At 70.4% G+C, this 57,671-nt stretch carries 46 protein-coding genes and 3 pseudogenes (2 of these 49 only partly in view); 34 read left to right on the forward strand and 15 right to left on the reverse strand.

Features of this window, described 5'->3' with window-relative positions; all coding sequences use genetic code 11:
* From OG870_RS44395 to OG870_RS44455, 13 genes are all read left to right on the forward strand, one after another.
* On the forward strand, window positions 1-424 hold the 3' end of the coding sequence (locus tag OG870_RS44395; protein ID WP_059082832.1) for an NAD(P)/FAD-dependent oxidoreductase. It extends 785 nt beyond the left edge of the window; only the last 424 of its 1,209 coding nucleotides appear in the window; its start codon lies beyond the left edge, outside the window; it ends in the stop codon at window positions 422-424.
* A gap of 14 nt (window positions 425-438) precedes the next feature.
* The gene (locus OG870_RS44400; RefSeq protein WP_189786219.1) at window positions 439-1,245 is read left to right on the forward strand and encodes an acetoacetate decarboxylase family protein; all 807 of its coding nucleotides are present in this window, start codon (window positions 439-441) and stop codon (window positions 1,243-1,245) included.
* A gap of 34 nt (window positions 1,246-1,279) precedes the next feature.
* Complete coding sequence (locus tag OG870_RS44405) at window positions 1,280-2,743, forward strand: aldehyde dehydrogenase (protein WP_327692133.1); 1,464 nt, start codon at window positions 1,280-1,282, stop codon at window positions 2,741-2,743.
* The gene (locus OG870_RS44410) at window positions 2,736-3,662 is read left to right on the forward strand and encodes a 3,4-dihydroxyphenylacetate 2,3-dioxygenase (protein WP_327692134.1); all 927 of its coding nucleotides are present in this window, start codon (window positions 2,736-2,738) and stop codon (window positions 3,660-3,662) included. The genes OG870_RS44405 and OG870_RS44410 overlap by 8 nt, the downstream gene beginning before the upstream one ends.
* A gap of 11 nt (window positions 3,663-3,673) precedes the next feature.
* On the forward strand, window positions 3,674-4,519 hold the full coding sequence (locus tag OG870_RS44415) for a fumarylacetoacetate hydrolase family protein (RefSeq protein ID WP_059082809.1): 846 nt from the start codon (window positions 3,674-3,676) through the stop codon (window positions 4,517-4,519).
* 49 nt (window positions 4,520-4,568) lie between these two features.
* Window positions 4,569-5,171 carry a TetR/AcrR family transcriptional regulator gene (locus OG870_RS44420; protein WP_059082810.1) on the forward strand — a complete coding sequence of 201 codons (603 nt, stop codon included), beginning with the start codon at window positions 4,569-4,571 and terminating at the stop codon, window positions 5,169-5,171.
* Window positions 5,172-5,401: 230 nt separating this feature from the next.
* Window positions 5,402-6,598, forward strand: coding sequence for a cytochrome P450 (locus OG870_RS44425; protein WP_266587589.1), 1,197 nt, complete (start codon window positions 5,402-5,404; stop codon window positions 6,596-6,598).
* Window positions 6,599-6,628: 30 nt separating this feature from the next.
* Window positions 6,629-6,841, forward strand: a complete 213-nt coding sequence (locus OG870_RS44430) for a ferredoxin (RefSeq protein WP_266587592.1) — start codon at window positions 6,629-6,631, stop codon at window positions 6,839-6,841.
* A 22-nt stretch (window positions 6,842-6,863) separates the two neighbouring features.
* The gene (locus tag OG870_RS44435) at window positions 6,864-9,185 is read left to right on the forward strand and encodes an FdhF/YdeP family oxidoreductase (protein ID WP_327692370.1); all 2,322 of its coding nucleotides are present in this window, start codon (window positions 6,864-6,866) and stop codon (window positions 9,183-9,185) included.
* A gap of 144 nt (window positions 9,186-9,329) precedes the next feature.
* Entirely contained in the window at window positions 9,330-10,787 is a 1,458-nt protein-coding gene (locus tag OG870_RS44440) for an APC family permease (protein WP_266587594.1), read from the forward strand.
* 118 nt (window positions 10,788-10,905) lie between these two features.
* Complete coding sequence (locus OG870_RS44445; protein WP_266587596.1) at window positions 10,906-12,396, forward strand: aldehyde dehydrogenase; 1,491 nt, start codon at window positions 10,906-10,908, stop codon at window positions 12,394-12,396.
* Window positions 12,393-13,115: a gamma-glutamyl-gamma-aminobutyrate hydrolase family protein gene (locus OG870_RS44450; protein WP_266587598.1), complete on the forward strand. Its 723-nt coding sequence runs from the start codon at window positions 12,393-12,395 to the stop codon at window positions 13,113-13,115. The genes OG870_RS44445 and OG870_RS44450 overlap by 4 nt, the downstream gene beginning before the upstream one ends.
* A gap of 7 nt (window positions 13,116-13,122) precedes the next feature.
* Window positions 13,123-14,013, forward strand: coding sequence for a hypothetical protein (locus OG870_RS44455; protein WP_266587600.1), 891 nt, complete (start codon window positions 13,123-13,125; stop codon window positions 14,011-14,013).
* Between the two features lie 80 nt (window positions 14,014-14,093).
* On the opposite strand, the pseudogene OG870_RS44460 reads toward OG870_RS44455, so the two are convergent.
* The 4 genes and pseudogenes from OG870_RS44460 to OG870_RS44475 all read right to left on the reverse strand — a co-directional run.
* A pseudogene (locus OG870_RS44460) lies at window positions 14,094-14,336 on the reverse strand (cupin domain-containing protein); the annotation flags it as partial.
* A gap of 233 nt (window positions 14,337-14,569) precedes the next feature.
* Window positions 14,570-15,418, reverse strand: coding sequence for a bifunctional methylenetetrahydrofolate dehydrogenase/methenyltetrahydrofolate cyclohydrolase (locus OG870_RS44465; RefSeq protein WP_266841904.1), 849 nt, complete (start codon window positions 15,416-15,418; stop codon window positions 14,570-14,572).
* A gap of 23 nt (window positions 15,419-15,441) precedes the next feature.
* Window positions 15,442-16,287 (reverse strand): formyltetrahydrofolate deformylase, encoded by an 846-nt coding sequence (gene purU, locus OG870_RS44470; protein WP_266587604.1) that lies wholly within the window; start codon window positions 16,285-16,287, stop codon window positions 15,442-15,444.
* Between the two features lie 18 nt (window positions 16,288-16,305).
* On the reverse strand, window positions 16,306-17,427 hold the full coding sequence (locus tag OG870_RS44475; protein ID WP_266587606.1) for an aminomethyltransferase family protein: 1,122 nt from the start codon (window positions 17,425-17,427) through the stop codon (window positions 16,306-16,308).
* Window positions 17,428-17,545: 118 nt separating this feature from the next.
* On the opposite strand from OG870_RS44475, the gene OG870_RS44480 reads away from it, so the two are divergent.
* Together OG870_RS44480 and OG870_RS44485 are read left to right on the forward strand one after the other, a co-directional pair.
* The gene (locus tag OG870_RS44480) at window positions 17,546-18,229 is read left to right on the forward strand and encodes a TetR/AcrR family transcriptional regulator (protein WP_079081908.1); all 684 of its coding nucleotides are present in this window, start codon (window positions 17,546-17,548) and stop codon (window positions 18,227-18,229) included.
* Window positions 18,204-20,621, forward strand: a complete 2,418-nt coding sequence (locus OG870_RS44485) for a SpoIIE family protein phosphatase (RefSeq protein WP_266587610.1) — start codon at window positions 18,204-18,206, stop codon at window positions 20,619-20,621. Before OG870_RS44480 ends, OG870_RS44485 begins: the two co-directional genes overlap by 26 nt.
* Before the next feature lie 34 nt (window positions 20,622-20,655).
* Here the strand turns inward: OG870_RS44485 and OG870_RS44490 are convergent, their stop codons facing one another.
* From OG870_RS44490 to OG870_RS44505, 4 genes are all read right to left on the reverse strand, one after another.
* Window positions 20,656-21,225, reverse strand: a complete 570-nt coding sequence (locus OG870_RS44490; RefSeq protein ID WP_059082821.1) for a MarR family winged helix-turn-helix transcriptional regulator — start codon at window positions 21,223-21,225, stop codon at window positions 20,656-20,658.
* 376 nt (window positions 21,226-21,601) lie between these two features.
* Window positions 21,602-23,758: a hypothetical protein gene (locus OG870_RS44495; protein WP_327692135.1), complete on the reverse strand. Its 2,157-nt coding sequence runs from the start codon at window positions 23,756-23,758 to the stop codon at window positions 21,602-21,604.
* 200 nt (window positions 23,759-23,958) lie between these two features.
* Entirely contained in the window at window positions 23,959-24,306 is a 348-nt protein-coding gene (locus OG870_RS44500) for a helix-turn-helix domain-containing protein (RefSeq protein ID WP_199845700.1), read from the reverse strand.
* Entirely contained in the window at window positions 24,303-25,430 is a 1,128-nt protein-coding gene (locus OG870_RS44505; RefSeq protein WP_266588618.1) for a tyrosine-type recombinase/integrase, read from the reverse strand. The genes OG870_RS44500 and OG870_RS44505 overlap by 4 nt, the downstream gene beginning before the upstream one ends.
* A 488-nt stretch (window positions 25,431-25,918) precedes the next feature.
* Here OG870_RS44505 and OG870_RS48355 point away from each other — a divergent pair.
* From OG870_RS48355 to OG870_RS44535, 7 genes and pseudogenes are all read left to right on the forward strand, one after another.
* Window positions 25,919-26,079: pseudogene (locus tag OG870_RS48355) on the forward strand (IS1380 family transposase); the annotation flags it as partial.
* Window positions 26,080-26,601: 522 nt separating this feature from the next.
* Window positions 26,602-28,074 (forward strand): arabinofuranosidase catalytic domain-containing protein, encoded by a 1,473-nt coding sequence (locus OG870_RS44510; RefSeq protein WP_266531488.1) that lies wholly within the window; start codon window positions 26,602-26,604, stop codon window positions 28,072-28,074.
* 230 nt (window positions 28,075-28,304) lie between these two features.
* Window positions 28,305-29,102 carry an oxygenase MpaB family protein gene (locus OG870_RS44515; RefSeq protein WP_266588620.1) on the forward strand — a complete coding sequence of 266 codons (798 nt, stop codon included), beginning with the start codon at window positions 28,305-28,307 and terminating at the stop codon, window positions 29,100-29,102.
* A gap of 62 nt (window positions 29,103-29,164) precedes the next feature.
* Window positions 29,165-31,405, forward strand: a complete 2,241-nt coding sequence (locus tag OG870_RS44520) for a serine/threonine-protein kinase (protein WP_327692136.1) — start codon at window positions 29,165-29,167, stop codon at window positions 31,403-31,405.
* Window positions 31,406-31,476: 71 nt separating this feature from the next.
* Window positions 31,477-33,045: a phytoene desaturase family protein gene (locus OG870_RS44525; RefSeq protein WP_327692137.1), complete on the forward strand. Its 1,569-nt coding sequence runs from the start codon at window positions 31,477-31,479 to the stop codon at window positions 33,043-33,045.
* Between the two features lies 1 nt (window position 33,046).
* Window positions 33,047-33,823: a class I SAM-dependent methyltransferase gene (locus tag OG870_RS44530; RefSeq protein WP_327692138.1), complete on the forward strand. Its 777-nt coding sequence runs from the start codon at window positions 33,047-33,049 to the stop codon at window positions 33,821-33,823.
* A 255-nt stretch (window positions 33,824-34,078) separates the two neighbouring features.
* On the forward strand, window positions 34,079-35,251 hold the full coding sequence (locus OG870_RS44535) for a glycoside hydrolase family 16 protein (protein ID WP_327692139.1): 1,173 nt from the start codon (window positions 34,079-34,081) through the stop codon (window positions 35,249-35,251).
* 30 nt (window positions 35,252-35,281) lie between these two features.
* On the opposite strand, the gene OG870_RS44540 is transcribed toward OG870_RS44535, so the two are convergent.
* Both OG870_RS44540 and OG870_RS44545 read right to left on the reverse strand, forming a co-directional pair.
* Window positions 35,282-35,743 carry a hypothetical protein gene (locus tag OG870_RS44540; protein ID WP_327692140.1) on the reverse strand — a complete coding sequence of 154 codons (462 nt, stop codon included), beginning with the start codon at window positions 35,741-35,743 and terminating at the stop codon, window positions 35,282-35,284.
* Window positions 35,744-35,942: 199 nt separating this feature from the next.
* Window positions 35,943-37,727 carry a serine hydrolase gene (locus OG870_RS44545; protein WP_327692141.1) on the reverse strand — a complete coding sequence of 595 codons (1,785 nt, stop codon included), beginning with the start codon at window positions 37,725-37,727 and terminating at the stop codon, window positions 35,943-35,945.
* A gap of 175 nt (window positions 37,728-37,902) precedes the next feature.
* Here OG870_RS44545 and OG870_RS44550 point away from each other — a divergent pair, with 175 nt between their 5' ends.
* Window positions 37,903-39,012, forward strand: a complete 1,110-nt coding sequence (locus OG870_RS44550; RefSeq protein WP_266531473.1) for a nitronate monooxygenase — start codon at window positions 37,903-37,905, stop codon at window positions 39,010-39,012.
* Window positions 39,009-40,562, forward strand: coding sequence for an acyl-CoA synthetase (locus OG870_RS44555; protein ID WP_266531466.1), 1,554 nt, complete (start codon window positions 39,009-39,011; stop codon window positions 40,560-40,562). Before OG870_RS44550 ends, OG870_RS44555 begins: the two co-directional genes overlap by 4 nt.
* Window positions 40,563-40,577: 15 nt before the next feature.
* Here the strand turns inward: OG870_RS44555 and OG870_RS44560 are convergent, their stop codons facing one another.
* The gene (locus OG870_RS44560; RefSeq protein ID WP_266587631.1) at window positions 40,578-41,087 is read right to left on the reverse strand and encodes a DUF2867 domain-containing protein; all 510 of its coding nucleotides are present in this window, start codon (window positions 41,085-41,087) and stop codon (window positions 40,578-40,580) included.
* A gap of 92 nt (window positions 41,088-41,179) precedes the next feature.
* On the opposite strand from OG870_RS44560, the gene OG870_RS44565 reads away from it, so the two are divergent.
* Window positions 41,180-42,676, forward strand: a complete 1,497-nt coding sequence (locus OG870_RS44565) for an acyl-CoA synthetase (RefSeq protein ID WP_266841919.1) — start codon at window positions 41,180-41,182, stop codon at window positions 42,674-42,676.
* Here the strand turns inward: OG870_RS44565 and paaK are convergent.
* Window positions 42,673-43,968 (reverse strand): phenylacetate--CoA ligase PaaK, encoded by a 1,296-nt coding sequence (gene paaK, locus OG870_RS44570; protein WP_266587635.1) that lies wholly within the window; start codon window positions 43,966-43,968, stop codon window positions 42,673-42,675. The two genes, OG870_RS44565 and paaK, sit on opposite strands and share 4 nt — an antisense overlap.
* Before the next feature lie 222 nt (window positions 43,969-44,190).
* On the opposite strand from paaK, the gene OG870_RS44575 reads away from it, so the two are divergent.
* Window positions 44,191-45,030 carry an alpha/beta fold hydrolase gene (locus tag OG870_RS44575; RefSeq protein WP_266587637.1) on the forward strand — a complete coding sequence of 280 codons (840 nt, stop codon included), beginning with the start codon at window positions 44,191-44,193 and terminating at the stop codon, window positions 45,028-45,030.
* A 65-nt stretch (window positions 45,031-45,095) separates the two neighbouring features.
* Here OG870_RS44575 and OG870_RS44580 read toward each other — a convergent pair whose 3' ends face one another.
* Window positions 45,096-47,090, reverse strand: coding sequence for a sulfatase (locus OG870_RS44580; protein WP_405623220.1), 1,995 nt, complete (start codon window positions 47,088-47,090; stop codon window positions 45,096-45,098).
* 128 nt (window positions 47,091-47,218) lie between these two features.
* Complete coding sequence (locus OG870_RS44585; RefSeq protein WP_327692142.1) at window positions 47,219-48,886, reverse strand: acyl-CoA synthetase; 1,668 nt, start codon at window positions 48,884-48,886, stop codon at window positions 47,219-47,221.
* A gap of 186 nt (window positions 48,887-49,072) precedes the next feature.
* Between OG870_RS44585 and OG870_RS44590 the strand changes: the two genes are divergently transcribed.
* The 8 genes and pseudogenes from OG870_RS44590 (at window position 49,073) to OG870_RS44625 (ending at window position 57,546) form a co-directional block, all read left to right on the forward strand.
* The gene (locus OG870_RS44590; protein WP_266587643.1) at window positions 49,073-49,873 is read left to right on the forward strand and encodes a crotonase/enoyl-CoA hydratase family protein; all 801 of its coding nucleotides are present in this window, start codon (window positions 49,073-49,075) and stop codon (window positions 49,871-49,873) included.
* Between the two features lie 118 nt (window positions 49,874-49,991).
* Complete coding sequence (locus OG870_RS44595; protein WP_266587645.1) at window positions 49,992-50,942, forward strand: Zn-ribbon domain-containing OB-fold protein; 951 nt, start codon at window positions 49,992-49,994, stop codon at window positions 50,940-50,942.
* Window positions 50,942-51,988: a thiolase domain-containing protein gene (locus OG870_RS44600; protein WP_266531446.1), complete on the forward strand. Its 1,047-nt coding sequence runs from the start codon at window positions 50,942-50,944 to the stop codon at window positions 51,986-51,988. Before OG870_RS44595 ends, OG870_RS44600 begins: the two co-directional genes overlap by 1 nt.
* Window positions 51,985-53,151 carry a thiolase domain-containing protein gene (locus OG870_RS44605; RefSeq protein WP_266531444.1) on the forward strand — a complete coding sequence of 389 codons (1,167 nt, stop codon included), beginning with the start codon at window positions 51,985-51,987 and terminating at the stop codon, window positions 53,149-53,151. The genes OG870_RS44600 and OG870_RS44605 overlap by 4 nt, the downstream gene beginning before the upstream one ends.
* A gap of 93 nt (window positions 53,152-53,244) precedes the next feature.
* A complete protein-coding gene (locus tag OG870_RS44610; RefSeq protein ID WP_266531442.1) occupies window positions 53,245-53,487 on the forward strand; it encodes a DUF397 domain-containing protein in 243 nt (80 codons plus the stop codon).
* 176 nt (window positions 53,488-53,663) lie between these two features.
* A pseudogene (locus OG870_RS48360) lies at window positions 53,664-53,825 on the forward strand (universal stress protein); the annotation flags it as partial.
* Between the two features lie 225 nt (window positions 53,826-54,050).
* Window positions 54,051-56,933: an ATP-binding protein gene (locus OG870_RS44620; RefSeq protein ID WP_266587648.1), complete on the forward strand. Its 2,883-nt coding sequence runs from the start codon at window positions 54,051-54,053 to the stop codon at window positions 56,931-56,933.
* Window positions 56,934-57,048: 115 nt separating this feature from the next.
* A complete protein-coding gene (locus OG870_RS44625; RefSeq protein WP_266531438.1) occupies window positions 57,049-57,546 on the forward strand; it encodes a hypothetical protein in 498 nt (165 codons plus the stop codon).
* A 6-nt stretch (window positions 57,547-57,552) separates the two neighbouring features.
* Here OG870_RS44625 and OG870_RS44630 read toward each other — a convergent pair whose 3' ends face one another.
* A protein-coding gene (locus tag OG870_RS44630; protein ID WP_327692143.1) for an N-acetylmuramoyl-L-alanine amidase crosses the window boundary here: on the reverse strand, window positions 57,553-57,671 show its final stretch. Its footprint extends 1,852 nt past the window's final position; the window shows 119 of its 1,971 coding nt (coding positions 1,853-1,971); its start codon lies off the right edge, out of view — the gene reads right to left on this strand; its stop codon occupies window positions 57,553-57,555.

The raw sequence follows: 57,671 nt of genomic DNA on the forward strand, positions 1-57,671 counted from the left end.
CCTGCGCGTCGGCGGACGGCCCGACGTGGTGGCCGTCGGTGACGTCGCCCGTTTCCCCAACGCCCGCTACGACGGCGTACCGCGCCGTGTGGAGCACTGGTGCATCCCCACGGACACCGCCAAGCACGCCGCGAAGACCCTGGTCGCCGGGCTGAGCGGCACCGGCCACGACCTGTCCTCGTTCGCGCCGCTGCCCACCTTCTGGAGCGACCAGCACGACTTCCGCCTGCAGTCCTTCGGGGCACCGGTACTCGGCAAGGAGGACGTGCGCGTACTGGAGGGCGACCTCGACGGTGACGTCGTCGTCGGCTACCACGCCGGTGCCCGGCTGGCCGGTGTCGTCGCCCTGGGCGGTCAGGCCGCGGCGGCCGCCGCCTCCCGTTACCGCGCCGAACTGCTCAAGCAGCCCGCCCCCTCCGCCTAAGGACCTTGCTGATCATGACCACCGTCCGTGGATTCTTCTTCCCCAAGACGGCGAGCGGAGCCTCGTCGCTGATCCCCTCACCGCCCTATCGGTACTCCGGGGACCTGCTCACCGTCGAGTACCGCACCGACCCGGCCCGCGTGCGTGAGCTGCTTCCAGAGCCCCTGGAGCTCGCCGACGAGGACCCGGGCGCGGTCGCGCTGATCTGGGCCGACTGGCAGTCCTGCTCGGCGTCCGGCGAGGAACTGCTCGACCCGGTGCTCTCCCAGTACAAGGAGGCCTTCGCGGTCGTCCGCTGCAAGTACCGCGGGCAGACGTACTCGCGCTGCGTCTACATCTGGGTCGACAAGGACTTCGCCATCGCACGCGGGCTGCACCAGGGCTACCCGAAGAAGCTCGGCTCGATCCACCAGACCCGCCCGCACCCCTACGGGCCCGCCCCGCGCATCGAGGCGGGGGCCCGTTTCGGCGCCACGCTCGCCGCCGCCGACCGGCGCCTCGCCCACACCGTGGTCACCCTGCGCGAGCCGTCGGAGACGAACGGCTTCGTCAACGCCCACCCGATGGCCCACCACCGCTGGCTGCCCTCCATCGAGAAGGGCAAGGGCCTCGCCCTCGACGAGCTGATCGAGTCGGGCGCCGCGTCCTTCGAGGCGGGACAGGCCTGGCGCGGCGACGCCGAGCTGGAGCTGTTCGAGGCGCCCACCGAAGAACTGGCCCGCCTGGAGATCCGCGAGCCGATCGCCGCCTACTACCGCCAGGTCGGCGTCGTCTGGGACGGCGGCCGACTGCTGGAATCCGGCACCTCCGGCGCCGAGTAGACCCCACCACCTCGTGAGACCGGAGGAACAGAGCATGAGCGAACACATCATCACCGTGGCCGGGGTCGCCGTCGACACCCGGCACTGGATCGGCGGCGAGCGCGTCGCCGCGACACAGACGTTCGAGGACGTCTCGCCCATCGACGGCAGCACGATCGGCGACATCTCCCGGGGCACGGCCATGGAGGCGGCCGCCGCCGTGGCCGCCGCGAAGGCCGCGTTCCCCGCCTGGGCCGCCACCTCCCGCGCGGAACGCGCCCGCATCCTGCACGCGATCGCCGACGGGGTCGAGAAGCGGATCGAAGCGCTCGCCATCGTCGAGACCATCGACAACGGAGCCCTTCTGCGCTCCCACCGCCGTGGGGTGATGCCGCGGGTCGCCCACAACTTCCGTTTCTTCGCGGACTGGCTGCTGTCGCTGGAGCACGAGGACTTCGAGACGCGCGGCCACACCAACCACGTCAGCTGGGACCCGGCCGGCCCCTGCGTCCTGATCACCCCGTGGAACGCCCCGCTCATGCTGGCCACCTGGAAGGTCGCGCCGGCGCTGGCCGCCGGCGACACAGTGGTGCTGAAGCCCGCCGAGTGGTCGCCGCTGACCGCCTCCCTGCTGGCCGACATCGCCGCCGAGGCCGGGCTCCCGGCGGGTGTCCTCAACGTCGTCCAGGGCTACGGCTCCGAGATCGGCGACGCGCTGACCTCGCACCCCGACGTGCGCCGGATCAGCTTCACCGGCTCGGTGCCCACGGCCAAGCGCATCGCGGAGTCGGCGGCCGCGAACCTCACGCCCCTGAGTCTCGAACTGGGCGGCAAGTCGCCGCTGCTGGTGTTCGCCGACGCGGACCTGGACCTCGCCGTCGACCTGGCGGTGGAGCAGTACGACAACGCCGGCCAGGTGTGCCTGGCTGGTACCCGGCTGCTGGTCGAGGAGGCGGTCGTGGAGGAGTTCACGCGCCGGTTCGTCGAGAAGGCGAGCGCGCTGAAGCAGGGTGATCCGCGTGACGAGGCCACGGACATCGGGCCCAACATCCACCCCCGCCAGCTGGAGAAGATCGACGGGTTCGTGCAGCGGGCCGTGGCGGCCGGTGCCCGCGCCGTCATCGGCGGCCACCCGGGGGACGGCCAGTACTACGCCCCCACCCTGCTCACCGGTGTCGCCCAGGACTCCGAGATCGTGCAGGAGGAGGTCTTCGGCCCTGTCCTGACGCTGCAGACCTTCACGGACGAGGAGGAGGCCGTCCTGCTCGCCAACGGCACCCGCTTCGGCCTGGCCGCCACCGTCTTCACGGGCAACCGCGAGCGCGCCGAACGCATCACCGCGCGGCTGGTCGCGGGCACGGTGTGGGTGAACTGCTTCTTCGTCCGCGACCTGCAGGCACCCTTCGGCGGCTCCCGGCTTTCCGGTGTCGGCCGCGAGGGCGGCACCTGGAGCTTCGACTTCTACTGCGACGTCAAGAACACCGTGACCGCCCCGAGCGGTTGGAGGAACCATGGGTGAGATCGTCGGGGCGGGCCTGCTGGCCCACGTCCCCACCATCGTGCTGCCCGAGGAGACCCGGCTGGAGCTCAACGGGGGCAAGGAGATCACCCTCGTCACCGGCCTGAACCAGCTCCGTCAGGATGTCTTCGAGCGCGACGACTACGACACCGTCGTCGTCCTGGACTCCCATTGGGCCACCACCGTCGAGTTCGTCGTGACCGCGCAAGCCCGCCGCGCCGGCCTGTTCACCTCCGAGGAGTTGCCGCGCGGGATGTGCCGGATGCCGTACGACTTCCCCGGTGATCCCGAACTGGCCGGGAACATCGAGAAGTTCGCCGACAAGCACGGCACCTGGATCACCGCGATCGACGACGAGTACCTGCCGATCTACTACGCCACCATCAACCTCTGGAAGTTCCTCGGCGAGGGTCTGCCCGACAAGCGGTGGGTGACCATCGGCGTCTGCCAGACCGGCGACATGGAGGACCACCTGCGCCTCGGCCGCGCCCTGGCCGACGGCATCGCCGCCACCCCGGGGCGACGCGTGCTGCTGATCGCCTCCGGTGCCCTCTCGCACACGTTCTGGCCGTTGCGGGAGCTGCGCGACCACGAAGCCAGCGACCCGGTGCACATCTTCACGCCCGCGGCCCGCGCGGCGGACTTCGAGCGGATCGCCTGGTTCAAGGAGGGCCGGCACGGCAAGGTCCTCGACACCATGGACGAGTTCTGGAAGTACAAGCCGGAGGCGAAGTTCTTCCACTACCTGATGATGGCCGGCGCCCTCGGCGAGCGCGCCTGCGTCGCCAAGGCCCGTCAGTACGGCGAGTACGAGAACTCGATCGGCACCGGCCAGGTGCACCTCTGGTTCGACCGCCCGGCCGACGGCTGGACCGGCACCGGCCTGCCCACCCCTCGCACCCCCCACAGCCGCATCTAGGAGTCCGTAACATGCCCGAGTACCGCCGCATCCTCCTCGACGGCGCCGCCGTCCAGGTCACCGTCGACGGTGACGAACTCGTCGCCGGGGACGGCCGCCGCGTCAAGACCGAGGACGCACAGCACCTGCCCCCGGTCGTCCCCTCCAAGGTCATCGCCGTCCACCTCAACCACCGCAGCCGGGTCGACGAGTTCCAGATCGACCTTCCCGACACCCCCACCTACTTCCACAAGCCGACCTCGGCCCTCAACTCCCACAAGGGCGCCATCGTCCGCCCCGAGGGCTGCAAATGGCTCAACTACGAGGGCGAGGTCGCCATCGTCATCGGGAAGACCGCGCGCAACATCTCCCCGGCCGAAGCGGGCGAGTACATCGCCGGCTACACGATCGCCAACGACTACGGACTGCACGACTTCCGCGACACCGACGCCGGCTCCATGCTCCGCGTCAAGGGCTCCGACACCCTCTGCCCCCTCGGCCCCGGCCTGGTCACCGATTGGGACTTCCACGGCAAGGCCCTGCGCACGTACGTCAACGGGGAGGTCGTCCAGGACGGTACGACGGACGAGATGAAGTGGGACATGCACTACCTCGTCGCCGACATCGCCCGCACCATCACCCTCTACCCGGGAGACGTACTGCTGTCCGGCACCCCGGCCAATTCCCGCCCCGTCCAGCCCGGAGACGTCGTCGAGGTCGAGGTGGAGGGCCTCGGCAGACTCACCAACCACATCGTCACCGGCCCCACCCCGGTACGCACCGACGTCGGCGCCCAGCCCACCGAGTCCGAGGAAGTCCTGTCCACCGCGCTCGGCGGCGACTGGGAGTTCCGCGGCATCCGCCCGCCGAAGCGTTGACGCTCCTGCGACGGTCTGCCGGTCCCGGCGTACGGGTAGGGTCGCGCTCATGAGCGATTCCTCCGAGAAGCCCCCGGCCAGGCCCCGCAAGCGGGTGGACTACGGGACCGGCCGTGAGGCCCTGCTCAATGCGGCCGTGCGCGTGGTGGCCCGGGGCGGGCTGCGCAAGCTCACCTATCGCGCTGTCGCGGAGGAGGCGGGTGTCACGCACGGGCTCGTGGTACACCACTTCGGCTCGCGGGACGCGCTGATCGAGGCAGCCCTCGAACACGCGGTGCGCACCAGCGCGAGTACGAGCTCCCTGGAACCCGGCACGGGCGACATCGCGGACTTCGCGGCGGGACTGGCGGACATGGTCACCCGCGAGCCTGCCATGCAGACGTTCCAGTACGAGCTCATGCTCGAATCCCGACGCAGGCCCGAGCTGCTGCCGCAGATCCGCGCGCTGTACGACGAGTATTTCCAGGCCACGGAGAGGGAGCTGTCCCGCAGCCTGCCCGACGGCACCAGCCCAGCCCTGACCCGGCTTGTCTTCGCCGCCCTGGAGGGTCTCGTGCTGCACCAGCTGGTCCTCGACGAGCCGGACGTCACCGAGGCCGCGCTGAAAAGACTGCGGTCATTGCTGACCCGGCAGCCGGGAGACGCAGAGTAGTCGCCCCCTGCCAATCCCTGCATAACAGCAGGTCAGGACGAGCTCCCGTCGCCAGGCGACGGGAGCTCGTCCGTTTCCGGCGGCGTAAAGAGTTGATTACGTGCCCGCGAAGTATTGACGAAATTATCCGACTGGATAATTCTCGCGGTACGGGGCCTTTGGTCCGCCCCTCCTTCTTCCACTCCCCAGCTCCCCCTCCGCCTCGCGCCCGATACGAGGAGTGCCACTACATGACCGTCACCACCGCCGGACCCGCGTCCGCCACCGAGGACCTGCTGCCCTTCCGTGACCCCGGCTTCCGTGCGGACCCGTACCCGTACTACGCGCGGCTGCGGCAGGAGCACCCTGTCTACCGGCATCCGGTCGGCCTGTACGTCGTCTCCCACTACGAGGACGTCGCCCGGCTGATCCGCAACCCCAGCCTGAGCGTGCAGCAGCTCGACTTCGGGCCGGCCGCCCCGATCCACCACACCATGCTCGGCAAGGACGCCCCCGACCACACGCGGCTGCGGCGGATCACCAACCGCTGGTTCACACCCAAGGCCGTCGAGGAGTGGTCCAAGGTGATGCGCGCCTCCGTGGAGGCCGTGCTCGACGAGGTCGAGAAGGGCGACGGCACCCTGGACGCGGCCGACGGCCTCTCGCTGAAGTGCACCTTCGAGACCACCTGCCACATCTTCGGCATCGAGCCGACCGAGATGGACACCATCCAGCGCAAGACCTACGAGATCGGCCTGAGCCTCGGCCCCGGCGGCAACGACGAGGAAGCCCGCGCCACCACGGAGGCGTTCGCCTGGTTCGCCGAGCACATCCGCCGGCTCGTGGCCGACAAACGCGCCCGCCCCGGCGAGGGACTGATCGACGCCTTCATCGCCGCGCAGGACGAGGGCAGGATGACCGAGGAAGAGGTCGTCTACACCATCTTCCTGTTCTTCGCCGTGGGCCACCTCGACGTCAAGCACCTGATCAACCACGGCATCTGGCTGATGACGCAGCGGCCCGAGCTGTTCGCCGCCTACCGGGACGAGCCGGAGGCGCGGCCCGGCATCATCAACGAGATCCTGCGGATCGACACACCCGAGTCGATGGTGGTGCGCCTGACCACGCAGGACACGGTCATCGGCGACACCACCGTACCGGCCGGAGAAGCGCTGGCCCTGCTCATCGCCTCCGCCAACCGCGACCCCGAGGTCTTCGCCGACCCCGACACCTTCGACCACACCCGCCCGGGTGCCGCCAGCCAGCACCTTGCCTTCGGCTCCGGCATGCACGGCTGCGCCGGCCAGGTCCTGGCCCGCGCCGAGGCCGACATCGTCTTCAGCTCGATCGTCAACCGGTTCAACGGGGTCGCGCTGGCGGGCGAGCCCGCCTATGCGCACACCGAGTTCCTGCGCACGATCACCCACCTCCCCGTCCGTTTTCTCTGATCCCCGACCCTCCGAGAGGCAGGAGCCGTCATGAAGGTCGAAGTCGACCTCAAGAAGTGCCAGGACCACGGCCAGTGCGTGTACGCCGCCCCCGACCTGTTCGCGCTGGACGACGAGGGACGCCTGTCCCTGCGGTCGCAGGCGACGGACGTCTACGTGGCCGACGTGGACGAGGCAAGCGCCGAGGAGCTGTACGAGGCCGCCGAGGTCTGTCCGCTGCAGGCCATCACGGTGCACGAGTAGACGGGAACGCGGCATGTCACCGATGGCGTCCGGGCCACCGGAGAACGACCCCGGCGACAGCGGTCTGACCGTCGGTCCGCCCAAGGAGTACGCGGCCGGCATCCCGGCCGTCGTCCAGTCGCTGCGGCACGGCGGCCGCCAGATGGGCGCCAAGCGGACCCTGCTGACCCTGCTGAGCGTCAACCAGAAGACCGGGTTCGACTGCCCCGGCTGCGCCTGGCCGGAGGGCGACCACCGGCACGCCGCCGAGTTCTGCGAGAACGGCGCCAAGGCGGTGGCCGAGGAGGCCACACTGCGCCGCGTCACCCCGGCCTTCTTCGCCGAGCACAGCGTGGCGGAGCTGCTGGAGCGCAGCGACTACTGGCTGGGCCAGCAGGGCAGGCTCACCCACCCGATGTACCTGGCGCCCGGGGCGCGGCACTACACGCCGGTGAGCTGGGAGCAGGCGTACGACATCGTGGCCGGGGAACTGGCCGCGCTGGACTCACCGGACGAGGCGTCCTTCTACACCTCGGGGCGCACCAGCAATGAGGCGGCGTTCGTCTACCAGCTGTTCGTCCGCGCGCTGGGCACCAACAACCTGCCCGACTGCTCGAACATGTGCCACGAGTCCTCCGGCGTGGCCCTGTCCGAGACCATCGGGATCGGCAAGGGCAGCGTCTCGCTCGACGACCTGCACCAGGCGGACCTGGTCCTCGTCGTGGGCCAGAACCCGGGGACGAACCATCCCCGCATGCTCTCCGCCCTGGAGCGGACGAAGCGGGGCGGGGGGCACGTCGTGGCGGTCAACCCGCTGCCCGAGGCCGGCCTGCTGCGCTTCAGGAATCCGCAGCGGCCCTCAGGGATGATCGGCCGGGGCACCGCGCTGGCGGACGAGTTCGCACAGATCCGCCTCGGCGGCGACCTCGCCCTGTTCCGGGCCCTGAACCGGCTTCTGCTGGAGGCCGAGGACCGGGCCCCGGGCACGGTGGTGGACCGTGCGTTCGTCGAGGAGCACACCGACGGGTTCGAGGAGTTCGCGGCCGACGTGCGCGCCACGCCCTGGGCGGAAGTCCTGGAGGCCACGGGCCTGGAGCGCGAGCAGATCGAGCGGATCCACCAGCGGGTGCTGAAGGCCCGGAAGATCGTGGTGTGCTGGGCGATGGGCCTGACCCAGCACAAGCACTCCGTACCGACCATCCGCGAGGTGGTCAACTTCCTCCTCCTGCGCGGCAACATCGGCCGCCCCGGTGCCGGGGTCTGCCCGGTGCGCGGCCACTCCAACGTCCAGGGCGACCGCACCATGGGGATCTACGAGAAGCCCGCGGACGACTTCCTGGACGCGCTGGAGAAGGAGTTCGGCCTGCCCATGCCGCGTCACCACGGGCTTGACGTGGTCGACACCATCCGCGCCATGCGGGACGGAAGGGTGAAGGTCTTCTTCGCCATGGGCGGCAACTTCGTCTCGGCCACCCCGGACACCGCCGTCACCGAGCAGGCCCTGCGCCGTACGGCCCTGACGGTGCAGGTCTCCACCAAGCTCAACCGCTCCCACCTGGTCACGGGCCGCCGGGCGCTGATCCTTCCCACGCTCGGCCGCACCGAGGCCGACCTGCGCGGCGGCGGACCGCAGGTCGTCACCGTCGAGGACTCGATGAGCTCGGTGCACGCCTCCCGGGGCACGCTGGCGCCCGCCTCGCCCGAGCTGCGCTCGGAGACGGCGATCGTCTGCGAACTGGCCGAGCGGGTGCTCGCCGCTCGCGGTGAGCCGCCAAGCGTCCCCTGGCGAGCCATGGCGGAGGACTACGACCTGATCCGTGACCGCATCGCCCGGGTCGTCCCCGGCTTCGAGGACTGCAACCCGCGCGTACGCCATCCGGGCGGGTTCGTCCTGCCGCACGGGCCACGGGACGACCGGCATTTCCCGACCGCGACCGGCAAGGCCCGCTTCACCGTCAATCCGATGACCGTGCTGTACGTGCCCGAGGGGCGGCTCCTCCTGCAGACGGTCCGCTCCCACGACCAGTACAACACCACGCTCTACGGCCTCGACGACCGCTACCGCGGTATCCATGGAGGGCGCCGGGTGGTCTTCGTCCACCCCGACGATCTGGCCGCTCTCCAGCTGGCCGATGCCGACCGGGTCGACCTGGTCGGCGAGTACCCCGACGGCGCCGAACGTGTGGCACCCGACTTCCGTGTCGTGTCCTACCCGACCGCCCGCGGCTGCTGCGCGGCCTACTTCCCCGAGACCAACGTCCTGGTACCCCTGGACAGCACCGCCGACCTCAGCAACACCCCGACGTCGAAGTCGGTCGTCGTGCGACTCGTACGCCGGGGCACGGCCGACCTGGCCGCCGCCTGAGTCACGGTCCTGCAAAGACGCCCGCGGTTGGCGAAGGATCTCGCGCAACCCCTTGTCAAACGGATAGTTCCGGCCCATCATGGGGCAACTCGTTTGGCCTAAAACAATCTCCCCATCCCTCCCCGTTCCTGGCAGGTGATACGAGTGGACAGTCAGACCGCGGTTCCTACGCAAACGGGTCATGATGCATCCATGGCAGGCAAGCTCAAGCCCGATTCTCTCGGTGTCCTGGGCATTCTCTTCTTCGTTCTCTCCGCCCAGGCGCCGTTGACGGGCATCGCGGGAGCTGTGCCCATCGCCGTCGCCATCGGCAACGGTGCGGGTGCTCCTGCCGCCTACCTTGCGGCCGGCGTCATCATCCTGCTGTTCTCCGTCGGATTCGTCGCCATGGGTCGCCATGTCGTGGACGCCGGAGCCTTCTACACCTACATCGGCAAGGGGCTCGGCCGTCCGGCCGGTTCCGGCAGTGCCGGGGTCGCCCTCTTCGCCTACTGTGCCGTCCAGGCCGCCATGTACGGGCTGTACGGCGTCACGGTAAGCGGTCTGGTCGAGCACTACTCGGGCGTACATGTCGCGTGGTGGGTCTGGACGCTGGTCACCATGGTGATCGTGCAGGCCCTCGGCGCCTCGGGCATCGAGATGGGCGCCAAGATCCTCGCCGTCTTCGTCCTGGCGGAGTTCAGCATCCTGATCGCCTTCGCCCTAGTGACGCTGTTCAAGGGCGGCGGACACGAGGGCCTGGGCTTCACGGACAGCTTCTCGCCGTCCGCCGCGCTTCAGGGCGCTCCCGGTGTGGCCCTGATGTTCGCCGTGGCGTCGATGTTCGGCTTCGAGGCCACCGCCATCTACGGCGAGGAGGCCCGCGAGCCCCGCAAGACCGTCCCCCGGGCCACCTACCTGTCGGTCGCGGTGATCACGGGATTCTTCGCCTTCACCTCGTGGATGCTGATCTCGGCGCACGGCGCGTCCCAGGCGACGGGCGACGCCGGCAAGGCCCTGCAGAGCGGCGACGCGACAAGCTTCGTCTTCGCCCCGATCGCCGCCCTGTTCGGCGGCTGGGCGAACGACGTGCTGCCGATCCTGCTGGCCACCTCCCTCTTCGCGGGCATCCTGGCCTTCCACAACTCCGCCAACCGCTACCTGTTCTCCCTCGGCCGGGAGGGCCTGCTTCCCCACGCGCTGACCGCCATCAACCGGCGCCACTCGCCCTGGGTCGCGGGCACGGCGCAATCCGTGCTCTCCGTACTGCTGGTGATGCCCTTCGCCATCCTCGGCAAGGACCCGGTACTGACCCTCTTCTCCTGGTTCAGCGGAGTCGCCGTCCTCGGCGTCATGCTGCTGTACTTCCTGACCTCGGCCTCGATCGTCGTCTTCTTCCGCCGCTCACGTGCCGACACCCGCCCCTGGAACACGCTGATCGCCCCCGTCCTGGGCGCCCTCGGCATCGCGGGTGCCATCTGGCTCATCATCGCCAACTTCACGACGCTGATCGGCGGTGACCAGACGACGGCCATATGGCTCCAGCTCACCGTCCCGGTGGTGCTGATCCTCGGCGTCGTCGCCGCCCGGCTGACGCGGTCCCGGACACAGACCGCCGACTGAACACCGCTTTGCCTCACCGATACGGCCGGAGCCTGCGCCCCGGCCGTATCCGGCCTTCTGCCGGAGCGCGTGAGTTGTTTTCGCCAAACGAAACGGATGAAACGGAGAGGGAGAGCGCGTGCTGAACGCCACCCACGAGGAACTGCTGCGCCGCGCCAAGGAACTCGACCTGCCCACGCAGCACCACATCGACGGCAGGAGCGAAGCCGGTGACGGTGGATCATTCGCCGTGATCTCCCCGCGCGACGGCCAGACCCTGGTGAAGGTCGCCGACGCAAGGGAGGCGGAGGTCGATCTCGCCGTCGCGGCGGCGCGCCGAGCCTTCGACACGGGGCCGTGGCCGCACCTGGCGCCCGCCGAGCGTGGCCGGGTCCTGCTGCGAATCGCCGAGCTGCTGGAGGAACGGCGCGAGGAACTGGCACTGACCGTGAGCCTGGAGATGGGCAAACCCATCACGGACGCGTACGCCATCGAGCTGCGCGCCGCGATCAACACCTTCCGCTGGTACGGGCAGCTCGCCGACAAGCTCACGGACGAGTCCCCGCACACCGCACCGGACTCGCTGGCCCTGATCACCCGGGAGCCGACCGGTGTCGTCGGCGCCGTCGTGCCGTGGAACTTCCCGCTCACGTTGGCGAGTTGGAAAGTCGCTCCCGCGCTCGCTGCCGGCTGCACGGTCGTCCTGAAGCCGTCGGAGTCCTCTCCGCTGTCCGCCCTCCTGCTCGGCCGCGCCGCCACCGACGCCGGACTGCCGCCGGGCGTCCTCAACGTCGTGACCGGTGACGGTCCGGTGGCCGGCCGGGCGCTCGGCCTCCACCCAGACGTCGATGTCCTGGCATTCACCGGATCCACCGCCGTCGGCCGGCACTTCCTGCGCTACGCCGCCGACTCCAACCTCAAGCGCGTCTGGCTGGAGCTCGGCGGCAAGTCACCGAACATCGTCCTGCCCGATGCCCCCGACCTGGAGAAGGCCGCGGCGACCGCGGCCTGGGGCATCTTCTTCAACCAGGGAGAGATGTGCACCGCACCCTCCCGGCTACTGGTCCACTCCTCCATCGCCGAACAGGTCACGGAGGCCGTCGTGGCGCGAGCGCGCGAACTGCGGGTGGGCGACCCGCTCGATCCGGCCACCGAGATGGGCGCACTGGTCGGCGAGGGCCACCTCGGCAGGGTCCTGGAGCATGTCGCCTCCGGCCTGGACGAAGGCGCCCGGCTACGCGCGGGCGGGGGCCGGGCCTTGGCCGAGACCGGCGGCAGCTATCTGCGGCCCACTGTGTTCGACCGGGTCGGCCCCGGCGTGCGGCTGGCCCGCGAGGAGATCTTCGGCCCGGTCCTGTCCGTCCTCGCCTTCGACGACCTCGACGAGGCGGTACGGCTGGCCAACGCCACCGAGTACGGCCTCGCCGCCGGCCTGTGGACCTCCGACCTGTCCACCGCCCACAAGGTCTCGCGCGCGCTGAAGGCCGGCACGGTCTGGGTCAACTGCTATGAGGAGGGTGACCTGACCGTCCCGTTCGGCGGTATGAAGCAGTCGGGCAACGGCCGCGACAAGTCCGCCCACGCCATCGAGAAGTACACCGAACTGAAGACCACCTGGATCAAGCTGTGACCCGTACGCACCCGCGACCTCTGATCGCGATTCCGGCCCGGTTCGCCGCCACCACGTCCGCGCTCCGCTACGTCGCCGAGGTCAACGCCCGTGCGTTGGTCGAGGCCGTGTGGCGGGCCGGGGGTGAGCCGGTGAGCATCCACCCCGCCGAACCGGCCGGAGCCGACGTGGCCGAGCGCCTCGCCCGCTTCGACGGCGTGCTGCTCCCGGGCGGCGGAGACCTGGCCCCGCACCGCTACGGCGTCACCGACACCCATGACAGCGTCTATGACGTCGACGACCTCCAGGATGTGTTCGACCTCGAAGTCGCCCGGCGGGCCCTGGACTCGGGCCTGCCCCTGCTGGCGATCTGCCGCGGGCTGCAGGTGGTGAATGTCGCCCTCGGCGGGAGCCTCGAACAGGACATGGGCGGCGCGGACCGCGAACACCGGCACATCGTGCACCCGGTCGCGATCCAGCGCGGCTCCCTGCTCGAACAGGCCACCGGCGTCGAGAAGACGGAGGTCTCCTGCTACCACCATCAGCGAGTCGACCGCATCGGCGTCGGGCTCACGGTCACCGCGCGGGCCGCCGACGGCACCGTGGAGGGGCTCGAACTGCCTGGGCACCCCGGGTGGTTCACGGCGGTGCAGTGGCACCCCGAGGACACCGCGGACCAGGACCCGGCCCAGCAGGCGCTGTTCGACGCGCTGGTGTACGCCGCCCACCACAGACACTGACAAGGACATGGCTCTCTTCGGCCACAAGCGACAGGCACCCCGCCTCGCCCCCGAACTCGACGACGTTCCGCTGGGCCGGGTGCTGAGAGGCATCGCCGCCGCCCGGGGACCGGGACCGCAGGACCTCGCCATCGCCCAGGTGGAGCGGCTCCTGCGGGACACCGGTGACGACTGGGACCGCCGCTCTCACCGGGTCGGCGTCCTCGCGCAGGCCGCGCCCGCGCTGGCCCGGACCTGGCGCGAACGCCGGCCCCGCGACCCGGACGCCCTGGTACTGGCCACCTGGTCCGAACTGGCGACCGATCCGCGGAGTGCCCTGGCGATCTGCCGTGCTGCCACCGAGGCCGCCCCGGAAGATCCGACCCCGTGGGTGGCCGCGCTGGCGGCGCTGCGACTTCTGGGCAGGCCGAGCTCTGAGCTTTCTCCCGTCTGGCAGGAGATACACGCGCGTGATCCTTGGCACCGGGAGGCGTACCTGCAGATCCTGGGATATCTGTCTCCGGAGGAGCAGGGCAGCCAGGCCGCGCTGCGGGACTTTCTCGACGATGCCATCGCGGTCATGCCCTGGGACGCGCCGACGGCATGCCTGCCCCTGACGGCGGCTGTACGGCAGTACCACCGCGAAAGGAGCAGCGGGGGTATCGAGGCGCTGGGGGTGAGCCGGTACTGGTCGCAGCCGCACACCGCACGACTGCTGGACCACGGCATGGCCCACTGGCCGCAACCTGGTCACCTGCGTCACGCGGCCGCCGTCGCGGACCTGGGAATCCTCGCCTATGCCCTGGTCCGCGCGGGCCGCAGCGGCGATGCCGACCCGGTCTTCTCCGCGGTCGGCGGGCTGGTGACGCCGTGGCCCTGGAACTACGAGGGGGACCCGGTGGAACAATTCGCCCGCTGAAGCCCCCTCGGGGGACTGGTTCACCGTGCCGGCAGGTCGCGCCGCGGGTGGTCATTCGTGTAAACAGGCGGACGGCAGGGTCAGTTGCCGGCGTCCTGCTCGGGACCGATCCGCTGGTAGCCGTGCACTCGGCTCGGTCGTCCCTGGGGGTTGGGGCCGTAGACGGCGAGCATCCGGGCGTAGTCCGGCGCCCAATACCTGCCGACCGTGCCGGCCGGAACCAGGACGAGGTCCCCGGTGTGCCCTTCGGTCGTCTTCCCGTCGCACCGCACGAACAAGTGGCCTTCGAGAACGTAGTTGAGCTCGTCGTGAGGATGCTCGTCGCTCCAGGACTCGCCCCGAAGCTCTCACTCCATCACCGCCAGTCGCTGGGGCCGGCCCGGTGGCGCAGGAGGAATGAAGGCATGACCGCGCGGGCCTTCGCCTCGGCGAGTCAACAGGGTCGCGGGAAACTTCCGTGGGGGCATGGTGCCGTCCTTTCCGTGGAGCGCGTGCTGCGGCTCGGGTACGCCGGGGCCGGTACCGCTTAAGCGGTACCGGCCCCGAGCCGTGTACGTCAGCCGCGCTCGGCCGCCTCGACGATGTTGGTCAGCAGCATGGCCCGGGTCATCGGCCCCACTCCGCCGACCGGCGGCGCGAAGGAGCCGGCGACCTGGTCGACGTCCGGGTGGACGTCTCCGAGGATGCCCTCGACGGTCCGGGTGATGCCCACGGACAGGACGGTGGCGCCCGGCTTGATCCAGTCGGGCTTGACCAGATGGGCCACGCCGGCCGCGGCCACGACCACGTCGGCGACGCGGGTGTGGGCAGCGATGTCCTGGGTGGCCTCGTGGCAGAGGGTCACCGTGGCGTGCTCGGTGCTGCGGGTCAGCATCAGGCCGAGCGGGCGGCCCACGGTGAGCCCGCAGCCGATGACACAGAACTGCTGTCCGGTGATGGGCACGTGGTTGCGCCGCAGCAGGTCGATGATGCCGCGTGGGGTGCAGGGCAGTGGCCCCGGCATGCCCAGCACGAGTCGGCCCAGGTTGGCGGGGTGGAGCCCGTCGGCGTCCTTGGCCGGGTCGATGAGCTCCAGCACGGCGTGGGTGTCGATGTGGGCCGGCAGTGGCAGCTGGACGATGAAACCGGTGCAGGCCTGGTCGGCGTTGAGCCTGAGCACGGCGGCCTCGACATCGGCCTGAGTCGCCGTGGCGGGCAGCTCCACCCGGAGCGATGCGATGCCGACCTGGGCGCAGTCGCGGTGCTTGCCACCGACGTAGGAGTGGCTGGCGGGGTCGTCGCCGACCAGGATGGTGCCAAGGCCAGGAGTGATGCCCCGGCTCTTCAGCATCGCCACCCGTTCGGCGAGTTCACGTTTGGTGTCGGCTGCCGCGGCCTTCCCGTCGAGCAGCGTTGCGGTGGTCATGTCGTACGAGCCTCTCGGTGCTGTCAGGAGAAGACGACGGTGCGGGAGCCGGTGAGGACGACGCGGTCCTCCGCGTGCAGCCGGACCGCCCGGGCCAGCACTATTCGCTCGACGTCCCGGCCGATCGCGACGAGTTCGGGCGCGGAGTGACGGTGTCCGACGCGGACGACGTCCTGCTCGATGATCGGGCCCTCGTCCAGGTCGGCGGTGACGAAGTGGGCGGTGGCGCCGATGAGTTTGACGCCCCGGTCGTGGGCCTGGTGGTAGGGCTTCGCGCCCTTGAAGCCCGGCAGGAAGGAGTGGTGGATGTTGATGACTCTCCCGGACAGCCTGCGGCACAGGTCGTCGGAGAGGACCTGCATGTAGCGGGCGAGCACCACGAAGTCCACCTGGTGCTCGGCCACCAGCCGCAGCAGCTCCTCCTCCGCCTCCGGCTTGGTGTCGCGGGTGACGGGGAGGTGGACGAAGGGGATGCCGTACCGCTTCGCGACGGGCTCCAGGTCGGGGTGGTTGGAGACGATCAACGGGATGTCGACCGGCAGTTCGCCCAGGTCCCAGCGGTAGAGCAGGTCGACCAGGCAGTGGTCGAACTTCGACACCATCAGCAGTACCCGGCGGCGCTGTTCCTCGGGCCGGATCGTCAGGACCGGGTCGAAGCGGGCCAGCCGCAGCGTGAGTTCGTCCCGCAGTTTCCCGGTGTCGGCCGCGGGTGTCTCCAGGCTCACGCGAATGGTGAAGACGCCGGTGTCGGGATCGGAGAACTGAGCGCTCTCCAGGATGTTTCCCTCGGCCTGGGCGACGCCCGCGGCGAGTGCGTGAACGATGCCCGGCTGGTCGGGGCAGCGGAGGGTGAGAATGTAGCGTTGCACGTCAGGATCTCCGTCGGGTCAGGCCCGCACACGGGCGCGCTCGGGGTCGTACACGGGTGTGGGCCGGACCGTTGCGTCGGCCTTGGAGCCGTCGGCGGCGACGGCGGTCAGCGCGGTGCCGGACTTCACGGCGTCGCGGTGCACCCGGGCCAGGCCGAGGGTGGCGCCGTCGAGGACGGGGGAGGGCAGCGCCATCGTCACGTAGCCGATGTCCCGGCCGTCCAGCTCCAGCCGGGCGCCCTCGGCGGCCTCCGGCGCGGCGTCGACGACGACGCTGACGACGCGGCCGGTGACGCTGTCCTTCTTGGCCAGCAGCGCGTCCCGGCCCTGGAAGGGTCCCTTGTCGAAGTCGAGCGCCCAGCCCATCCGGCACTCGAACGGGGTGACCGTGTGGTCGTACTCCAGCTCCCCCATGATCATCCCGGCCTCGGTGCGGCAGGTCAGCAGGGCGATGGCGCCGAAGGCCTTGATCCCCAGGTCCGCTCCGGCCTCGAAGACCGCGTCCCACAGCTCCAGCGCGCGATCCCGCGGGACCTGGATCTCGTAGCCGAGTTCGGCGGTGAACCCGAGCCGGCTGACCTGTGCGGAAATGCCTGCGATGAGGGCGTCGCGCAGGAAGGTGTAGTAGGGGAACGCGGCGTTGGACACATCCACGTGGGTGAGGCGTTGCAGGACGTTGCGGCTGCGCGGGCCCTGCAGGGTGAGGACGGCGGACTCGTCGCGGCGCTCGGTGACGGTGGTTCCGGCCGGGGCGTGGGCGGTCAGCGACTGCTGGGTGGCCGGGTTTCCGCCGGTGACGACGACGTGGTCGGGCGCGAGGACGGCCACGGTCACGTCGTCCAGCATCATCCCATCGGCATCCGCCACGACCCCGTAGGCGATGCGTCCGGCGCCCAGTTCTTTGACGCTGCGCGAGAAGACGGCGTCGACCGTGGCGACCGCATCCTCACCCTCGACGTGCCACTTGTAGAGCATCGAGTACTCGGAGGCCCCGACAGCGGTGCGGATGGCCTCGTACTCCTCGGCCGGATCACCGATGGCCAGCGGTACGGCGTTGCCATAGACGTCGATCCACTCCTCGACGTGGTCCGCGTAGCGGGGAGCGAACGGGGTGGTGCTCAGTCCTTCGGGGATGGCCATGGGAACTCCAGTGGAGAGGGGAGACGTGCGCTGCAGCGAGAATCTATCCATCTGGATAACTTGTCAATAGGATAGATTGACCTTCGGGGAACGGTCAGACAGGGGGACGGGAGGGCGAGTGACTGCCGAGGCAGAAACAGACGGAGAAATCGGCCAGGAGGCCCGGCCCGGTTACGGCGAAGGGCGGGGAGCCCTCCTGGAAGCGGCGGTCAGGGTGGTGGCCCGTGGCGGCCTGCGGAAACTGACCTACCGTGCCGTCGCAGCCGAGGCCGGTGTCACGCACGGACTGGTCGCCCACCACTTCGGCTCGCGCGACACGCTGCTCGAAGAGGCGCTGCGGTGGTGCGTCACCCGCAGTATCGAGACGTCCTCGCTGGTGCCCGCCAGCGGAAGGCTGGAGGACTTCGCCGCCACCCTGGCCGACTTCATCGCGGCCGACCCCGACCTCCAGGCCTTCCAGTTCGAGCTCAAGCTCGAAGCCAGTCGGCGGCCGGAGCTGCGCCACCACGTCGACCTGCTCTACGACGCCTACCGCGATGCCGTCCGCGAGGCACTGGCCTGCTTCGACGTGCCGCGGGAGATGACGGAGATCGTCTTCGCGGCCCTGGACGGCCTGGTCTTCCACCAGGTCACGTCCGGTGCACCGAACCGCACCGAGGAGGGTGTCGACGCCTTGCGCCGGCTCCTCGCGGCCCATCGCGCGCAGGCGTCACCAAGGAGGGTCGGCGGTACATTGAATGAGCCGAAGCTCTCCTGCACCCACTTCAGGAGCGGCGATGACGAGCATTTTCCAAGGGCGTGACCAGCCGGTCCGGCCGCCCGGCAGGTCTTCCTCGGCCATACCGACGCCCGTCGGCGCGACGGCGGTGCTGGACCAGCGCCTGCGGTTCACCGGGTGGAGCCGGGAAGCCGAGGAACTGTTCGGTCTGGAGTCCGAAGAAGTCCTCGGCCGGCCCGCCGACGCCGTCCTGGCCGATACCGAGACGGGTGCCGGCGTCTCAGCCGCTGGTGGCGGTGGTGCGGCATGGTCGCTCGGCCCCCGGCCGGTCCGCCGTGGTGACGGCCGCCCGGTATCCGTGTCCTTGTCTCTCACCCCGCTCGCCCTGGGGGCGGGCGCGACCGGGTGGCTGCTGACGGCCATGGACGCCGAACTGGCGCATCGGGAGGCCATCGGCCGGGCCATGCTTGACGGACTCGACCGGGAAGCGCCCGTCCAGTTGGTGGTCTACGACACGGACGCCCGGGTGCGCTGGATCAACGCCGCGATCGAAAAACAGTTCGGAATCCCGCTGGAGGATGCTGCCGACAGGTTCGTGAAGGACATCCTGCCGCAGGGCGAGGTGCTGGGGGAGACCGACGGGACAGCCACGAGCGTCGAAGAGATCGTCCAGCGCGTGGCCCGCACCGGCGCACCCGTGATCGACGTCCGTTACCGCAGCTCCACATACCTCGACCCCCATCACGAACGCGTCTGGTCGTGTTCCTACTTCCGGCTTCAGGACGAGCACGGCCGACCGATCGGAGTCTGTGAGGCAGCCCTCGATATCACCGACCGCTATGTGGCGCGCCGGCGTCTCGCACTGCTCAGCCGAGCCAGCGGCAGTATCGGAAGGACCCTGGACATCCGGCGCACGGCCCAAGACCTGGCGGAACTCGTGGTCCCCGAGTTCGCCGACGCCGTCACCGTGGACATCGTCGAAGCCGTCTTGGGCGGGCAGGAACCACAACACTTCGGCACCCGCCCCACCCTGTGCCGGGTGGCTCACCGCACCGATCACGCCGCGGCCAAGGACACTGCGTACGACGCACTGGACGCCGTCCGCCTGCGGTGCCTGGCCGAGAACGCGCCGGCCACCGACGCGGCCACCCACGCGCTCGCCCTTCCCCTCAAAGCCCGTGGCGCCACCCTGGGCGTCGTGGCCTTCGCACGCTCCCGACACGCCGACCCCTTCGAGCACGAGGAGATCCAGCTCGCCGAAGAGCTCGTCTCCCGCACCGCGGTCTGCCTGGACAACGCCCGCCGCTACACCCGAGAACACGCGACCGCGCTCACCCTCCAGCGTGATCTACTCCCCCGCACCCTGCCCCAGCAGCCGGGCGTGGAGGTCGCTCACCGCTATCTGCCCGCGGCCGGGCCCGCCGGCGTCGGAGGGGACTGGTACGACGTCATACCCCTGTCCGGGGCACGCGTCGGGCTGGTAGTGGGGGACGTCGCCGGACACGGCACGGGCGCGGCCGCCACCATGGGCCGGGTGCGCACCACCGTCGCGGCGCTTGCGGCGCTCGACCTCGCGCCGGACGAACTGCTCGCCCGCCTCGACGACCTCGTGGCGCGGACCGGCGCCCCTGCCGGGCCCGCCGACGCCGAGGACCAGGCGCTGGGCGTCACCTGCCTGTACGCGATCTATGATCCGGTCTCCCGGCACTGCGTCATGGCCCGGGCGGGCCACCTGCCGCCCGTGCTCGTCACCCCCGACGGACACGCCGAGCTCGTGGACCTTCCCGCCGGACCGCCCCTCGGCCTGGGCGGCCTGCCCTTCGAATGCGCCGACATCGAACTGCCGGAAGGCGCCACGCTCGCCCTCTACACCGACGGACTCGTCGAAAACCGTCACACGGACATCGACGCCGGAGTCAGCTCTCTCTGCACCGCACTCGCCGGACCCGCGGACGGCCAACTGGACAAGACATGCGACAAGGTCATCACCACACTCCTGCCCCAGCCCCCCGAGGACGACGCCGCACTGCTGCTGCTCCGCGTCCACGCCCTGGCCGACAGTCTGGTGGCGACGTGGGATGTGGCCTCCGACCCAGGAGAAGTCGCACGAGCGCGGTCGCTGGCCTGCAACCAGCTGGCCGGGTGGGGAGTCGACGAAGCCGCATCGTTCGTCGTCGAGCTCGTCGTCAGCGAGCTGGTCACCAACGCCATCCGCTACGGCGGCGCTCCGGTGTGTCTCCGGCTCATTCGGGAACGTGGCCTCATCGTCGAGGTCTCCGACGGCGGCCACACCTCGCCCCACCTGCGGCGGGCCGCGATGGAGGACGAGGGCGGCCGAGGACTGTTCCTGGTCGCGCAACTCACGCAGCGGTGGGGAACCCGGTACACGCCAACGGGCAAGATCATCTGGACTGAGGTGTCGCTGGCGCCGCCCCGGCTGCCTGGTGCCTTCGCAGACGAGCAATTGGAGCTGTAGCGATCCGGGCTCACTCGTCCGGGACTGTCGCGGCTCAGGCCTTACGGCGGCCGCTGCGGCGTGGCGCGGGGGCGGCACCGCCCAACAGATCCTGACGGCGCTTCTCGCCGTTCTCCTCCACCTGCAGCACCACCCGGCGCAGTCCGTCGGCGACGGTCTGGCAGTCCGCGTCGCTGAGCCGCCCGGTGACGAAGGATTCCTCCTCGTTGAACGCCGGAAAGAGGCGCTGCATCAACTCCTGCCCTTCGTCGGTCAGGCTCAGGAGCACCAGCCTCCCGTCGGTGGGATGGTCTGCCCGCTGCACAAGCCCTCGTCTTTCCAACGTCCGGGCAACCCCCGTGAGCGTGCCCTTGGAAATCCCGGCTTCTTCGGCCACGTGCCGCGTCTCCGGCTCGCCCCAGATCCAGATGACCCAGAGCACCACGAAGGCGGTCCAGGTCAGGTCGACTCCGCGTAGCACGGAGTTCTCCAGGTGCTGCCGCACCGCCGAGGCGGCGCGATAGATGTTGGCGACAACTGCCATCTGGTCATGCCGGACGGGGATACCGCCGAGCCTGGCCGCTGCCAGTTTCTCGGCTTCGGCGATGGATCGATGGCCGGGCATGAGCACGCTCCTTCGGGCCGCCTGAGAAGCCATGAGACATTAGAATTGTTCGGACCCAAATTATACGGTGCCTCGTTGTCCTCGACCTCATGAGGGTCAACCCCTCCGGGCTCGGGGCGCTGCATGCTCGCACCCCACGCAGACAGCTTCCTCTGGCCTCGGACCTACTGCGGACCTACCGAAACCTGGCCCATCCCCTTGCCGAGAAGCGAGTCAAACACAGTGCGGACTTCGGTACCGCCGACCTTTGTTGGACTACCGTCAACGCTGTCCTCAACGATCTGGCGGCGAGCAGCCTAGAAGACCGGGAGGCGATCTTGCTGGGCTTTCTTGGCACCGCTCCCGAGGGCGCGTCCGGCGCGGCCGGTCGGGGGCTTCACTTGGGAAGCTTGGCGGTGCGTTCGGGGTGGGCGGCACCGACGTAGCGCATGGCGGTCTGCTCGGTGATGCCGAACAGCCGCATCAGCTTGAGGGGATCTGCACTCTCGAACGCCTCGTTGAGGATTCGGTCCTGACGCAGGCTGGCCAACGTCAGTCCCTTGGGGAGGGCTGCTCGCAGCGTGCCGATATTGACGGCCGGGTGGTCGGGATCGACAGCGGTCTTCTGGCTGACCAGCAGGTGAGGGTTGGCCGAGGCGGGCCACCGCAGGTGACGGTAGGTCGTCCAATCGGCGGCGAGTTGGTGGGTGAGTTCCTCCAGGTAGAGGGTGTGCCGCAGCAGCCCGCGCTGTACTTCAAGGGTGCCGCGGGAGAGGTCAAGGCCCGTGGTGCGCAGGGTTCGGATCTCGTGTCCGGGCAGTGCGTGGATGGAGGCCAAGGCGACGACGAGGCGGCCGAGCGGCGTTGTCGCCTGGTCGAGCAGCCCCATCAGGACGTCGGCGGGGATGGACTTCGGGACCCCCTTTAGATCGCCGACCCGGAGGTCCCGGGCGGGATTGCGGAAGATCACACGCTCGCGTTTGAGCGCGCGGAACAGGCTGCGCAGGGCTATGGCCAGTCCTCGACGGGCGTAGCCGGACAAGCCGTCTACGGCGTCCTCGACTTGCTCCTTCGTGATCTCCCTCAGTGAGTCCACGCCAGCCGTCGTGGTCCACGCGGTGAGGGTGGGCTGGAGCGTGGTGAGGTAGCGGCGGATACCGTCGTACCCGCGGGGCTCGCCTTCGCGGCGACCCTGTTCGCGCATGACTTTCACCCAGGTTCCCACCTCGCTTGCGACCGGTTTCGGCAAGGCGGTGAGGGTCGACTCGATCCACACCAGATCCGCGTCCCGATGCAGGTCGGGATCCTCCACCAGCAGGCCGCGGTCGCGCAGGAACTGGCAGACGGGTTTGGCAGCCAGGTTCGCGTCGATCCGGGCCAGGTCGTGCACGTCGCGTTCGAAGACGGCTGTCTCGGCGCCGAGCCAGTACAGGAGGATGGTGAGCGTGCGGGTGTTCTTCCGGTAGTCCGGCCGCTCTCCCGGTCGATGGCGGGTGAACTCCTCGAGCAACCACTGGGCGGTCTTGGTCAGCGGCGGCTCGCCCGAAGGCATGCTCCGCAGCCGGGCCAGCACCGGGGCCCAGTCGCGCCGGCTGGCGAACAGCGCTTCCTGTCCGCGGCACGTGTGCAGAGCGGGCCGTTGCTCGTCGTAGTTGGGCGCCTGGCCGTCGCCGACGGGGAACGCCTCGAACGGCCCCCTTTTGCCGGTCGGCAGTGCGATCACCAGTTGCGTGAACCGCCGGGAGGCCGGGCGGGCTTGGTCGATGAGGCGGTACGGGTGGCAGCTGCGGCAACGGTCGTCGCGCAGGACCAGCCCGTCGCGGCCGCAGCGGCAGCACCGGCCCCGCCCTGCTCGTTCCCGCCAGTGCCGACACGGATCGCAGACAAAACCTGCCCGTCGGCCGACGGGAATCCAGGCGTAGCAGTCGGTGCACTGGCGGGGCGCCGGAAGCGGCAGCGGCGTCGGAGCGGTGATGTATGGGGTGCGGGCGGGCTGGTCTGAGATGGAAAACCGCATGGGCTCGGACGCCTCGTCCAAGAGCCCGGCCCGCAGCAGGATAAGGCGAACAGCGTCCCCGTTGGTGGGAAGGTCCCGCAACATAGCCTCGGGTAGCCGCTCAGCACCCTCGGCCTCACACACAGCCAGGGCCAGGCGGACCATCTCGGCGACCTTGTAGCGCCAGCCCGCGGTCAACCCGTGCTCGGTCTCCATCGCCTCGATCACCGGCTGGGCCTTCTCCCATCCGGCGACCGGGCGGCCGACGATTGCACTGACCGTGGTGTCGCCCAGCACGCGGGGCATGGTGAAGAGCGGGACCTGACCGGGTACCTGCGCCTCCAGCACCGGCGGGGCGGCGGGAGCGGCGCGCTGCTGCCGGAGCTTGGTCCACCACTCGACCCCCACACTCAGTCCGTTCTTGGTGGGCCGGCGCAGCGGCCGGGCCGACGCCGACCGGTCGCCGTATGTGCCGCCTACCGTGAGCTGGACCGGCCGAGGTCGCGCCTTCTTCAGGCCCAGAGCCCACTCGGCGTCTTCCTCAACTCGGATTGCCATGAGGCACGGCTTGCAGAGCCCGTCCGTGTTCAGGTGTGCCTCGTGCCGGCACCGCGGGCACAACCCGCGCTGAGGGTACTTCCTCGCCCAGGGCCGGCACCCGTCGCACACCCGGTACCAGTGCACCACCAGCCACCCCAGACACACCGGGCAGCTCCGCGCCAGCCCCTTCCCACGACCCGCCGTCACCGTGCGGCCCCTCAGCTCGGCGGGAGCGAGCGCGGCCCGGTGCCACGACGGTCGCGCGGGACCGGCCGCACCAGGCCCGCCGTCGGCTGCACCTCAGCGCCGACGGCCCGTTGTCCCAACTCCGGCGCGGCCTGGCCCGTCCCGAGCGGCTCGGCCTGGAGCAGGTCGGCGACCGTGCAGTTCAGCGCGGCGCACATCTTGTCCAGGTCATCGAGGCGCACCGTGACCGGCGTGCCGCTCCACAGTGCAGCCACCTTGCTCAGCGACGGGTTGAACCCGACCTGTTGGAAGGCGGCGAGCACCTCGGTCGGCCGCCACAGGTCCCGTTGGGCGGCAACCATCCGCAGATTCCACTTCACCGAAGGTTCCCCTTGTCCATCACCAGTCGCTGGGCCGCCCGGGAGCTGGCCGCCAGATTCGCGAGCTCTGGGTCAGCGTGAGCAGTCGCCATGTACCGAAGAGTCGTAGTTGCCCAGTCGTGTCCGAGTACCTTCTGGACCTCCCAAAGTGTCATCCCTCGCTCGTAGTTGTGGGTCGCGCAGGCGTGCCGCAGCAGGTGCGGAAACAGGTTGGTGACCGGTCCCGTGAGGTAGTGTGCGGCTGCGGTGTGCAACGCCTTCCGGAACGTCGAAGGCACGATCGCCGGCGCGATCGGCACATTCAGATCCGCGATCGCCTTCGACTTTCGCTCCGACGGCCACAGCGGCGCCCGCGGGTGCTCCGCGTCGTCGCCGAACTCGCCCCGGATCTCCTCGATGTACCACCACAAGAGGGTGCGGCTCTCTTGGAACAGGTACGCCTCACGCGGCCGGGGACCTGAGCCCCGGGCTCCCTTACCAAGGACGACGAACCGGCCCCACTGGCCGTGCTCCCAGTGGATGTCGCCGAGGCAGACCCCGCACAGCTCCGCTGCGCGCACTCCCGACAGGTAGGCGATCTTCGTCATTACGTAATCGCGGCAGGCGACCGCGTACTTCCGTGCGTTCGGCAACTCCTCGCGCCAGCGGGCGAAGAAGTCCTTCATCGCAGTCTGGGACGGCGGGATGCGTAGCCCGAAGTCCCCACGGTGGCGCGGCCGGTTGAACGGATCGATCGGAGAATCGACGGTGGCGCCGAAGCGACGCATGATCTCGCCCGCGTACCGTTGTTCGAGGAAGGCAAAATACGCGTCGATCTTGTTGATCTTTCCGCGCAATGTCGACTGCGCCCGCTTGCCGGGGCCCGCGAAGTACTTGTCGACCTCCCGGGGTGTCAGCTGCCAGGGGACCGTGCCGTAGTACTCGCAGACTTCGATCACAGGCTTGATCAACCCGTCCAGCGTCGTCGGCGCCAGGCCAGCCGCGTCGCGCGCCCACTGGTACTCCGAGAGCGTGTCGAGGAAGAAACTCTCCTCGTCGTACGCCGACATACGGGCCTGGCGGCGCCGCTGGAGCGTGACGACGTCCGCGAGCCCGCTCTCGACCGACACCGACGCCGGGTCCACCGGCACGGCTGGCTCCGGTACGGGGCGTACGAGCGTCAACACGCGACTTTCGGAATCTGCCACGAGGCCGCATATTGCAGCGATCTCTCGCAGATTTTACGAGTTACTGCGGAGATCTCACGTCAACGGCTAGGGGGGGCCAATACCGTGATCTACCTGCTGAGATGCGGCTTCGCGGTCGTCGAGCGCCCGACGGGAACCCGCGCGTACTCCACTGGTCTTGCGGCTTCCGGGCTCCAACCGACGAACCGCATCCGGTCATCCAGTACGGCGGTCGCGCGTCCGGCCATCAGCGGGCTGGGCTCCGGGGGAGAGCCCTCTTCCCGCCAAGACTCCGGGGAACTTGTGAGACCTGTCATCCTTGGTCCCGATCTTGCGCTCGGCCCAGGAATTCGCGATGTCCCGGTCCACGAGGGCCTTGCTGGCATGGCGTGCCGGAACGCCCGAATGCATGCCATCCCAGCTGACGCCGTCAGTCAACGCGGATTGCCGAGCCGAAGAAGCTGCGCTACCGGCTGCTACACGTCGCGGCCCGCATACCCGCACCGCCGGACGCACCCGGCTGCGCATTGCCGAGGGCCGGCCCTGGGCCGGCGACCTGGTCAACGCGTTCACCCGGCTGACCGCGCTACCGCGACCGATCACCTGAACACCGGCCCACGTCCCGACGAGCAGTCGGCGGAGGACTCCGGCCACCGCGCCGGGCCATCGGCGCGCCCGTGAACTCCGGCGGACCTCCCCGAGATCGACTGCCCGGATCGCGGTCTTGATCAACGGTTGGTGAAAGGCTGCGGTCGGCTTGACGGCCATCGAGCCTCGGCAACTCCCGCGTCTCATAAGGGACTTGCTCCGCAAACCTTCCCGTTACATCTTGACGCGGCCCATGTTATCGATCACAGTGCACGTGGTGCGCTCAGCCGCACCGCTGGTTGGCTACTCAACACCTACACCCCCACATATTCCTGCACGGCTCGTCCCCGGAAATGTTAGCGCTAACACGTCACTTCCCGGGCTGTTGTCCGTGCGCGGGTGTCGTCGGCGTCCGCGCCGATGCGGCCCCGTCTCATGTCGGCGATCTCCATGACGGAAGGAAGACGCTATGTCGGTTGGGTTTGCGCGCGCCGCGAGGTGGCGTCGTCGGTGGCGGCCGGGGGTGGCCGCCGCGGCAGCCATGGCGATTGTGGGCGTGTTGCTCACGGTGGCCACGACGCCGGCGTCGGCCGCCACGGTGGACACCACCGCCTGGTACGTACTGGTGAACCACAACAGCGGCAAGGCCCTCGACGTCTACAACTCCTCCACCGCCGACGGCGCCAACGTCGTCCAGTGGACCCGCACCAACGCCACCAACCAGCAGTTCCAGTTCGTGGACTCCGGCGGCGGCTACTACCGGATCAAGGCACGGCACTCGGGCAAGATGATCGACGTGTCCAGCTGGTCGACAGCCGACGGTGCCGCCATCCACCAGTGGACCGACCACGGCGGCGCCAACCAGCAGTTCCGGTTGGCCGACTCCGACAACGGCTACGTCCGGCTGATCAACCGCAACAGCAACAAGGCGGTCGAGGTCCAGAACGCGGCGACCGACGACGGCGCCAACGTCGTGCAGTACAGCGACTGGGGCGGCACCAACCAGCAGTGGCAACTCGTCCAGGTGGATGCGGGCACCGGCTCCGGCCCGTGCGACATCTACGGCGCAGGTGGTACGCCCTGCGTGGCGGCGCACAGCACAACGCGCGCCCTCTACAGCGCCTACAACGGAGACCTGTACCAGGTCCGACGTTCGGACAACACAACCCGCAACATCGGCGTACTGACCCCTGGCGGCGTCGCCGACGCGGCGGCCCAGGACTCCTTCTGCGCAAACACCACGTGTGTCATCACGGTCGTGTTCGACCAGTCCGGGCGTGGCAACGACCTGTGGTACCAGGGTTCCAGCGTGGTCCCGGGCTCACCACAGACCCGCCCGGCCGCAGCGACCACCGAATCGCTGACGGTCGGTGGCAGCAAGGCCTACTCGCTGTACATCAACCCCGGGACCAGCTACTGGCGCGACGGCCACCTGACGGGTGTCCCGACGGGCAGCGCACCCGAGGGCATGTACATGGTCACCAGCGGTACGCATGTCAACAGCGGCTGCTGCTTCGACTACGGCAACAGCGAAACCACCCGCAAGGCCGACGGGCCAGGTGCCATGGACGCCATCTACTTCGGGACGAGCTGCTGGTTCGGCAGCTGCTCCGGAACCGGGCCCTGGGTGCAGGCCGACCTCGAATGGGGCCTGTTCCCAGGTGGCGGCAGCACGTGGAACCCGAACCAGCAGGCGTTCACCAGCAAGTTCGTCACGGCGACACTCAAGAACAACGGGACGTCGCGATTCGCGATCAAGGGCAGCAACGCCCAGGCCGGAAGCCTCAACACCCTTTGGGACGGCGCGCTTCCCAACGAGCCCAACGTATACAGCCCGATGAAGAAGCAAGGCGCCATCGTCCTGGGCAGTGGCGGCGACTGCTGCTCACCCGAGGTAGGCAACATCAACGACAGCGCCGGCACGTTCTACGAGGGTGCCATGGTCTCGGGCTACCCGTCGGATGCGACCGAAAATGCGGTCCAGGCGAACATCGCCGCCGCCGACTACCGATGAACCAGACCCGGCCGCCGGCCTGACGGGTACAAGCGGTGCCGCCGCTCCAAGGCGGCGGCACCGCTTCGCCCAGATGTGCTGCACCGATCAGACCGAGCCGCCAGCGCCAGTGCCAACTATCCTTCTTTTGTGCCAACCAAAAATCCGGCTACCCGACCCCACCTGCAGGGGTGACGGGCCTCAAGGCAGGTGACCCCGGGCTGTTCGGACCGGCCTCGGTGACCTGGCAGATGCACGGCGACCCCATGATGTGGGTCGCCGGCGTGCGTGCGCTCTACCTCCAGGCGCTGCATCCGCGCGCGGTGCGCGGAGTCATGCAGAACTCCGACTTCCGGCGCGATGCCTGGGGCCGCCTCATGCGGACCGCGAACTTCGTCGGCACCACGACGTACGGCACCGCTCAGGCCGCCGAACGCGCGGGCGCCCGCGTGCGGAAGATCCACAGCATGCTCTCGGCGACCGACCCGGACACGGGGGAGCGGTACGGCGTCGACGAACCCGACCTGCTGCTGTGGGTGCACTGCGCCGAGATCGACTCCTATGTGCAGGTCGCCCGCCGCTCCGGATTCCGCCTCACCGACGCGCAGGTGGACCGTTACATCGGCGAACACCGCGTCAGCGCCCGCCTGGTGGGCCTCGACCCCGACGCCGTACCCGCGAATCAGGCGGAGATGGACGCCTACTTCGAGAAGGTGCGGCCCGAACTCGCCGCCGGAGCCGAGGCACGCGAAGTGGACGACTTCCTGCTCCGCCCCCCGACGCACCCCCTCCTCGTCCCGGCGCGGGAGGTGCTGTGGCGGCGCGTGGCACACCTGGCGTACGCTGCCCTGCCGCCGTACGCCCACGAGCTGTACGGCAGGACCGCACCGAAACCCGACACCGTCACCCGGCAGTTGCGTGCCACGGGCATCCTGCTGCGCTGTGTTCCCGCACATGTGCGATGGCAACTCCCGCCCAAGCACATCCTGCGCGCCATGTCACGGCTGGGGCCCGGCTCCCGCCCGGCACCGTACAAACTCGGACGATAGGTCGCCATACTGGACGGGCCAGGGGTGGCCGGGCCGAACAGTTACGGGGGCGATCGCAGCAGATGGGGGACAGCAGGCTGATCCAGGGCCGGTACCGGCTGCTCGACCTGATCGGGCGGGGCGGTATGGGCGAGGTGTGGCGTGCGCGCGACGAGTCGCTGGGCCGTCATGTCGCCGTGAAGTGCCTCAAGCCCCTCGGCCCGCACCACGACCAGTCCTTCACCCGGGTCCTCAGGGAGCGCTTTCGCCGTGAGGCCCGGGTGGCCGCCGCCCTGCAGCACCGCGGGATCACCGTCGTCCACGACTTCGGCGAGTCCGACGGCATCCTCTACCTGGTCATGGAGCTTCTGGAGGGCCGCAACCTCTCCCAGCTCCTGGAGGACAACAAGCAGCACCCGCTGCCGGTGGGCGACGTCGTGGAGATCGCCGACCAGGTCTCCGCCGCCCTCGCCTACACCCACCAGCAGAGCATCGTGCACCGCGACCTGAAACCCGCCAACATCATGCGGCTCACCGACGGCACGGTGAAGATCTGCGACTTCGGCATCGCCCGCCTCGGCGCCGACATCGGCTTCACCTCGCGGCTGACCGGCACGGGCATCGCCATGGGCACCCCGCACTACATGTCGCCGGAGCAGATCGGCGGATCCGAGGTCGACCAGCGCAGCGACCTGTACTCGCTGGGGTGCGTGCTGTACGAGATCGCCACGGGGGCACCGCCGTTCGACCTCGACGACGCCTGGGCGATCCTCGTCGGCCACCGCGACACCCCGCCCCAGCCGCCACGCAGCCGGCGGGCCGAACTGCCCGAGTACCTCGAGAAGATCATCCTGGACCTACTGGCCAAGCTCCCCGAGCAACGTCCGCACGACGCCCGCGAGTTGAGCCGCCGCATCAGCATGGGGCGTACGACACCGGCGTACGTGCCGACCGTGGTGAACCCGCGGCCGACGCTCCGGCCACCCGAGCCGGCGCCCTCGCACGAGGTCCGTCTGCCGTCCTGGACCCGCGGTATGACCACCGGCCACAAGGCCACCGGCGCAGGCCTCAGCACCACACCACCGGACGCCGGGGCCGGCCTCACCGGCGAGTGGATCCCGCGATCCGCGGGCGGCCGGGCGGAGGAGCCCTCCTCGGACCAGCCGCCCGCGCCCTCGCCGGAGAAGATCGCCGCGCTGTCCGGGCGGCACAACGCCGGGCTCAGCCTGGGGCGGCTGGGCCGCTGGGCGGAGGCGGGCGAGGTGCACCACGCGGTGGCCGCCGAGCGCACCCACCTTCTGGGCCCCGACCACCCCGACACCCTCGCCAGCCGCTACGAGGTCGCCTTCACCCTCAGCCGCACCGGGCGCGCTGCCGACGCGCTGCAGGAGTACAAGCACGTGGCCGCCGCCAGAACCCGGGCGCTGGGCGCCGACCACCCCGACACGCTCGCCGCCCGGCAGGAAATGGCCTACGTACTGGGCCAGTTGAGCCGCCACTTCGACGCGCACCAGGTGTACATGTCCGTCCTCGCCGCCCGTGAGCGCGGCATGGGCCCCGACCACCCCGACACCCTGCGCTGCCGCCACAACCTCGCCTTCAACCTCAGCAGGCTCGGCCGTCTGGAGGACTCGTACCGCATGGCCTGCGACGTCGCCACGGCCCGCGCCCGCGTGCTGGGCGCGGACCATCCCGACACCCTGGTCACCCGCTACGAAGTCGCTTACGCGCTGGGGCAGTTGGGTCGCTGGCCGGAGGCCCTGCAGACCTACCACGAGGTCGCCGAGGCCCGCGCCCAGGCACTCGGCCCCGACCACGCCGACACCCTCGCCGCCCGCTACGAGGTCGGCATCAGCCTCGGCCGTCTCGGCCGCAGCGCGGAGGCGCTCACCCTCTACCGCGACCTGATCGACGACCGCACCCGCGTCCAGGGCCCCACCCACCCCGAGACCCTGCGCGCCCGGCACGGCCTCGGCGTCAACCTCGGCCGCCTGGGCCGCTGGGAGGAGGCCCTCGCCGAATCCCGTGACGTCTGCGCGATCCGCGAACGCGTCCTTGGCCCCGACCACCCGGACACCCTGGTCAGCCGCCGCGAGGTCGCCGTCGGCCTCGGCTGGCTGGGCCGCTGGCCCGACGCCCTCACCGAGTACCGCCGCGTCGCCGCCGCCCGCGAGCACGTCCTGGGCCCCGACCACCCCGACACCCTCGCCAGCCGCAACGACGAGGCCCACTGCCTGGAGCAACTCGGCCGTGGTGCCGAGGCGGTCGAGTTGTATCGCCGGGTGGCGGTGCTGCGGCAGCAGCGGGCTTCGGGTGGGGGCTGATGCCGTCGTCGTGACCGCCGGGGCGTCGTACACCCCTGGCCGCTGACGATCATCGCGTGCTACCAAGAAGCATGGCTGCACACGAGGGACACCGGACATACGACGCCGTCATCGTCGGCGGGGGCCACAACGGGCTGGTCGCCGCCGCCTACCTGGCCCGGGCCGGGCGGTCCGTGCTGGTTCTGGAGCGGTTGGACCACACGGGGGGCGCCGCGGTCTCCACGCGGCCGTTCGCCGGGGTGGACGCGCGGCTGTCGCGTTACTCCTACCTGGTCAGCCTGCTGCCGAAGAAGGTCGTGCGGGACCTCGGGCTCGACTTCCGGATCCGGGCCCGCACCATCTCGTCGTACACCCCCGTGGAGCGGGACGGCCGGCCGACCGGACTTCTGGTCGGCGGGGGCGAGCGGCGCACCCGGGAGGCCTTCGCCCGGCTCACCGGCTCCGACCGCGAGTACGAGGCCTGGCAGCGCTTCTACGGCATGACCGGCCGCGTCGCCGAGCGCGTCTTCCCGACCCTCACCGAGCCGCTGCCCACCCGCGACGAACTCCGCCGCCGCGTCGACGACGAGGAGGCCTGGCGGGTGCTGTTCGAGGACCCGATCGGCGTCGCTGTCGAGGACCGCTTCGCCGACGACCTCGTGCGGGGTGTCGTCCTCACCGACGGCCTCATCGGCACCTTCGCTGACGCCCACGACCCCTCACTGCGGCAGAACCGCTGCTTCCTCTACCACGTGATCGGCGGCGGCACCGGCGCCTGGGACGTCCCCGTCGGCGGCATGGGCGCCCTGACCGACGCCCTTTCCACCGCCGCCCGGCGCGCGGGCGCCGTCCTCGCCACCGGGCACGAGGCCGTGCGCATCGACACGGACGGCCGAACCGCCGAGATCACCTACCGGACCCCCGACGGCGAGGGCGTCGCCGCAGCCCGGCACGTCCTCGTCAACGCCTCTCCGCAGGCCCTGGCCGAGCTGACCGGCGACGCACCCCCCGCCCCCGCCGAGGGCGCCCAGCTCAAGGTGAACATGCTGCTCAAGCGGCTGCCGAAGCTGCGCGACCGCTCCGTCGACCCGCGCGAGGCGTTCTCCGGCACCTTCCACATCGCCGAGGGCTACCGGCAACTCGCCGCCGCCCACGCCCAGGCCGCCTCCGGCGAACTCCCCGCGGCGCCGCCCTCCGAGATCTACTGTCACTCCCTCACCGACCCGTCGATCCTCGGCCCCGACCTCGTCGACAAGGGCTACCAGACCCTCACCCTCTTCGGCCTGCACACACCCGCCCGGCTCTTCGAGCGGGACAACGACTCCGTACGCGAAGCACTCCTGAAGTCGACCGTGGCCCAACTCGACGCCCATCTCGCCGAACCACTCGTGGACTGCCTGGCTACCGACGCGGACGGCCGCCTGTGCATCGAGGCCAGGACCCCGCTCGACCTGGAGCGCGACCTGCGCCTGCCCGGCGGCAACATCTTCCATCGCGAGCTGACCTGGCCGTACACCCAGGACGGCACCGGCCGTTGGGGCGTGGAGACCCGGCACGCGAACGTGCTGCTGTGCGGGGCGGGCGCGGTACGGGGCGGCGGCGTGAGCGGAGTTCCGGGACACAACGCGGCGATGGCGGTGCTGGAAGCGACCGGCGACTGACGTGAGCGCGTCCTCCGCACGGGACTTCTACGACTCACTCGCCGCCGACTACCACCGCGTCTTCCCGGACTGGGACGCGAGCATCGCCCGCCAGGCCGCGGTACTCGACGGTCTCGTCCGCCGGGAACTGGGCCCCGGGCCGCACAGGTTGCTGGACTGCGCCTGCGGCATCGGCACCCAGGCGATCGGCCTCGCGCGCGCCGGACACCGGGTCGTCGGCAGCGACTTGAGCCCCGTGGCCGCCACCCGCGCCGCCGCCGAATCCGCGGACCGCGGCGTCGTACTCGCGACGGCGGCGGCGGCGGCGGACATGCGCCAACTTCCGTTCGGGCCGGACACCTTCGACGCCGTCGTATGCGCCGACAACTCCCTCGCGCACCTGCTGTCCGCGCAGGACCTGGCGGCGGCTCTGCGCGGCATGCGGCGGGTACTGAGAGACGGCGGGCTGCTCCTGCTCACGCTCCGCGACTACGACGACATCCGCCGGACCCGCCCCGCGACGTCCTCTCCCCAGGTGTCGCACGGCTCCGACGGCCGGTCGATCACCTTCCAGCTGTGGCACTGGCACGACGACGGCGAACGCTACGACCAGGAGTACTTCCAGCTCGTGCCCGACGGAGAGGGGTGGGAGGTGCGCGTCCGCCGAGCCACCTCCTGGGCGCTGCCCCGGCGCACGGTGACGGATGCCGCGAGCGCCGCCGGTTTCACCGACCCGACCTGGCACATGCCGGACACCAGCGGCTTCTACCAGCCCGTGTTCACGGCGAGAACGGATTAGCGTCGGCCCACCCCACCCATCTCACCCCACCCCACCCATCTCACCCCACTCCCGCCTGCGGCACGGGCGGAACGAGTGACTCCATTTTGATCACTCAGTGTGAGTGAGATCTCGTTGTACACGAACGGCCCATCTGCCTAGCCTTCGGGTGTCCGTCCCGGTAGGCCCCAGCCGCCGGAACGCCGAGTCCTGCGGGACGGGGCCGTGCTCCGCACAAGAGGCTCCCTCGCAGCCGCCGTTGAGGAAGCCCCCACCATGCGCCATGCCATCTCCCCTGCCCGTTTGGGCGTCGTCGGCACAGCCGCCGCACTGCTGGTCGTGCCGTTCGCCACTCAGGCTTTCGCGGCCACCTCCGTCACGCAGGACAAGCTCACCCCGACCACCATGACCGCGGGCGTCGCCGGCTCGGCCAAGCTGACCGTGCACTCGTCCAGCTGCTTCACGGCCAAGACCCTTGGTGTCGGCGTCCGTGACGCGTCCGGCAACAACCTGGACTTCCCGGGCAACGCCTCGAACGTCCGGATCTGCCCGAGCGGCGCGCACTTCACCAGCGCCGCGCGCACGCTGCCGGCCGGCACGTACACGATCTTCGGCTTCTGGCAGGCATCGGGCGGGGCCTGGCACGACCTGCCGTCGCACAAGCTGACGGTGAGCAAGGCCCCCGCCACGAAGACCCCGCCCGCCACGACGACCCCGCTGTCGTCGACGCCCCCGCCGTCGTCCGACAGTGGTGACTCGCCGACGGCCGGCCGGTCGGTGGTCTGGTCGGACGACTTCTCCGGCGGTATCGCCTGGAACTCGAAGTGGGTCGGCGACAAGACCACGTCCTACGCCTACGGCGACCACAACCCGGACGACAACAAGCTCGACTGGCTGGACCCGAGCGCCGTCACCACCTCGGACGGCATCGCGACCTTCACCGCCAAGCCCTCCTCGCACACCTTGGAGAACGGCAAGAAGGCGTGGACGACCGGCCTGCTCACCACCGAGGGCTCCAGTGAGGGCTTCCAGGTGAAGACCGGCGACTACGCCGAGACCCGGGTCAAGCTGCCCTCCCGCTCCGGCGCCTGGCCGGCCCTGTGGACCTGGAAGGACGGCAACGGCGAGATCGACTCCTTTGAGTACCATCCGGACAACCCGGACCTGCTGGAGCTGACCAACCACGTCACCTCCGGCTCCGACTACTACACCGACTCCGGCGCGATAGCGCCCGGCCAGTGGGTCACCATAGGCACGCGCTACGGAGCCGACTCCGTGGACTGGTATGTCAACGGCAAGAAGGTCTACTCCGACGGCCACGGCGTGGGCAACGACTTCTCGGCGTACCTGATCCTCAACCTGTCGCTCAGCGCCGGCGAGTACCACCCCGCGCCCAGCGGCTCGACGCCGATCACCATGCAGGCCGACTACGTGAAGGTGTACCGCTGATCAGCAGCCGACCGTTCCGTAGCCGACCGGTCAGCCGTCGACGGACAGGGTGAACGGTGTTCGGTTGTTGCGCGGATCGCGGTCGTCGACGCTGATCACCTGGACGTGCCCTTCGGCCTCCGTGCCGAAGGGCACATCCGCGTCCACCCGGACCGGAACCAGCGCGGTGGCCGTCCGGAACCGCGCCAGCCCGGCCCCGAAGGTGCAACGCACCAGGCGGCCACGGGCCTCGGGGCGGCAGTCCTCGGGGAAGTAGGGCCCCTCCGCCGTGAAGCCGGAGGGCAGCCGCACGACCACCGTGACCGGCGAGGCGGTCTGATCCGGCCCGCCGTTGGCCACGAAGGCGTGCACCACGGTGCTGCCACCGGGCGGCGCGGTGGTCGGGTCGAGCCGGACCACCTCCAGGTCCGAGTCCGAGGGCGCGGCCGTCAGGCCGGTCGCGCACATCACCGCCACGCCCGCCGCGAGCAGGGTCGTCAGCCTTCTGGCCATCCAGCGTCTCCCATCCTCCGCACACTGATCGCTACTCACGGTAGCGGGACGGTGCCGGATCGCAGCGGAGCGCGCCCAGGGCCTGTCCGGCGGATCATGCCGGCGTCGCGGGCCCTGGCACGCACTCCCGCACTGCCTTGAAGGCGGGTCGGCAACAACGCGCAGTCCCTTCCGGCCGGCCTGATTCGCCGGACAGGCCCTAATCGGCCGACTCGGCCCACCCCGTCGCCACGAGCCGCGCCGCGTCCGCCGTGCGTGACTCGTCGAAGAGGACACCGTGTGCCGCCTCGACGCGGAGGCCGTCGACGTACGCGCCGCGGCCCACGTACAGCTTGTCGGTCGTGTACCGCCAGCGCAGGGCCAGCCGGGCGTGTGCCGGGAGGGCGGCCGTCACTCGGTGCCAGACGCGCCCCGACCAGCCGGTGACCGAGCCCGAGGGATGCTTCTGCGGTTCTTCGCCGTGTTCCGCGGTCGTGAACGGCAGCGGCTGCCAGCTCGTGCCTCCGTCCGTCGTGGCCTCCAGCACCAGGACGTCCGATCCGGGTTCGATGTCCCACCACAGGGCCGAGTTCAGCCGCGCCGCACCGTCCGTCGTGTCGAGCGCGGGCAGCGTGAGCGTGGCGCTCGTGGCACTCGCCATGCCGGAGAACCATGCCGTACGGCCGTGTGCCGGGCGCACCGCAACGGCGCGTGCCAGGTGGTTCCCCGCGGCGACCCGAGGAGCTGAGCCGGAGCGCCAACTGCGCACCGGGTGGACCGAGTTGCCGAGCACGACGAGGAAGGAGTCGGTCGTCGGGTCCAGGACCAGCGAGGTGCCGGTGAAGCCGGTGTGTCCGGCGGTGCGGGGGGTGGCCATGGCGCCCATGTACCAGTGCTGGTAGAGCTCGAAGCCGAGGCCGTGCTCGTCCCCGGGGAAGGCGGTGTTGAAGTCGGTGAACAACAGCTCCACCGACTCCGGCCGCAGGATGCGGGCCTTGCCGTAGGAGCCGCCGTTGAGCAGCGTCCGGGCGAGCACGGCCAGGTCCCAGGCGCAGGAGAACACCCCGGCGTGTCCGGCGACCCCGCCGAGGCTGTAGGCGTTCTCGTCGTGCACCTCACCCCACACGAGCCCCCGGTTCAGGCCCGACCACGGCGGGCGCTCGTCCTCCGTGGCCGCGATCCTCGGTTTCCAGGCGGCGGGCGGGTTGTAGCGGGTGCGGTGGAGGCCGAGCGGGTCGGTGATCTCGTCGTGGAGGAGGGTGTCCAGCGTGCGGCCGGTGATCCGTTCCAGGACCAGTTGGAGTGAGATCAGGTTCAGGTCGGAGTAGAGGTATGCGGTGCCGGGCGGGTGGATCGGCGCCTCGTCGTAGACGAGTTGGAGCTTCGTCTCGTGCGTCGGGGCCTTGTAGAGCGGGATCCAGTCGCGGAAACCCGAGGTGTGGGTGAGGAGCTGACGGATCGTGATGTCCTGCTTGCCTGCCGCCCCGAACTCCGGCACGTACGAGGCGACCGGCCGCTCCAGCTCCAGAGCGCCCCGCTCCATCTGCTGCACGGCCAGCAGCGAGGTGAACAGCTTCGACACCGAGGCCAGGTCGAAGACCGTGTCCTCGGTCATCGGGATCTGCCGGTCGGCCGGGAACTCGACGCCGGTGTCGGTCTTCTCGTCGTATGCCTGATAGCGCACCGCCATCCCGATGGGCCGGTGCAACGCCACTGTGTCGCCGCGGCCGGCCAGCAGCACGGCACCCGCGTACCAGGGATGCTTGGGGGAAGGGCCGAGGAACGCCTCGGCGTCGACGACCAGTTGACGCAGATGGGCGGGGAGGAGCCCGGCGCGTTCCGGGGAACCGTGGCGCAGGGTGGGGTGCCCGGAGCGTGACGCGGCCACGGCCGCCGGGCCGGCCGGGAAGGGGGCGACGGCCAGGGCGCCGCCCAAGGCGAGGGCTCTTCGGGCCAGTTGGCGTCGGGACATCCCGCCCCGCCGTCTTGCCGCGTCGTCCGTCATGGGCGAACCTCCCGCTGCCTGAAAGTATTTTTCGGGGATCACCGTGCGCAGTGAAACTTTCCTGTCAGGTGTGCGGTGTGTCAACGAGGCGTGCGGGCCTGCCGGACGGCGAGAAATCTGACGGAGCATCAGAAAAGGCCTTCCGTCGGCCGGAGGACTGCGGCATTCTGCGCCCATGCAGACGGAGCTGAGCAAGAAACTGGGAGTCGAGCACGCCATTTTCGGCTTCACGCCGTTCCCCGCCGTCGCCGCGGCCATCAGCCGGGCCGGCGGCTTCGGAGTGCTCGGCGCGGTCCGCTACACAGCCCCCGACGACCTCAAACGCGACCTGGACTGGATCGAGGCGCATGTCGAGGGGAAGCCGTACGGCCTGGATGTCGTGATGCCCGCGAAGAAAGTGGAGGGCGTCTCGGAGGCCGACGTCGAGGCGATGATCCCCGAGGGGCACCGGCAGTTCGTCAAGGACACCCTCGCCAAGTACGGCGTGCCCGAACTGGCCGAGGGCGAGGTGTCCGGCTGGCGCATCACCGGCTGGATGGAGCAGGTCGCCCGGAGTCAGCTCGACGTCGCCTTCGACTATCCGATCCGGCTGCTCGCCAACGCCCTCGGCTCCCCGCCCGCCGACGTGGTGGCCCGCGCCCACGAGCAGGGCGTGCTGGTCGCCGCGCTCGCGGGCAGCGCCCGGCACGCCGTCAAGCACAAGGAGGGCGGCATCGATATCGTGGTCGCCCAGGGTTACGAGGCCGGTGGACACACGGGCGAGATCGCCTCCATGGTGCTCACCCCGGAGGTCGTCGACGCCGTGGACCCGCTGCCCGTGCTGGCCGCCGGCGGCATCGGCAGCGGACAGCAGGTGGCGGCCGCCCTCGCCCTCGGCGCCCAGGGGGCGTGGCTCGGCTCCCTGTGGCTGACCTGCACCGAGGCCGATGTCTCCTCGCCCGCGGTGACGCGGAAACTGCTCGCCGCCGGCTCCGGCGACACGGTCCGCTCCCGCGCCCTGACCGGGAAACCGGCACGTCAGCTCCGTACCGAATGGACCGACGCCTGGGACGACCAGGCCGGACCCGGCACGCTCCCCATGCCCCTGCAGGGACTGCTCGTGGCCGATGCCCTCACCCGCATCCAGAAGTACGAGGTCGAGCCGCTGCTCGGCACCCCCGTCGGCCAGATCGTCGGCCGGATGAACGGCGAACGCAGTGTCCAGGCCGTCTTCGACGACCTCACCCGTGGCTTCGACAACGCCATCGACCGCATGATCCGTATCGCCGGAAGGAGCGGCAAGTGACGAGTACGCCCCCCGCCGGATTCTGGGTCCAGGCCGCCGCCGATCCGGACCGCACGGTCCTGGTCGCACCGGACGGCGAGCAGTGGACCGCCGGCCGCCTGCACGCCGCCGCGAACCGTCTGGTGCACGGCCTGCGCGCCGCCGGACTGGAACGCGGGGACGCCTTCGCGGTCGTCCTGCCCAACGGCATCGAGTTCTTCACCGCCTACCTGGCCGCCAGCCAGGCCGGGTTCTATCTCGTCCCCGTCAACCACCACTTCGTCGGCCCGGAGATCGGCTGGATCGTCGCCGACTCCGGCGCCAAGGTGCTCATCTCCCACGAACGGTTCGCCGCACCCGCCCGCCACGCCGCCGACGAGGCGGGCCTGGCGGCCACCCACCGGTACGCGGTCGGCGAGGTCGAGGGCTTCAGGCCGTACGCCGAACTCCTCGACGGACAACCGGAGTCGGCGCCCTCGGGCCGGGAGCTGGGCTGGGTCATGAACTACACCTCGGGCACCACCGGGCGTCCGCGCGGCATCCGCCGCCCACTGCCCGGCAAGACCCCCGAGGAGGCCTATCTCGGCGGTTTCCTCGGCATCTTCGGGATCAAGCCCTATGACGACAACGTCCACCTCGTCTGCTCGCCGCTCTACCACACCGCCGTACTCCAGTTCGCGGGCGCGTCCCTGCACATCGGCCACCGTCTCGTCCTGATGGACAAGTGGACGCCCGAGGAGATGCTCCGGCTCATCGACGCCCACGCGTGCACGCACACCCACATGGTCCCGACCCAGTTCCACCGGTTGCTCGCCCTGCCGGAACCGGTGCGGCGCTCGTACGACGTCTCGTCCATGCGGCACGCCATCCACGGCGCCGCGCCCTGCCCCGACCACGTGAAGCGGGCGATGATCGACTGGTGGGGCAACTCGGTGGAGGAGTACTACGCGGCCAGTGAGGGCGGAGGGGCCTTCGCCACCGCGGAGGACTGGCTGAAGAAACCCGGCACCGTCGGCAAGGCCTGGCCCATCAGCGAACTCGCGGTCTTCGACGACGACGGCAACCGGCTGCCGCCCGGTGAACTGGGCACCGTCTACATGAAGATGAACACCGGCGGCTTCGCCTACCACAAGGACGAGGCCAAGACGAAGAAGAACCGCATCGGTGACTTCTTCACCGTCGGCGACCTCGGCTGCCTCGACGAGGACGGCTATCTGTTCCTCCGCGACCGCAAGATCGACATGATCATCTCGGGCGGGGTCAATATCTATCCCGCCGAGATCGAGTCCGCTCTCCTCGCCCACCCCGCCGTCGCCGACGCCGCCGTCTTCGGCATACCGCACGACGACTGGGGTGAGGAGGTCAAGGCCGTCGTCGAGGCGGCCCCCGGCCAGGAGCCCGGCCCGGCCCTCGCCGCCGCGATCCTCGACCACTGTGCCGGGCAGCTCGCCGGATACAAACGGCCCAGGAGCGTCGACTTCATCGCCGAGATGCCCCGCGACCCCAACGGCAAGCTGTACAAGCGGCGGCTGCGCGACCCGTACTGGGAGGGCCGCACGCGCCCCGTGTGACCCGACAGCCCTTCCTCACGTGCGCACGGCCCTGCCGACGACATGGGGAACGATCAGATGGTGGAAGGGCTGGATGGCCCTGAAGTACAGGCGGCCGGCGGGCCGGTGGAAGCGCACCGCCGTCGTACAGACGCCCTCCAGCCCGGCGCCTGCGGAGACCGGACGGACCGCGAACGAGGTGCGGAAGTCCAGGTGCTTGTCGTCGTCCCCGCACAGCACTTCTTCCGCGGTCACCTTCAGCAGGCGGAACGGCCCCATCCTGAGGCCGGGTTCCACCCGGATGTCCGCCGCGGGCACGCGCTGCTGCGTCTGCAGGCCGAAGGGTGCCATGGCCTTGTCGCGCAGGGTGAGGAGCTGGTGCACCCACTCCGGAGTGCCGGTGAACACCAGCCTCGTGAACTCGGCCGCGTCGGTGCCGGCGGGCAGATCCACGGCCACCGCGTCGGCGTGGTCGCAGCCGCCGAGGTCGGCCACCGCCCCGTCGAGCACCGGCTCGGCGTGCCTGCGGACTCGTGTGCTGGTCATGACCCGTCCCTCCCTGCGACCGGTGTGGCTTCGGCCGTGCCACCGTGCCACCTGCTTGACCTGACCCGACGACGGGCCGAGGATCATCAGTCATGACGCAGGGACAGGGCAGCACGGTTGACGGGGTGCTGCGGCGCAGCGCCCGGCGCACCCCCGCGCGCGTCGCGGTGGAGTACCGCGACCGCTCCTGGACGTACGAGGAACTCGACGAGGCGGTCTCCCGGGCGGCGAGCGTACTGCTCGCCCAGGATCTCGCCCCCGGCGACCGGGTCGGCTCCTACGGCCACAACTCGGACGCCTATCTGATCGGCTTCCTCGCCTGCGCCCGCGCCGGCCTCGTCCACGTCCCGGTCAACCAGAACCTGACGGGCGACGACCTCGCCTACATCGTCGGCCAGTCGGGCAGCTCCCTGGTCCTGACCGACCCCGACCTGGCCGGCCGACTCGCCGACGACGTCCGTACGCTGCCCCTGCGCGACGCCGACGACTCACTGCTGGCCCGCCTGGCCGCGGCTCCGGGGTACGACGGGCCCGAGCCGCGCACCGAGGACCTGGTGCAGCTGCTGTACACGTCCGGCACCACGGCCCTGCCCAAGGGTGCGATGATGACGCACCGTGCCCTGGTCCACGAGTACCTGAGCGCGATCACCGCCCTCGACCTCAGCGCCGGCGACCGCCCCGTGCACTCACTGCCGCTCTACCACTCGGCGCAGATGCATGTGTTCCTGCTTCCGTACCTCGCGGTCGGCGCCACGAACATCATCCTGGACGCCCCGGACGGCGACCGGCTCTTCGACCTCGTCGAATCAGGCCGCGTGGACAGCCTGTTCGCCCCGCCCACGGTGTGGATCGGGCTGTCCAACCGCCCCGACTTCACCACGCGCGACCTCGGCGGACTGCGCAAGGCGTACTACGGCGCCTCGACCATGCCGGTGCCGGTCCTGGAGCGGCTGCGCGAACGGCTGCCGAAGCTCGGCTTCTACAACTGTTTCGGCCAGAGCGAGATCGGCCCCCTGGCCACCGTTCTGGCACCCGGCGAACACAAGGGCCGTATGGACTCCTGCGGCCGCCCCGTCCTCTTCGTCGACGCGCGCGTGGTCGACGAGGACGGCAAGGACGTTCCCGACGGAACGCCCGGTGAAGTCGTCTACCGCTCTCCGCAGTTGTGCGAGGGCTACTGGGACAAGCCCGAGGAGACGGCCGCCGCCTTCCGCGACGGCTGGTTCCACTCCGGTGACCTCGCGGTCCGGGACGCCCACGGCTACTACACGATCGTCGACCGCGTGAAGGACGTCATCAACTCCGGTGGCGTACTGGTCGCTTCACGCCAGGTCGAGGACGCCCTCTACACCCATGACTCCGTCGCCGAGGTCGCCGTGATCGGCCTGCCCGACGAACGCTGGATCGAGGCGGTCACCGCGGTCGTCGTCCCGCGCGGCGAGGTGACCGAGGACCAGCTCATCGCCCACGCCCGCGAGAAGCTCGCCCACTTCAAGGCACCCAAGCGGGTGGAGTTCGTGGACGAGCTGCCGCGCAACGCGAGCGGGAAGATCCTCAAGAGGGAACTGCGGGACCGGTTCGCAGGCTAGTGCGAGCGCAGGTCCAGGATCCTGCGGATCTTGCCCACCGACCGCTCCAGTGACTCCGGTTCGACGATCTCCACCGTGACGGAGACGCCGATGCCGTCCTTCACCGCCGCCGCGATCGTCTGCGCGGCGGCCTCCCGGACCTCCCGGCCGGCGTCCGGCCGGGCCTCCGCGCGGACCGTGAGGGCGTCCAGCCGGCCCTCGCGGGTGAGGCGGAGCTGGAAGTGGGGCGCCACGCCCGGTGTCCGCAGCACGATCTCCTCGATCTGCGTGGGAAAGAGGTTCACCCCGCGCAGGATCACCATGTCGTCGCTGCGCCCGGTGACCTTCTCCATCCGCCTGAAGACACGTGCCGTGCCGGGCAGCAGCCGCGTCAGGTCCCGGGTCCGGTACCGGACGACGGGCATCGCCTCCTTGGTCAGCGAGGTGAAGACCAACTCGCCTTCCACACCGTCCGGCAGCACCTCGCCGGTGATCGGATCGACCACCTCCGGATAGAAGTGGTCCTCCCAGATGTGCAGCCCGTCCTTCGTCTCCACGCATTCCTGGGCCACGCCCGGACCGATCACCTCGGACAGCCCGTATATGTCGACCGCGTCGATCGCGAACCGCTCCTCGATCTCCCGCCGCATCTGCTCGGTCCACGGCTCGGCACCGAAGACGCCCACGCGCAGCGAGGTGCCGCGCGGATCGACACCCTGGCGTTCGAACTCGTCCAACAGCGTGAGCATGTACGACGGCGTCACCATGATGATCTGCGGTTCCAGGTCCTGGATCAGCTGGACTTGACGGGCCGTCATACCGCCGGACGCGGGGATGACCGTACAGCCGAGCCGTTCGGCGCCGTAGTGCGCGCCGAGGCCGCCGGTGAACAGGCCGTATCCGTACGCCACATGCACCTTGTCGCCGGGCCGGCCGCCCGCCGCCCGGATCGAGCGGGCCACCATGTCGGCCCACAGGGAGAGGTCGTTGTCGGTGTAGCCGACGACCGTGGGACGTCCGGTGGTGCCGCTGGAGGCGTGGATCCGGCGGATGCGGTCCTGCGGAACGGCGAACATTCCGTACGGGTAGTTCTCGCGCAGGTCCGCCTTCGTGGTGAACGGGAAACGGGCCAGGTCGGCAAGTGACCGGCAGTCGTCCGGGTGGACGCCGGCCTTGTCGAAGGACTCCCGGTAGAAGGGCACATGCTCGTACACGTGCCGCAGCGAGGCGCGCAGCCGCTCCAGCTGCAGCTCCCGCAGAGCACCGGCGTCGAGCCGCTCCCCGGCATCCAGCAGTTCCGTCGCATCCGTCATGGGGACGTCTCCCTCGCCAACCACATCACCACGGCTCGGCAACCACATTATTGCGGTCGCCAACCACATCATTGCGGGCGACCGATCATTCGGTCGTGCTCGTCGGGATCAGTAATTCAGGCCGGGTCGGGTCAGGCAAGAGGGTGACCGGCATTTTCTCGGTGCGGTGCCGCGCGGGAGAACTCCGTTGTGGCACGGGCCTGCGGACACCAGGATCTACCCATGCCGATCTTCACCGCACCCGACGGGGCCGAGCTGGCCTACCACCTCAGGGGCGAGGGCGCCCCGCTCGTCGTCCTGCCCGGCGGGCCGATGCGCGCCTCCGCCTACCTCGGCGACCTGGGCGGACTGACCGCGCACCGGCGGCTGGTCCTGCTCGACCTGCGCGGCACGGGGGACTCCGCGACGCCGGCCGACCCGGCGACGTACCGCTGCGACCGGCTCGTGGACGACGTGGAGGCGCTGCGGACCCACCTGGGAGCGGAGTGCATCGACCTGCTGGCGCACTCGGCGGGTGGCAGCCTGGCCATGCTCTATGCGGCGAGGTACCCCCAGCGGGTGGCGCGGCTGGTCCTGGTCACCGCCATCCCCTGGGCGCTGGGGATGCCGGCCACCCCGGAGGGCCGGCTCGCGGCGGCATGGCTGCGGAGCGGCGAGCCCTGGTTCGCGGACGCCTTCCCGGCGTTCGAGGAGTGGCTCGCGGGGAAGGCCGACTTCGACCCGGCGTTCGCGCCCTTCTTCTACGGCCGCTGGGACACCACGGCAGCCGGGCACGACGCGCGCGCCGACGACGAGACCAACGACGACGCCGCCGATGTCTACGGCTCCGACGGCGCCTACGACCCGCCGGAGACCCGAGCTGCCCTGGCCCGTCTCACCGCACCCGTCCTGCTCCTCGCCGGCGAACTCGACGGCGGCCCGTGTCCAGGGCTGGTGCGGGCCGCCGCTGAGGTCTTCGCGGACGCCGAGTGCGCGGTGCAGCCGGGCGCCGGGCACTACCCGTGGCTGGACGACCCCGAGTGGTTCACAGGATGCGTCGCCACGTTCCTGGACCGGGCCTGAGGCGACCTGCCGATCGGGCGGGCGAGCTGAAGGGGCGGGCGAGCCTCCGCCCGGTGCCCGTCACCTCACCCGGAGTGCGGTCCGAACGCCGTCATGAACCGGTCGCGGAACTTGTCCATGCTCCACTCGGGTCCGTTCTTGGCGGGCTTGAGACCCTCCGTCCAGCCCCAGTTGGAGACCCTGTCCAGCACCTTCGGGTCGCGGGCGACGATCGTGACCGGCACGTCCCGGTTCGCGGTGCCGCCGGTGACCGTCGGGACGGGCTGGTGGTCGCCGAGGAAGACGAGGACGGTGTTGTCGTCGCCGTAGCGCTGCATCCACTGGGTCAGGCTGTCCAGGGAGTACTGGATGGCCTTGCGGTACTCGGTCCGTACGCGCTTCGCGCTCTTCCAGACCTCCGTGGGGTTCGTGCCCTCCTTCTTGATCTTGTAGAAGACCTTGCCGTCCCCGAGGTCCTTCCAGTCGATCGTGTGGGCGATGGGGGACCAGGGGTTGTGGCTGGAGGCCAGGATGATCTCCGCCATGATCGGGTCGCGGTTCTTCTTGCCGTGCTCCAGCTTCTGGAAGGCCTCCAGGCTGAACTGGTCCGGCACCGGCGTCCAGCTGAAGTACGGACCCTGGTAGCCGAGGTGCGTGGAGTCGTAGATGTGGTCGAGGCCGAAGTACTTGCCCTCGGGCCAGGCCTTGCGCACGCCCGGGACGATGCCGACCGTGCGCCAGTCGCCGGTCTTCTTGAAGTAGCTGGTGAGGGTGGCGCGGTCGCTGGTGGTCACCGTCCGGTACCGCTGCTGGTTCTTGATCCACAGACCGGACAGGAACGTCGAGTGGGCGAGCCAGCTGCCTGCGCCCGTCACGGGTGACCTGAGCCAGCCGCTGCGCGCCGCGAAGCCGGCCGACTTGAGTCTGGCGTTGCCCTCCTGGAGCGTCGCGTCGATCTCCGGTGCCATCGCCGGATCGTCGATGGCCACCCGGCCGTAGCTCTCGATGAACGTGAACATCACGTCCTTGCCGTGCAGCCCGGTCAGCAGCTGGTCGGGCGGGGTCTTGGCGAAGGCGTCGACGGCCAACTGCTTCTTGAAGACATCGGCGTCACCGAGGCCGTCGCGGACGTACTGCACACGGTTGGCGAGGTACTGGGCATAGCCCTTGGTGGCGAGGGTGACACCGCCGAACTGCGCCCCCACGGTGAAGCAGATGATCCACGCGACGCCGAGGACCAGCGTGGTGCGTACGGCCACGGGGCGGTGCCGGGCCATCACGTTCGCCAGCCGCACCACGGCGAGCGCGCTGAGCACGAGCACGAGGATGAGCAGGACGATCACCCCGACGATCGCGAGCACCTCGCCCGAGCGCCCGAACGAGTCCTTCACCCAGTCCGCCCCGTCGCTCAGCAGAACCCAGTCGAAGACCAGGTCGAACGGGCGGGCCAGGGTCTGGCGGAAACCCATGTCGAGGCACTTCAGGACGGTGGTCAGCCCGAGGAACACCCCCAGCGCCCCGGCCGAGATCCGCCGTGCCTTCGACGGCAGCACGAGCAGAAGTGCCGCCAGGAAGATCGCCTCGACGGGGAGGCGGAGGAAGGACTGGACATTGATCCGGTCGAGGCGGTTGGGCACGAGAAGCACGGCGAGCACCAGGGCTCCGGCCAGGACACTCGTACCCACCCGCACGGCGCGGGCGGCACGGGGGTAACCGCGGCGCCAGCCGAACCAGCCGGGGCGGGAAGGCGGGGTGGCTTCGGGGGTGGTGGTCTCGGCGGAGTCGAGGGCGGCCGTCGTTTGCTCGACATCCAGTTCAGCCGCGGGCTTCGCGCCCGGCTCCGATGGGTCCGTCGACTCGGCCGCAGGCGGTCCGCCCGTGGGTGTGGCGCCCTCGTCCTCGCCCGGTTCTCCGTCCGTGGACGCGGCTGCCTCATCGGCGCTCTGTGGCTGTTCCGGCACCGCCGGTTTCGCCGCGGCCGTATCGCCCGATGTCGCGGCAGCATCAGATGTCACAGGCGCATCAGGGTCGACGCCCGCTTCGATGTCCGGCAGTTGACGAGGGGGCGTGAGGTGCGACACCCGTAGGTCCTTCCGTGCGAAGCCCGGTGATGGCACGGCGGACCGGGCATGCAGAGCCGGGCCGCCAACCTCCGTACGGCCCGGCTTCACTCTCCGTTCAATAAGCCCGGGTCAACCGCGCGCAAAGACTACGCCGGGCCGGTCCCGCCGGTCCCGCCGGGCGCCCGCGCGGGTGCGATGTCCGCCGCGACCGCCACCTCCCGGGCCCAGCGGTAGTCCGCCTTTCCGCTGGGCGATCGCCGTATGGCCTCCGTGACCACCAGCTGCCGCGGGATCTTGTACCCGGCGAGGTGCGTACGGCAGTAGGACTGGACGTCCTCCAACGAGGGCCGTGGTGCGCCCTCACGCATCTGTACGACCGCCGCCACGTGGTTGCCCCACTTCGCGTCCGGCACTCCGGCGACCAGGGCGTCGTACACGTCAGGATGGGACTTGAGGGCCTGCTCGACCTCCTCCGGGTACACCTTCTCGCCCCCGGTGTTGATGCACTGCGAGCCCCGGCCCAGGACGGTGACCACACCCTCCTCGTCCACCGTCGCCATGTCGCCGAGCAGCACCCATCGTTCGCCGTCCTTCTCGAAGAAGGTCTCGGCGGTTTTCTTCGGGTCGTTGTAGTAGCCGAGCGGCACGTGACCGCACTGCGCAACCCGTCCCACCTCGCCCACGCCGACGGTCGCGCCGGTGGCCGGATCGACCACCTGGGTACGGGAGTTGACGCGGATGCGGAAGCTCTGTCCGGCCCCGGAGTCGGCCGTCGCCGTGCCGTTGAAGCCGGACTCGGAGGAGCCGTAGTTGTTGAGCAGCATCACGTTCGGCAGCAGTTCCTGGAACTGCCGGCGCACCGTCTGCGACATGACCGCTCCCGACGACGACACGCTGAACACCGACGAGCAGTCCGTGCCCTTCATGGGCCCGCTCAGCGCGTCGATCAGCGGCCGCAGCATCGCGTCGCCGACCAGCGACATGCTGGTAACCTTCTCCTTCTCGACGGTCCGCAGCACCTCCTCGGGCACGAACTTGCGGTGGATCACGACCCGTTGCCCGAAGTTGAAGCCGATGAACGAGGTGAGCGTCGAGGTGCCGTGCATCAGCGGGGGAGTGGGGAAGAAGGTGATCCCCGAGCCGCCCGCGGCGACCCGCTCGGCAAGCTCCCGCGGCCGCTTCACCGGTTCACCGGTCGGCGCGCCCCCACCGAGCCCCGAGAAGAACAGGTCCTCCTGGCGCCACATGACGCCCTTGGGCATCCCCGTGGTGCCGCCGGTGTAGATGATGAACTGGTCGTCGCCGGAGCGAGCCGGGAACCCCCGGTCCGGCGAACCTCCCGCCTCCGCCCGGGCGAAAGGTACGGCGGCGGTTCCCCCGCCCCCGTCCTGGCCCTCGCCGCCGACCCGCACGAGGTGCCGCAGCTGCGGGCACTGCGGCAGGGCGGCCGCCACCCGGCCGTCGAACTCCGCGTCGAAGACCAGGGCCACCAGGTCGGCGTCCCGGTAGAGGTACACCAACTCGTCCTCTACGTAACGGTAGTTGACGTTGACCGGCACGATCCGAGCCTTGAGGCAGCCGAACACCGTCTGCAGGTACTCGATCCCGTTGTACAGGTGCAGCCCGAGGTGCTCGCCGGGGCGGATCCCGGCGTCGATCAGATGGTGGCCGATACGGTTCGCCGCCGCGTCCAGCTCCGCGTAGGTCAGGCGGCGTTCCGCGCCCGTGCCCGGGTGGTCGACGTAGACCAGGGCCTCGCGCTCCGGCACCACGTCGACCACCGACTCGAACAGGTCGGCAAGGTTGTACTCCACCGCTCCTCCTGACCCCGGCAGACATGACGAAGAAAGGCGCATCCGTCGGTTCGCGGTCATCAGAGCAAAGGGCGCGGCAAGTGTGAAGGGTCCGCGCGAAGAAATCTGACTGTCTGTCAGAAAACCCTTGAAGTGCCCCCTCGCCTACTGCAACCTGTTCTCGTTCCTTGAGAGGGGAGATGGGCAATGGGTGGGACCGAACACCTCACCGTGCGGCGCGAAGGCGCCACACTGGTGCTCACGCTCAACAGGCCCGAGGCCAAGAACGCGCTCTCGCTGTCCATGCTCGTCGGCCTGTACGACGGCTGGATCGAGGCCGACCGGGACGACGCCGTCCGCTCGGTCGTGCTGACCGGCGCAGGCGGTGCGTTCTGCGCGGGGATGGACCTCAAGGCCCTCGCGGGCAGGGGCATGGAGGGCGAGCAGTATCGGGACCGCCTCAAGGCCGACCCCGACCTGCACTGGAAGGCGATGCTGCGCCACCATCGCCCCCGCAAACCGGTCATCGCCGCCGTCGAGGGGCACTGTGTCGCCGGAGGCACCGAGATCCTCCAGGGCACCGACATCCGCGTCGCGGGCGAGTCGGCCACCTTCGGGCTGTTCGAGGTCAGGCGTGGCCTGTTCCCGATCGGCGGCTCCACGGTCCGTCTGCAGCGCCAGATCCCGCGCACTCACGCGCTCGAAATGCTCCTCACCGGCCGTGCGTACACCGCTCGCGAGGCCGTCGACGTCGGGCTGGTCGGCCATGTCGTGCCCGACGGCACCGCCCTCGCCAAGGCCCTGGAGATCGCCGAACGGATCAACGCCTGCGGCCCGTTGGCGGTGGAGGCCGTCAAGGCGTCCGTGTACGAGACCGCCGAGATGACGGAGACGGACGGTCTTGCCTCCGAACTCAAACGGGGGTGGCCGGTGTTCGACACCGCTGACGCGAGGGAAGGTGCTCGCGCCTTTGCGGAGAAGCGGCCGCCTGTCTACCGGCGGGCGTAGCGCCGCGACGGCCTGGCCGGTTCGCAAGGTGCGGTTCGTACGAGGCTGATCGCGCAGTTCCCCGCGCCCCTGTCGGTGCGCGCCCTTCACCGCCGTCTTCCCAAGGAGGCAGCCCCCGATGCCCGAAACCCTCAAAGCGCCCCTCACCGTCGAGTTCCCGTTCACCCGCTCCCTCGGTCCCGTCCAGGGTGCCTTTCTGACCGGGCTGCGGGAGAGAGTGGTCCTCGGGGTGCGGACCGTCGACGGTCGTACCCTCGTTCCGCCCGTCGAGTACGACCCCGTCACCGCCGAGGAGATACGCGACCTCGTCCATGTCGCCTCCACGGGCACGGTCACCACCTGGGCCTGGAACCACGAACCCCGCCGCGGCCAGCCGCTCGGCACCCCCTTCGCCTGGGTCCTGGTCCGTCTGGACGGCGCCGACACCGCCCTGCTGCACGCACTCGACGCCCCCGGCCCCGACGCCGTGCACACGGGCATGCGGGTCCGGATCCGCTGGGCCGACGAGCGCTCCGGCGCCATCACCGACATCGCCTGCTTCGAGCCGTACGACGGCGACGACGCCGAAGTCACCGTGCACGCGGGCGAGTTCGAGAACCCGGTCACCGGCATCGTCGCCGCCGCCCGCCTCGACTACACCTACTCGCCGGGCCGCGCCCAGTCCGCCTACATCCACGCCCTGTCCGACCGGCGGACGGTCGGCGAGCGCTGCCCCTCCTGCCAGAAGGTGTACGTCCCGCCGAGGGGTGCGTGCCCCACCTGCGGCGTCGCCACGGCGGAACAGGTCGAGGTGGGCCCGCGCGGCACGGTCACCACGTACTGCATCGTCAACATCAAGGCTGCGCACACGGCGAATCTCGACATCGAAGTCCCCTACGTCTACGCCCACATCGCCCTCGACGGCGCCGGCCTCGCCCTGCACGGACGTATCGGCGGCATCCCCTACGACCAGGTGCGCATGGGGCTGCGCGTCGAACCGGTGTGGACGGAAGGGGCCCGCTACCCCGACCACTACCGGCCCACCGGTGAACCCGACGCGGACTACGACGTCTACAAGGAGCTGCTGTGATGCGTGACGTTGCACTGGTCGCCTTCGCCCAGACCGACCACCGGCGCAGCAGCGAGGAGCTCTCCGAGGTCGAGATGCTCATGCCGGTGCTGCACGAGGTCCTCGCGCAGACCGGCCTGCAGACCTCGGACATCGGCTTCACCTGCTCCGGCTCCAGCGACTACCTGGCCGGCCGCGCCTTCTCCTTCACCCTCGCCCTCGACGGCGTCGGCGCGTGGCCGCCGATCTCCGAGTCGCACGTGGAGATGGACGGCGCGTGGGCCCTGTACGAGGCGTGGACCAAGCTCCTCACCGGGGAGGCGGACACCGCCCTCGTCTACGCGTACGGCAAGTCCTCGCCCGGTTCCGTACGCGACGTCCTGACCCGCCAGCTCGACCCGTACTACGTGGCACCCCTGTGGCCCGACTCCGTCGCGCTGGCCGCCCTCCAGGCGCAGGCCCTCATCGACGCGGGTGACACCGACGAACCCGCGCTCGCCTCCGTCGCCGCCCGCAGCCGCGCGGACGCCACCGCCAACTCCCATGCCCAGCTGAGGGGTTCGGTGCCGCAAGGGGACTACCTCGTACGACCCCTCCGTACCGGCGACTGCCCGCCCATCGGCGACGGAGCCGCGGCCGTGATCCTCGCGGCGGGGGAGCGGGCGCGCGAACTGGGGGCGCGGCCCGCCTGGATCCGCGGCATCGACCACCGTATCGAGGCCCATGGCCTGGGTATCCGCGACCTGACCGACTCGCCCTCCGCGCGGCTGGCCGCGGAGAACGCGGGCGCCTTCGAACGCCCCGTCGACACCGCCGAGTTGCACGCACCCTTCAGCTCGCAGGAGGTCGTGCTGCGCAAGGCACTGAGGCTCGGCGACGACGTACGGGTGAATCCGTCCGGCGGCGCGCTCGCCGCCAATCCGATCATGGCCGCCGGGCTCATCCGGATCGGAGAGGCCGCCGCCGCGATCCACCGCGGCGAGTCCGACCGGGCCCTCGCCCACGCCACCTCCGGCCCCTGTCTGCAACAGAACCTGGTCGCCGTACTCGAAGGGGATCCGCGATGAGCAAGGAACCCGTGGCCGTCATAGGCATCGGCCAGACCAAGCACGTGGCGGCGCGGAGGGACGTGTCGATCGCGGGACTCGTCCGGGAGGCGGCCCGACGTGCCCTGGACGACGCCGAGTTGACCTGGACCGACATCGACGCCGTCGTCATCGGCAAGGCGCCCGACTTCTTCGAGGGCGTGATGATGCCCGAGCTGTACCTCGCCGACGCGCTCGGCGCGGTGGGCAAGCCGATGCTGCGCGTGCACACCGCCGGTTCGGTCGGCGGCTCCACCGCGCTGGTCGCCGCGAACCTGGTCGCGGCCCGCGTCCACGGCACCGTGCTGACGCTGGCCTTCGAGAAGCAGTCCGAGTCGAACGCCATGTGGGGCCTGTCCCTGCCGATCCCGTTCCAGCAGCCCCTGCTCGCCGGGGCGGGCGGCTTCTTCGCCCCGCACGTGCGCGCGTACATGCGGCGCACCGGCGCGCCCGACACGGTCGGCTCCCTGGTGGCGTACAAGGACCGGCGCAACGCCCTGAAGAACCCCTACGCCCACCTCCATGAACATGACATCACCCTGGAGAAGGTCCAGGCCTCGCCCATGCTGTGGGACCCGATCCGCTACTCGGAGACCTGCCCGTCCTCCGACGGCGCCTGCGCGATGGTGCTGACCGACCGGGCGGGGGCCGCACGTGCGCCGCGGCCGCCCGCCTGGATGCTGGGCGGCGCCATGCGCAGCGAGCCGACCCTCTTCGCCGGCAAGGACTTCGTCTCGCCCCAGGCCGGCAAGGACTGCGCGGCCGACGTGTACCGGCAGGCCGGGATCGCCGACCCGCGCCGGGACATCGACGCGGTGGAGATGTACGTGCCGTTCTCCTGGTACGAGCCGATGTGGCTGGAGAACCTCGGCTTCGCCGAGGAGGGCGAGGGCTGGAAGCTCACCGAATCCGGGGTGACCGAGCTGGACGGCGACCTGCCCGTCAACATGTCGGGCGGTGTTCTGTCGACCAATCCCATCGGCGCCTCCGGCATGATCCGTTTCGCGGAGGCGGCGCTCCAGGCGCGCGGACAGGCCGGAGAACACCAGGTGGAAGGGGCCAGGCGGGTCCTCGGGCACGCCTACGGGGGCGGATCGCAGTTCTTCTCGATGTGGCTCGTGGGCAGCGAACCCCCGGACTCGTAAAAGACTCCGGAAAGGTCCCCCTCACGTGGCCTGTCGGCATCAGAAACCGATCGCTAGGCTGGCCGCGGACGACGAGTCGGGAGGAGCACGGACGTGGCCGAGAGCACCATCCAGCAGCACCCGCTTGCGGGCTGGGACAAGCCGGAGCTGGACCTCAGCAACGCCGATTGGCACTCGAGCAGCCGTGGCATGGGGGATGTGCAGATCGCTTTTGTCGAGGGATTCATCGCGATGCGCAACAGCGGTAGCCCGGAGAGCCCGTCCCTGATCTTCACGCCCGCGGAATGGGGCGCGTTCGTGTCGGGGGCGCGGGAAGGGGAGTTCGACCTGACGTGACCTGGGGCTCTGCGCCTGACCCGGCGGCCGGTGGTTGATGGCTGGTGGCCGAGCCGACCGGCCGATCCGGGGTGTTCCCTCCGTTTTCCGGACACGCGACCTTGAGCGCTCTCCCGGGGCGGTGTCCGAGCGACGCTGTCCCCTGGAGGGGAAGGTCGTCTTCCGGGGGTGAGGAACCGGGTGACGCGGCCGGCCTGCTGGTCGCCGCCTCCAAGGACGCCGAGCTGATTGGCGTGGGCCGCCATCGCCGCCGGCTGCCGGCCCCCGCCCGCATGATGGGCTCGGTCACCCAGGCCGTCCTGCTGCACGCGGCGGCCCCGGTGGCGGTGGTGCCGCCGACGCGGTGGAGGAGTGAGGGGCGACAGACACCGGCCGCCGGTGATCAGCGTCGGGCCGCGTCGCCGGGCAACACGAACGGCGCTGCGAGAGCGTCCTGAACAGGTCCGGCCGGTAACGGCCGAAACGGGTCGCGCGACCCTCGCGAGGCGTACGCTGAGGTGCCTGTAGGTCACGGTGCGCGCCCGCTCCCCGCGCGGGCGTACGACCGTGGCAGGGGGTACACCATGGGTCAGCGCATCGTGCGGAGCAGTAGGACCATCTTCGAACGCGAGAACGAACTCGCCGCTGTGGACGAGGCGTTGGGCGAGCTCACCGGCCTGCGCAGGGACGGCGCCGAACCCTCCGACCGCCCCCGCGGCGCCCTCCTCTCCTTCGCCGGGCGCGCCGGCATCGGCAAGACCACCCTCCTCGCCGAGGTACGCCGGCGCGCCGCCGCCAGGGGCTGCACCGTACTGTCCGCCCGCGGCGGCGACCAGGAGCAGCGCGTCGCCTTCCACGTCGCCCGACAGCTGCTGCAGCCCCAGCTGGCCGGCGCCGCGGAGACCGATCTGCGTGCCTCGCTGGGCAGTTGGTACGACATCGTCGGCCCCGCGCTCGGCCTGTGCGCGCCCACCGACGGTGCCCCGCCCGACCAGCAGGGGCTGCGCGACGGCCTCGACTGGGTGCTCACCCATCTCGCCGTGCTGCGCGCCCCGATGGTCCTCGTGCTCGACGACGCCCACTGGGCCGATCCCGAATCCCTGGGCTGGCTCGCCGCGTTCGCACCCCGCGCCGAACAACTCCCGCTGCTGGTCGTGGTGGCCTATCGGCCCGACGAACTCCCGGACCACGCCGAGTCGTTCAAGGGACTGCCGGGGCGCGCGGGCGGACGCCCCCTCGACCTGGAACCGCTCAGTGCCGTCGCCGTCGCACGCCTCGTGCGGGAAGCGGTCGGCGCGCACGCCGACGACGCGTTCTGCCGCGAGTGCTGGGCCGTCACCGCCGGCAACCCGTTCGAGACGGTCGAGCTCACCGCCAAGGTGCGCGACCGCGGCGTCACCCCCACCGAGTCCGGCGCCCATCTGCTGCGCGACCTCGCCGCCGCGGTCAAGGGCAGCGGGCTCGTCGTCCGCCTGGAACGACTCGGCACCTCGACCGTCCGCTTCGCCTGGGCCTGCGCCGTCCTCGGCACAGAGATCCATCCGCAGCTCGCCGCCGCCGTCGCCGGACTCGGCCACGAGGAGGCCGCCGACGCCGCCGACGCCCTGCGCGGCGCCCGCATCCTCACCGGCGCCGAGACCCTGGAGTTCGTCCACCCGCTGATCGCCACCGCCGTCTACCGGGCCATCCCGCCCGGCATCCGTGTCGCCCTCCACGGCCAGGCCGCCTGGTGCGTGATCAACGAAGGACAGGGCGCCTCCGCCGCCGCCCGCCACCTCCTGGAGACCCACCCCGACGGCGACAACTGGGTCGTCCAGCGACTGCGCGCCGCGGCCGAGGAGACCCTCCGGGCCGGCGCCCCCGACGCCGCCCGCAGTTACCTCGCCCGCGCCCTGCGCGAACCGCCGCCCTTCGAGGACCGCGCCGCCGTCCTGTACGAACTGGGCTCGGCCTCCCTGCTCACCGAACCCGCCACCACCGTCAACCATCTGCGGGCCGCCCTGGAGGAGCCCATCGCCGCGGCCGACCTGCGCCACCACATCGTCTACCGGCTCTCCCAGGTCCTCGCCCACAGCGACCGTCTCGCCGAGGCCTCCGACACCCTCGCCCGCGAGATCCGCGTCACCGACGACGCCCGGGTCAAGCTGCGCATGCTCGCCGAACAGTTCATGTGGGACGCCTTCCGGGCCGACGAACCCGACCACCCCTCCCGTTCCCGCCGCCTCACCAGGCTCGCCGACCGGCTGGGCGGCCGTGATCTCACCGAGCGGTACGTGATCGGCCTGCGCACCTGGGACGCCGTCCTGCGCGGCGAACCCGCCCACGTCGCCCTCCACCACGCCGAACGCGCCCTGGCCGGCGGCCTCGGCTGGGCCGAGCCCGACCGCGGCTTCGAGGTGCCCGTCCTGGTCGCCCTGGCCTTCATGTACGCCGACCGCCCCGGCCGCACCGAGGAACTCTTCACAGCGGGCATCGCCGACTTCGAACGCCAGGGCTGGCGCGGCGCCCACCTCTCCTTCGCGTACACACTCCTCGGTTACGTCCGCTACCGCCGCGGCCGGCTCACCGAGGCCGAGGACTTCGTCCGCGCCGGACTCAGGCTCGCCGAGCGGGTCGGCCCCGGCACTCCGGCCCACTGGTACGCGGTGGGCATCCTCATCGAGGTCCTCCTCGCTCGCGGCCGGGTCACGGAGGCCGCGCAGACCGGCGACCACTACTCCTTCTGCGCGCCCTTCCCGGCCGCCGTCGTCTTCCCCGACGCCCAGACCGTGCACGGCGAACTCCTGCTCGCCCGCGGTCGCACCAAGGAAGCGGCCGAGGAACTGGCCGCTGCCGGCCGCCGCCTGGACCCGCGCGGTATCCGGAACCCCGCCTGGTGCCCCTGGCAGCTCCACCTGGCCCGCGCCGAGGCGTACGAAACCCCCGAGCGCGCCGTCGCCACCGCCCTCGAAGCGGTCGCCCGAGCCCGCCAGTTCGGCACCCCCTCCGCCATCGGCCAGGCCCTGCGAACAGCCGCCGAGGTCTCCTCGGGCTCGGCCCGCATCAAGTACCTGGAGGAGGCCGTCACCCATCTGGAGCGCTCCCCCGCCGCCTACGAGCTGGCCTGCGCGCTCGTCGCCCTGGGCACCGAACTGCGCCGCACCGGCGGCCCCAGGGACGCCGCCGAACTCCTCTACCGCGGCCTCGACGCGGCCGTCCAGTGCGGCGCCGACGGCCTCGTCGAAACGGCCCGTGACGAACTCGCCGCGGCCGGTCTGCGCCCGCGCCGCCTGCACAGCACCGAGACGGACACCCTGACCAGCGGCGAACGCTCGGTGGCGAACCTGGCTGCCGCGGGCCGCACCGAGGCGGAGATCGCGAAGGAGCTGCACACGGACGAGCCGGCGGTCGTGCGCCTGCTCTCGGCGGTCTACCGCAAGATGGGCACGGAGATCACCGGGCTGACATCGGCCCTGAAACCGACCTGAAGTCCGGCGCCCCGGGGTGCGGGGCCGCGATTCACGACCCCGCCGCGTCGGCCCGACCACCCTCCACGGGCCTGCACTCGCACAACGACCTGCGCGCCCCATTACCATTGGCGACATGTCGTTCCTCCGCCGCCGCAGCGCCACTCCCGCCGGGCCCGACTTCGACGTCCTGGCCATGGACCCGGGCGACTGGCCCGGCAATCTGGGCGCCGGCCTGCTGCCCGCCCCCGACGGCACCTGCCAGGGCGTCTTCCTGCGCTACGACCTCTTCGGTGGCCGAGGCCCCGCGATGGTCATCGGCAATCTGCCCGAGGGCTCCCCGGCCCGCGAGACGGGCGAGGGCGAGATCCCCTTCGAGGTGGCCCAGCTGCTGCTCGCGCTGGAGAACGAGGAGGAGGTGACCGTCGTCGGCGTCGAGGACATGCCCGTCATGCAGGGCGACAACCTCCTGATCGTGCGCCGCCTCAAGCTCTCCGAGAGCCGGATCTCCTGCGTCCAGTTCGACCGCAGTGACAACGTCCTGGTGACCATCGCCGCCTGGGACCGACCCATCACGGACGACCTGTACGCCCTGCTGAAGCCACTCCCGGCGGAGCTTTTCCAGCAGGGCTGACAGCGGCTACGGGCGGGACGGCGCCACCGCCACGTCGGCCGCCCGTACGAACGCCACCCGGTGTCCGAACTGGATCTCGTAGTACAGGTCCTTACCGACTACCACCCGGTGCGAGTCGGTGGCGA

The organism is Streptomyces sp. NBC_00461 (assembly GCF_036013935.1).
Lineage (GTDB): Bacteria > Actinomycetota > Actinomycetes > Streptomycetales > Streptomycetaceae > Streptomyces.

What these genes read in the sequence shown, in the direction of transcription:
- OG870_RS44400 (WP_189786219.1), top strand. Translation starts at nt 439, where the DNA reads ATGACCACCGTCCGTGGATTCTTCTTCCCCAAGACGGCGAGCGGAGCC.
- OG870_RS44405 (WP_327692133.1), top strand. Translation starts at nt 1,280, where the DNA reads ATGAGCGAACACATCATCACCGTGGCCGGGGTCGCCGTCGACACCCGG.
- OG870_RS44410 (WP_327692134.1), top strand. Translation starts at nt 2,736, where the DNA reads ATGGGTGAGATCGTCGGGGCGGGCCTGCTGGCCCACGTCCCCACCATC.
- OG870_RS44415 (WP_059082809.1), top strand. Translation starts at nt 3,674, where the DNA reads ATGCCCGAGTACCGCCGCATCCTCCTCGACGGCGCCGCCGTCCAGGTC.
- OG870_RS44420 (WP_059082810.1), top strand. Translation starts at nt 4,569, where the DNA reads ATGAGCGATTCCTCCGAGAAGCCCCCGGCCAGGCCCCGCAAGCGGGTG.
- OG870_RS44425 (WP_266587589.1), top strand. Translation starts at nt 5,402, where the DNA reads ATGACCGTCACCACCGCCGGACCCGCGTCCGCCACCGAGGACCTGCTG.
- OG870_RS44430 (WP_266587592.1), top strand. Translation starts at nt 6,629, where the DNA reads ATGAAGGTCGAAGTCGACCTCAAGAAGTGCCAGGACCACGGCCAGTGC.
- OG870_RS44435 (WP_327692370.1), top strand. Translation starts at nt 6,864, where the DNA reads ATGGCGTCCGGGCCACCGGAGAACGACCCCGGCGACAGCGGTCTGACC.
- OG870_RS44455 (WP_266587600.1), top strand. Translation starts at nt 13,123, where the DNA reads ATGGCTCTCTTCGGCCACAAGCGACAGGCACCCCGCCTCGCCCCCGAA.
- OG870_RS44465 (WP_266841904.1), bottom strand. Translation starts at nt 15,418, where the DNA reads ATGACCACCGCAACGCTGCTCGACGGGAAGGCCGCGGCAGCCGACACC.
- OG870_RS44475 (WP_266587606.1), bottom strand. Translation starts at nt 17,427, where the DNA reads ATGGCCATCCCCGAAGGACTGAGCACCACCCCGTTCGCTCCCCGCTAC.
- OG870_RS44485 (WP_266587610.1), top strand. Translation starts at nt 18,204, where the DNA reads ATGACGAGCATTTTCCAAGGGCGTGACCAGCCGGTCCGGCCGCCCGGC.
- OG870_RS44490 (WP_059082821.1), bottom strand. Translation starts at nt 21,225, where the DNA reads ATGCCCGGCCATCGATCCATCGCCGAAGCCGAGAAACTGGCAGCGGCC.
- OG870_RS44495 (WP_327692135.1), bottom strand. Translation starts at nt 23,758, where the DNA reads ATGGCAATCCGAGTTGAGGAAGACGCCGAGTGGGCTCTGGGCCTGAAG.
- OG870_RS44510 (WP_266531488.1), top strand. Translation starts at nt 26,602, where the DNA reads ATGGCGATTGTGGGCGTGTTGCTCACGGTGGCCACGACGCCGGCGTCG.
- OG870_RS44515 (WP_266588620.1), top strand. Translation starts at nt 28,305, where the DNA reads ATGCACGGCGACCCCATGATGTGGGTCGCCGGCGTGCGTGCGCTCTAC.
- OG870_RS44520 (WP_327692136.1), top strand. Translation starts at nt 29,165, where the DNA reads ATGGGGGACAGCAGGCTGATCCAGGGCCGGTACCGGCTGCTCGACCTG.
- OG870_RS44525 (WP_327692137.1), top strand. Translation starts at nt 31,477, where the DNA reads ATGGCTGCACACGAGGGACACCGGACATACGACGCCGTCATCGTCGGC.
- OG870_RS44535 (WP_327692139.1), top strand. Translation starts at nt 34,079, where the DNA reads ATGCGCCATGCCATCTCCCCTGCCCGTTTGGGCGTCGTCGGCACAGCC.
- OG870_RS44540 (WP_327692140.1), bottom strand. Translation starts at nt 35,743, where the DNA reads ATGGCCAGAAGGCTGACGACCCTGCTCGCGGCGGGCGTGGCGGTGATG.
- OG870_RS44545 (WP_327692141.1), bottom strand. Translation starts at nt 37,727, where the DNA reads ATGACGGACGACGCGGCAAGACGGCGGGGCGGGATGTCCCGACGCCAA.
- OG870_RS44550 (WP_266531473.1), top strand. Translation starts at nt 37,903, where the DNA reads ATGCAGACGGAGCTGAGCAAGAAACTGGGAGTCGAGCACGCCATTTTC.
- OG870_RS44560 (WP_266587631.1), bottom strand. Translation starts at nt 41,087, where the DNA reads ATGACCAGCACACGAGTCCGCAGGCACGCCGAGCCGGTGCTCGACGGG.
- OG870_RS44565 (WP_266841919.1), top strand. Translation starts at nt 41,180, where the DNA reads ATGACGCAGGGACAGGGCAGCACGGTTGACGGGGTGCTGCGGCGCAGC.
- paaK (WP_266587635.1), bottom strand. Translation starts at nt 43,968, where the DNA reads ATGACGGATGCGACGGAACTGCTGGATGCCGGGGAGCGGCTCGACGCC.
- OG870_RS44575 (WP_266587637.1), top strand. Translation starts at nt 44,191, where the DNA reads ATGCCGATCTTCACCGCACCCGACGGGGCCGAGCTGGCCTACCACCTC.
- OG870_RS44590 (WP_266587643.1), top strand. Translation starts at nt 49,073, where the DNA reads ATGGGTGGGACCGAACACCTCACCGTGCGGCGCGAAGGCGCCACACTG.
- OG870_RS44595 (WP_266587645.1), top strand. Translation starts at nt 49,992, where the DNA reads ATGCCCGAAACCCTCAAAGCGCCCCTCACCGTCGAGTTCCCGTTCACC.
- OG870_RS44600 (WP_266531446.1), top strand. Translation starts at nt 50,942, where the DNA reads ATGCGTGACGTTGCACTGGTCGCCTTCGCCCAGACCGACCACCGGCGC.
- OG870_RS44605 (WP_266531444.1), top strand. Translation starts at nt 51,985, where the DNA reads ATGAGCAAGGAACCCGTGGCCGTCATAGGCATCGGCCAGACCAAGCAC.
- OG870_RS44620 (WP_266587648.1), top strand. Translation starts at nt 54,051, where the DNA reads ATGGGTCAGCGCATCGTGCGGAGCAGTAGGACCATCTTCGAACGCGAG.
- OG870_RS44625 (WP_266531438.1), top strand. Translation starts at nt 57,049, where the DNA reads ATGTCGTTCCTCCGCCGCCGCAGCGCCACTCCCGCCGGGCCCGACTTC.